The following is a 57671-nucleotide window of genomic DNA, read 5'->3' on the forward strand; positions in this document are numbered from 1 at the left end:
AATGACATGTAGTAATACAGGGCCTGGTGTTTTTTTAGCATATTGAAGATTTTCGAATAAATCATCATAATCATGACCATCTACAGGTCCAAGGTACGTAAATCCTAGTTCCTCAAAAAACACACCTGACACTAATAAATATTTCAAACTATCTTTAACACGCTCAGCGGTTGAAGCAAGCTTTCCACCTACTGCCGGGATACGTTTCAGTAAATATTCAAGCTCATCTTTAACCCAATGATACTTACCTGCTGTGCGTAAGCGCCCAAGAACATTATGAAGCGCCCCAACATTAGGTGCAATTGACATTTCATTGTCATTTAACACAACAATAACATCTTTCTTTTCACTACCAATATGATTAAGCGCCTCAAGTGCCATTCCACCAGTTAAAGCACCATCTCCGATAATTGGTATAACATGCTCCTTTGATTTTTTCAAATCTCTGGCAATAGCCATACCCATAGCAGCAGATAACGAAGTAGAGCTATGACCTGTTTCCCATACATCATGCTCACTTTCACAACGCTTAGGAAAACCACATAAGCCTTGATATTGACGTAATGTATCAAATTGACCCGCACGGCCTGTTAAAATTTTATGAACATATGATTGATGCCCTACATCCCAAAGGAACTTATCTTTTGGACTATCGAATACTTTATGAAGAGCAATAGTTAATTCAACAACACCTAAATTTGGACCAATATGTCCTCCAGTGTCAGCTAGCTTCTCGATTAAAAATTGGCGAATTTCCGCACTTAGCTTTTCTAATTCATGGTTTGATAATTTTTTTAAAAAACTCGGGTCTTTAATGGATAGAAGATCCAAATGGATCACTCACTTTCGATTCAATTTGTTTCTTATAGTCAATTGTTTGTAGGTTATTTATAGGCTCTATAGCCAATTAGCATTATATTTTTGTGTTATCTGTCTATTTTAACGTAAAATCCCATTATTTGAAAACGTTTTAGGGTACTAGCTATATTTTTTGTCAGTTTTGATGTGAAGCACGCTTTTTAAATAAAACATATCTTTACGAAATATAATGTAGTTATCAAATTATTATCTAATTAAAATACCTATTATAAACCGATGATCAAGCAAAGAAAATTTACCATAAAATTGTTCTAATTACAATGTTTTATGTCACTATGAAAATTATAGTGAACAAAATAACTCAATGGAAGTTTCTAGTTTATATTACTTTGAAACAATAGCTTTAAAATCGATGGATTTTAAAGCTATTGTTTTATTTCATAATGCTCTTTGCACACTTTGTTTCTTTTAAATTATTTTTAGGTTGTTAATGAATTTGTTTCATCTGCCTTTACCAAAGTATTCTATGCAAAACGCCACTTCATGAATTTATTTACGAAAAGCACCTGAAAAACAGTAAAAAACCGTTACCTATGGAAACGGTTTACATCATTTCGCAATTTGTTTATTAGTGATCTCTTTTTGCAATTAACTCACAGATTTGAACAAGAATAGATGATTGAACAGATAAATGATCTATCAATTTTTTTGCTTGCGTTATATGCTCATCCAGCTTCGCCTTAGCACCTTGCATCGTTAAAATTTTCGGATACGTTGTTTTTTCATTTAATGTATCAGAGCCAACAGGTTTTCCTATAATTTGTTCGTTTCCTTCGATATCCAATATGTCATCTCGAATTTGAAAGGCAAGTCCAAGATGATACCCAATTTTTCGGAGTTTTTCAATATCATTTTCAGGAGCATCTGCTAAAATAGCACCAGAAATAATGCTGTATTGTAGCAATTTACCCGTTTTATTTTCATGTATTGACTGAAGTTCCTCAAGACTTAAGGCTTTCGCTTCACCTTGCATATCAGCAATTTGCCCTCCAACCATTCCCTGTGCACCTGCTGCATTAACAAGCTCTGAAACAAGTCGAAGTTTATTTTCTTGCGAACAATAGGGATCATTGACTATTAAAGAAAAGCTCTGTGTTAATAATCCATCACCTGCTAGTACGGCAACTGCTTCACCGAAGACTTTATGATTGGTTGGTTTTCCTCTTCTTAAATCATCGTCATCCATACACGGTAAGTCATCATGAATTAGTGAATACGTATGAATCATTTCAATCGCACACGCAGTTGCAATTCCTAACTCCTCACGTTTACCATACGTGTGAAGCAAAGCAAGCACAAGAATTGGTCTTAAACGTTTTCCACCCGCTTTGAGTGAATAAAGCATTGCCTCTTTAATTGTTTCTGGAGCCTCAAGCTCTTTTATATAATCTGGAAGTCGTGTTTCAATGGTTTTTTTTCGAGATTGTAAAAAATCGCTTAATACACTACTCACGATTTTTCTTCCTCCTGTAATTCAAATGGCTTTAATTCACCATCTTCTCGTAAAATAAAATCCATCTGCTTTTCAACATGCTGTAGCTTGTCATGACAAAGCTTTGAGAGGACCATTCCCTTTTGAAAATAATCAATTGCTTTTTCTAAAGGTACGTCTCCTTCCTCAAGCTTCCCAACAATTTCTTCAAGCTGCTGCATAGCATGTTCAAATGAAACTTCTTCTTCTTTTAGTTCCTTATCTTTACTCATTAATTGTACGCTCCTCTATTCCCTTTACTTGACAATCAAGCTGACCGTCTTTAAGCTGCACTTTGAGCATTTGGCCTGATTGTACTTGATTTATACTTTTGATGAGCTGCTTCTCTTGATACACAATACTATATCCTCTATCCATAATTTTCAGTGGACTTAATGCATTAAGTTTATCAATTGTTGCTTTAAATTGCGAGGTTTTATGTGTTAACACAGAAGACATCTCTCGATTCAATTTCTTCAATAAAGACAGATATGCTTCGTTTGCTCTTTTCACTTGATCAGAAGGATGTTCATTTCCAAGTCGGTTCTTTAGAGCTACATAGGAGTCTTTTTTATGAGTAATAGCTCTACGACCTTCTTTTTGCAATCGATCAACAATCGTATCCAATTGTTGCTCTTTTTGTTGATAAAGCTGTTTAGGATATCTAAATGCATAAGAGCCTTGATAATGGGAAAGTTTGTCTCGATTTGAGGTTATCTTTTCCCGAATAGATCTTTTCAATCTGTTTTTACGATCTGAAATCCGGTCTAATAACTCATTAAAATGGGGTACAGCAAGCTCAGCAGCTCCAGTTGGAGTCGGTGCACGTAAATCTGCCACAAAATCTGCGATAGTAAAATCAGTTTCATGTCCAACTGCTGATATAATAGGTACTTGTGAAGCAAAGATTTCTCTAGCAACGATTTCTTCATTAAAAGCCCAAAGCTCTTCAATTGATCCTCCACCACGACCGACAATTAATACATCTAGCGTTTCTAACGCATTTGCTGTTTTAATTGCTTTGGCTACAGATGCTCCGGCTTGAACACCTTGAACTAAAGCAGGAATTAATATCACTTTTGCCATTGGAAATCTTCGATTAATGGTTGTTAAAATGTCGCGAATAGCTGCCCCTGTAGGAGAGGTGATAACACCTATTTGATTCGGGTATTTCGGAATTGGCTTTTTATGAATCGTATCAAATAACCCTTCTTTTTGTAAATTTTTCTTTAATTCTTCATATGCCAAATACAAGCTTCCAATACCATCTGGTTGCATTTCTTTAACATAAACCTGATATCCACCACTTTGTTCATAAACAGATATTTCTCCGCGTAATAAAACCTTCATACCATTCTCTGGCTTAAATTTTAGAGATTTATTTGCACCTGCAAACATAACTCCTTGTATTCGCGCTTTTTCATCTTTAAGTGTAAAGTACATATGCCCACGGCTATGTAAATTAAAATTTGATATTTCTCCTTTTATCCATATGTCCGATAAATGTGGATCAACATCAAATTTTCGCTTTATATATTTTGTTAAGGCTGTAACAGTTACATATTTTATTTCACTCATTTTACAACCTCCTTTTTATTACATGCACAAGCAAAGGGTCAGACCCCAACAGAACGGTATATAGCTTTTAGGGTTACAAAAGCCTATATTTTGTTTTCTGTTTAAAGTCAAACCCTTTGTGTGAAACTCTTTATTTAAGGTATTTTGATTGTTTGTTATTTAATATGTAAAGTAATTATTTGTTTCAGAAACAAAATTCAACCGGGAGGAAATTGAGCCTCCTCAGCCAGGCCTGCAGGGTCTAGACTTATGCCGCAAACCCCGCAGTATCCGCTAAAAAATATTACTTTTTTGTAAGAAATTGTTTTGCAGATTGTACTGTGTTATGAGCTAGCATAGTAATTGTCATTGGACCAACTCCACCTGGAACCGGAGTAAGGTAACTTGCCACTTCCTTAGCTTCTTCAAAAACTACATCTCCACACAGCTTACCTGTATCAAGTCGGTTAACTCCCACGTCTATAACAACAGCTCCAGGTTTAATGTCTTCACCTTTAATAAAATTAGCTCGTCCAACAGCTGCAACTAAAATATCTGCTTCTTTTGTAAAAGAAGATAGATCTTTTGTTTTTGAATGACAATACGTTACAGTCGCATGTTCATTCAGTAGAAGCTGTCCTACAGGTTTACCAACTATATTACTTCTTCCAACAACAACAACATTCTTTCCGGCGATTTCAACACCAACAGATTTGATCATTTCAACGATTCCAGCTGGTGTACAAGGTAAAAACGTTTCTTGGCCAGTCATCATACGTCCAATATTTACCGGATGGAATCCATCAACATCCTTCAGAGGAGAAATTGTCTCCACAACAGCTGTTTCATCGATATGAGCAGGAAGTGGAAGTTGAACTAAAATCCCATGATACTCATCATTGTTGTTGTAATTTTCTATTACATCAAGCAATTCCTTTTCTGTAAATGATTCTGGGTAGTGCTCTAACTGAAATCCTACCCCAATCTCTTCTGCTGCCTTTTGTTTTCCTCTAATATAAGATAGTGATGCAGGATTATCTCCTACTAAAATAACAACAAGCTTCGGAAGTAGACCCTTCTCTTTAATTTGTTCTACCTCTTTTGCTAATTCGTTTCTTTTGGATGTGGATAATTGCTTTCCATCAATTATGATTGCTGCCATTCCTAATTCCTCCTCGATACTAGTGATTAACCCTCTAGGTTTTGTTTAATTTTAGAGAGAACACCGTTGACGAATTTACTAGAATGATCATCCCCGAATGCTTTAGCCAACTCAACCGCTTCATCAATTGTTACATTTTTCGGAATATCTTCTTCGTATTTCAATTCATATGCTGCCATACGTAGAATTGTAATATCAATATTAGCTAACCGATCGATTGTCCAATTTTTTAAATGTGGTGTAATGAGTTCGTCTAATTCTGCTTCATGCTCAATAGAACCAAAAACAAGCTTATTCATAAATTCATCTTGATTTCCTTCTTCTAACGCATGTTCGATTGCTTCGTTCGGATCTGTATCACTTACATTCACTTGAAATAACGCCTGTAGTGCCTTTTCTCTCGCTGTTCTTCGCTTCATTCTTTACTTGCTCCTTTAATGTTTAAAAATGTCGAAAATGTCATAAAGTGATCATACCATATCTGTCTTTTAGATTCATGCCGAAAATGGATTGTTTTAAATAATTCCCATATGAAAAGGCTTTTATTTTCATGCTTTGCTAAACTTAGCTGTTGATTCCAGTTAGAGATTTTTGCTTCCCTAGGGAAAAATAAGTTATTTTACTCGGGAGCCTTCTCTTAAGCTAGGCTCTAGTGATCTCCCATTTCCCTACTAAAACAACTAATCCGTTTCTCCTTTATTCAATAATCTTGGATGTTTAAACATGTTCTATACCTAATACATGGATAAACCCCAAAAAATTTTGAATACATTTATACAAAAGAGCAAATTTAAAACAAATAAAACCAAAGGAGTTTAACCCTCTGGTTTTGTTTTGCTTCTATCTATATTTTAATTAATGTAAAATAACCTTTTACATTTCTTGATCTATTTCAACATCCTGAGTTTTTGTTTCAAATTGGATTCCTACAACATGAATGTTTACTTCGTTTACTTCTAAAGCAGTCATGTTAAGTAATGCTTGACGGATATTGTCTTGAATTTTTTGTGCAACTGTTGGAATTGAAACACCAAATATCATTACACAATAAACTTCAATAATAATTCCCTCTTCTGTAAGATCCACTTTTACACCTTTACCATGGTTTTTCTTACCAAGTCGTTCAACAACACCTGCAGCAAAATTACCGCGCATTGAAGCAACGCCTTCAATTTCAGAAGCTGCGATACCCGCAATTACTTCAATTACCTCTGGAGCAATTTCCACCTTGCCTAAACCATTGTTTTCTTGATTCATTTCTAATACATTATTTGTATCTTTCAAGGTTTTAGCACCTCCATGTGTTTTTTACGATTCCATTACTTTATACAATTCAAGGAATTTTGTATTAAAATCCCCACTTACAAATTTTTCATGCTCTAATAATTTTAAATGGAACGGAATTGTTGTAGAAATACCTTCTATCACGAATTCACTTAGTGCACGCTTCATTCGTGCAATCGCTTCTTCCCTTGTTGCGCCATATGTGATCAATTTTGCGATCATTGAATCATAGTATGGTGGAATTGAATAGCCTGGATAAACTGCTGAGTCTACTCTAACACCTAGACCACCTGGCGGCAAGTACATCGCGATTTTCCCTGGTGAAGGCATGAAATTTTTAGCTGGGTTCTCTGCATTAATACGACACTCAATTGACCATCCGTTAAAGGTAACCTCATCTTGAGTAACAGATAATTTCTCACCAGATGCAACTTTAATTTGTTCCTTAATTAAATCAATTCCTGTCACCATTTCAGTTACGGGGTGTTCTACTTGAATTCGTGTATTCATTTCCATGAAATAAAACTTCTTATTCACATGGTCGAATATAAATTCAACTGTACCCGCACCAGTGTATGCAACTGCTTCAGCAGCCTTTACAGCTGCATCTCCCATCTGTGCACGGATTTCTTGATCAAGTGCTGGAGATGGAGTTTCTTCAATTAATTTTTGTAACCTTCTCTGAATTGAACAATCACGTTCACCTAAATGAATCGTATTACCATGTGTGTCTGCCATTACTTGAATTTCAACATGGCGGAAATCCTCAATATATTTCTCAATATAAACACCAGGATTACCAAAGGCTGTTGCAGCTTCTTGTTGAGTGATTTGAATACCTTTGATTAGTGCTTGCTCATCAGCTGCTACACGGATACCTTTACCACCGCCACCTGCTGTTGCTTTAATTATAACAGGATAGCCCATGTCATTGGCTAATTTTTTTGCGTCTTCTACGTCTTCTATAATTCCTTTTGAACCAGGAACAATTGGAACGCCGGCTTTACGCATTGTTTCCCTTGCCACATCTTTTGTACCCATTTTTGAAATCGCATCTGCACTCGGGCCAACAAAAATGATATTACACTCACTACAAAGCTCTGCAAAATCAGCATTTTCTGCTAAAAATCCATAACCAGGGTGAATCGCATCACTTTCTGTCAATTTTGCAACACTAATAATATTTGTGAAATTTAAATAACTGTCTTTTGATAGCTTTGGTCCTATACAATAAGCTTCATCAGCCAATTGGACATGTAATGCTTCACGATCAGCTTCTGAAAAAACTGCTACAGTTTCTATATCAAGTTCTTTACAAGCTCGAATAATTCGAACTGCAATTTCTCCTCTATTGGCAATAAGTAATTTCTTTATCATTTTATAAGCTCCTTATTCAGGCTTTACAAGGAATAGAGGTTGACCATACTCGACAAGTTGTCCATTTTGTACAAGTATTTCAACAATCTCACCCTTAACTTCAGCTTCAATTTCGTTAAAGAGTTTCATCGCTTCAACTATACAAACGACTGTTTCATTTGTCACCTTTGATCCAACTTCTACATAGTTACCAACATCTGGTGAAGATGCGGCATAAAAAGTTCCTACCATCGGTGAAGTAATTTTATGTAAATTTGATGTATCAGCACTTGCTTCAACTTTTTCCTCTTGCTTTACCGCTTCAACAACAGGTTGAGCAACAGGTGCAGATTGTGTAACTGGCTGTGCCTGAATTGTTTCAACAGCAGGTGCAACTGAGTTACGGACAACTGTTTCTACTTCTTGTAATTGTTTTTTCATTTTAATTTTTGTACCATCTTGATCAAATGAAAATTCGTTAATAGAAGATTGATCGATTAGTTTGATGATCTCTCTTATTTCTTGTATTTTTAGCATGCTTAGGCACCCCTTCAATCATATAATCATGTATTAAAGTCAAAATACACGATCTCTTTAAAAATTATAATCTAGTACTAAAACTAAGTCTTATATTTCTATCTTACGATATAACCCTAAACAAATTCAACAACAATTGTACCTATTTTATATCTAATCTAATTATTAAAGTTTTCTTTGGTGTTGTTTTTATAATAAATCCAGCTATATTTAACGGTAATTTGAATAGAAGTAATATTGTTTTGAAGCAAGTTTTTCTTTTGTATAATGAAATTATTTTTTTATCTTTTGAGATTTCATATACTTGATTGTATGTACTATGGTTGTTCCTGTTTTTCTTTAAAAAGTTAACAATAATTTTTATCGAATAATAATCATGGGTGGCATACATTTTAATCTTATAAAAAGGAACTTCCTTTAGAAAATCCATCATTCTTAAGAGTGAAATATAAATGGTCTTTGTTTTGTAAGTAACTAGGTATGGTAGCAATGGTTAATTGAGCGGAAGGTGCGAGACTCCTGCGGGAGCAGCGGGACAGGTGAGACCCCGCAGAAGCTTTGCTTCGAGGAGGCTCACCGCCCGCCCCGCGGAAAGCGAGCAACCTGGAGCTCAATTAACCATCCCTTGTTAGAACACAACTATATGTACATAAAGTTCTTAAATAAATTTATACATTGTAATTTTCCTTTCAAAGTCAAAGTCAATTTGAAAGTTTTTATCATACAAATGGCCAATCCCAATTATAGGATTGACCATTTGTTATTAATCTATTACTGAGCAGGCTCAAATGTAACAATTACATCTTCCATATTATCCATCTCTTCACTTACAAGCGCCATAATTTTATTAGCAGAAGATTTGTCATGTTCTTTAGCTTTTATAGTAATTTTCACATTATTACCATCTGCTCTTACCAAAGCATCATCATACCCTTTTGATTTAATAAGAGTTTCAATAATGCTCTCTTTTTTAGCTGCATCTGTTAAAGCTTCCATTTCATCGTAAGCATCGTTCTTTTCATTTGGAGAAGCATCATTACTTGCTACAATAGCTTGTAATTGCTCTTTTAACTCATTACGTTGATCATCTAATTGTAAACGAAGCTCTGTAAATAATTCATCACTTGCATTTGTTACACTAGAAATAACTGTTCCATCTTCAAACTCTTCTGTTTGAACTTCACCTTCTACTTCAGCTTCTTCACCATTTTCAGTGCCTTCTTCTGTTCCTTCTTCAGCGCCCTCTTTTGCAGGCTCTTGTTCTGTTGTTTCCTCAGTTGCTGTAGCATCATTAGCCTGTTTCTCACCAGTCATTGCCATATTACCTGCTCCACCTTCTGGACTTGTCACATAATACACAGATAAAACCACCACTAAACTTAGCATTGTTAATAACCAAACTGTTTGTTTTTTCAACATAATCTATTCATCCTCCTTCATTTTTTTCGAGACTACTGCTACTCGGTGACTAGAAACACCTAATACCCGAGTAACTGATTCGATAATTGTTTTTTTTATATGAATGTTGTCAGCTCCAGCAGCAGATATTAGAACTCCACGAATTTCTGGTTTTTTCGTTTGTATAACAAGTGGAGTCTGCTTTTCTCCATCCTGAATAATGACAACTTCTTCATCGATTGATTGATCTTCTACTTCTCTTGTTCCGCCTTCACGGTCGGTTTCTTTCGTTACTTGAGTTTGATTTACCCGGTTTTTTTCGATTATTTTCTGAGCAGTAGCATCAACATTCACCACGACAGAAACATCTCCAACACCAGATATTGTTTCTAATACCTCTTTAAGCTGATTTTCATATTCATCTTCATAATCAGAGATGGAGCCTGAATTACTGCTTTTTTCTTGTTTAAATACTTCAGTGCTTTCTTCTGTTGCACTTGTTGAAGTTGTAGGTAGAGCTTCTTGAGTTTGATTAGTATCACTAGTAAATAGATTACTAACTAACATGAAGGCAATACCTAATATAAAAACAAGAATAAAATAATGATATTTAGATGGTTTTTTAGAATCTGACTGGCCAAGTAAAGATTTAAGCTTTTGCATAAGCGTTTCTTTATTGCTCATCTACTGACTCCTCCCCCCTTTCCACTTGGAGTTTGATGACTTCTACTTCTACTTCCCAAATTTCTGCTAGTGCTGCTGCAATTTTTTCTGCATCCACTTCGTCTCCTGCATCATCCTTTGGTATGATTCTTGATGTATCAATTGAAACCGGCTTAACGGTATCAACATCTCCATTTTCAACTACTTGATCCTGTTGATTCTGTTTTAGAACCACCTGGATCTCTTGCAAATCTTTGTGAGACTGAATGTTTGCGACTTGGTTTGATTCGGAAAGAAGGACCTTATCAATCATGACATCATATTTATCCACCAGCTCCTCGTCTGCCATTGTTTTCATTTGGACAGCCATCTGTTTTAAAATATATGCACGTTGTGAGGCTTGTATTTCTTTTTTTTGAAATTCTATTAAATTTTTTGTGTTTTCGTTTTCAGAGGCTGATGTAATCGTAAATTCTGAGAGTACATCATTCATATCTTTTGAAAATAATTTAAAGATTGGATTAATAATAACGATGATTAATAAGAGACTAATAACCATTTTTGCATACTTTTGCATCGATGAATTAGGTAACAGGAGATCTATCACCACAGCTAGTAAAATAAATACGATAATATTGGTGATCCATTCAGTTAAAAATGACATAGTAGATTCCCCCCTATCGCATCATAATCGTTAAATTACCTGCTGCTATGATGACAGTTAAACTCAAGAAAAACATCAATGAAACAATTGCTAATGCGGCAAAAATATAGATAACGCTTTTACTTATAATGTCCAAACAAGCAATAACTGGTCCACCACCAAGTGGCTGTAAAATGGAAGCAGCAAATTTATAAATGAAAGCTAAAGATAATACCTTTATTGCTGGGAAAGCCGCAATAAATAATAAAACTGCCACTCCTAATACCCCTACTGTATTTTTCAGTAAAACTGAAGCACTTATCACTGTATCAGTAGCATCTGTAAACATCCTTCCTAGCACTGGTACAAAGTTTCCTGTTATAAATTTTGCCGTTCGAATTGTAATGCCATCTGTAATTGCTGCTGACGCTCCTTGCACAGAGATTACACCGAGAAAAATAGTTAAAAATGAAGCCAACAAGCCAATGCTTATGTTTCTAAGTAATCCAGCAAGCTGGGTTACTTTATATTGATCTGTTAATGTACTAACGATATATAATAATGCTGATAAGAACAGCAGAGGTAGTACGATATTTTGGATCAGTAATCCACTTGTATTCATAAGGAAAATAATAACTGGATGGAAAAAAGCTGCAGAAGCAATACCACCTGCCGATGCCATTAATGCTAATAAAAGAGGAATTAAAGCCAAGATGAAGTTTGTCATCGCATGAATTGCATCATTTGTATATTCAATCGCTACATGGAAACTATTTAATGCAATTATTATTAACACCATGTAAACAAGAGCGTATGCTACCTTACTCACTGTGCTTTGATTAAACGCATTTTGTAATAATTGCAAAAGCATACTAAAAATAGTTAAAAGTATTAATGTACCTAATAGCTTTCCATTTGCAATTAATTCATGAAACATAAATTTCAATAATGCTTTCATCCATTCTTGAAAAGATAATTCTTTTTCTCCACTTAAAAACTGAAGTAAGCTTCCTTTTTGACTTTCAGGTAAAAAACCACCATACTCTGTCATAACTTTGTCCCAGTAGGTTTTAATTTCATCAATATCAAGTTGCTCCACTGAATCATTTACAAACGTACTAGGATCAACAGCTTCCGCTTCTTCGGCTTCTGTATTTTCTACTTGCTGAGGTGTTGTTAAAGCTTGTACATCTATTGGGTTGAATAGAAAGATAAAAAGTAAGGTCATTAAAGTAAGCATTTTTTTCAATAAATTACACCTCCAGCTAAACACTTTCTAGTAATCTATCGTTTTATGTTCCTGGTATCATTTCAAGAACTGTTTCGATAATAACCGTTAAAATTGGTATCGCCATTGTAAGAATTAAGATTTTTCCACCTAATTCAATTTTTGAGGCAATGGCACCTTGTCCAGCATCCTTCGTAATCTGGGCACCAAACTCAGCTATGTAGGCAATACCAATAATTTTTAAGATTGTTTCTACATAGATTAAATTCACATTCGCATTTAAGGCAATTCTTTCAACCATACGAATAATTTCATAAACTTGATCTATTAAAAACAAAAAAATAACACATCCAACGAACACAACAAGCATAAAGGCAAAGGTTGGTTTTTGTTCTTTAACGATTAAAGCTAGAAATGTAGCAATTAATCCTAGGCCAACTATTTGGATAATTTCGATTGAGAGCGCCCCCTTTACCCTTGGAAAAGAAAGACAGATTTAATCTTTTTAAATAAATCATCTACAATTGATGCCACCATAAACAAAATATAAATAAAGCCAATAAGAGTTACCCATTGTGCATATTCCTTTTTTCCCATTTGATCTAAAATTGTGTGAAGGAATGCAACGACGATTCCTATCCCGGCAATTTGAAAGATCGTGTTAATATCTACGCCCATTGCTAAGACTCCCTTCGACTACTACATCAATAAAATAACTAACAGTACGCCTGTTAAAACACCTAAACTTCTTACCATTCGCTCATATCTAGTTTGTCGATCGATTGCATCTGCTTCTTCTCGTTCAAGATGTGTTAATGTTAATTTAATATGCTTTTGTTGAGAAATTCGATCATGCTGTCCTAAGGTTTCTCCAAACTGCTTTAAAACCTCGTATTCTCCTTGCTTAAATGCTGTAAACTTCCAGATATCTTGAAGACTCTCTTCCCATGCTACCTTTACACTTGTATGACCTATTAGTAATTTTTCAGCAAATTGTTCAAAAAACCAAGCTAACGGTTTTGGTGTTTGCTTGGAAATATTCTGCGCCGCGACAATTAAAGAAGTATGCCCATACATAATTTCCGCTTCCAGTGATTGAAGAGCAACCTTTAACTGCCTAATCTGACGCGTTCTTTCGCTTAAATGCTTGGCAGCTTCAAACCCGACCCATGTTGTGGCAATGACAATTAAAATCGCACCGACCCACTTAATCATGTTGTCACACTTCTTTCAGTTAATAATTGCTGACCACTTTTATTGAGAATTTGTTGAACAGTACCAGGTCCTTCTTTTCTAGTTAATTCCATATACCGGTCAAATACGTTAGCATCGAATAATGGCTTTAAGCTTGGACGATTTCTTAACTCACTCATTTTATATCCATGTACTGTGACAAATAATTGAACTCCAGCATGAACAGCCTCTAATACTGAATCAGCATCTTCAATTGTCCCTATTTCATCAACAACCAAAACGTCTGGACTCATAGAACGAATCATCATCATCATGCCTTCTGCCTTAGGACAAGCATCAAGTACATCGACTCGTTCGCCAAGCTGATGCTGTGGAACACCCTTTACACAGCCTGCAATTTCAGATCTTTCATCAATAATTCCAACTTTTTTTGAATCAATTTCTTTATAGCCGCTGCTTATTAATCTGGCAAAATCCCTTAGCATTGTCGTTTTCCCAGTTTGTGGAGGACCAATGATTAACGTATTCAACCATCTTTGTTCATAAAGAAAGGGAACATATTTATCTGCGATCCCTATCTTTTGTTTAGCAATTCTTATATTAAAGGACGTCACATCTCGAATTGCTTTAACTCGTCCATTCTCCGTAATGACTCTTCCAGAAAGGCCAACACGATGTCCACCACGAACTGTTATATAGCCCTTTTTCAACTCATCCTCAAGTGTGTAAATTGAATAATGACTTAATTCGTTTAGTAAATTCATTGAATCATCATATGTCACAACATATGAAAGAAATACAGGATTCCCGACAATTGTAACTTCCACCCTTTTCATCACACGAATTCGAATTTCCTCAATACGCTGTAAACTAGCAGGATGTATTTTTTTTATTTCGTTACTAATTGATTCTGGAAGCATTTCAATAATTTCTTTCATAAAGCTCCCCCTATTAATCAATTCGTTACTATCAATGTATGCATGCTTGGCCACATTCATGACTTAAATGTCAGGAAGTTTTTCTTATAACCTACTTATAAATACCAAATAAAATAAAAAACACACCAAGTCCAATAAATAGTAGTTTTGCATATGATAGTTGATCAGCAATATGAAAAATACCAATAGTCATTGTTACGATAAAGATTACCGGTCCAACAATTGCGAGTAAGGAATTAATCGTTACTGCTTTTTTGACATCATTAAAAACAAGCATTAAAATCGCAGCTGTTAATTCGATAGATGCTGATAAAATTCGAAGTCCAGCCATAGTTAAAACAGTAGAATCAAAATGTCCGAAAAAACGTTTCATAGTCTCCTCCTTAGCGATACAGTTTTTACACCATATGCACTTAAAGAGGAATTTAGACAAGTATTTGAAAATGAAAGAGTTGAGGGATGAATAATTTATCTTTTAAAGTAGTGATGTTTCCGAAATGGAAAATAGAAAGTGAGCAAAGAGTTATTAATTGGAGGCTTTTTAAGAGTTAAGGCTGCTTTGATTCAGTGTATATATAATATAGATAGACTTAAAAACTAGTCCGTTTCATTTCGCTGCAGACACTTGCTTTCCGCGGGGAGGAAGTCAAGCCTCCTCGGCTGCGCCTGTGGGGTCTCGACCTTTCCTCTACCTCCCGCTGGAGTCAAGTGTCTTACGCTCCATTCCACTAATTTTTTTGTACCTTAAATTCCTTATAAATAGGTTATTGGGGTATTTCAAATTCAAATCGATAATTGAAAACTTTTAATTATTTTTTTCATATTTAATAGACATAGGACATATGTGCGCACTCAATAATACATATTCATTAATTAACTGGGCATTTCCATTCCTCTTAACAAAATATGATCATCAACTATTGAAAAATTTTCCTAACTTTAGGATGTTTTAATTTAGTATTAATAACTAAATTCAGTTTAAGATTTGTTTTAGCAGATAGTTCAATTTTTTCAACAAGCCCTTCACACTAAGAAACTGTTTATTAATTACAATTAGAAAGTCTTAAAAATTCCCTATTCGTTAAATTCCCAACAAAAAAAAGCGCGAATTCGATTGTGAATTCACGCTTTTTTTGTTAGGATTTACTTTTTTGTACCCCTACTCGGAAACAGTTAAGTACCTTATTATTTAATTACGCACGTGAAACATATGAAGCTTCAGATGTGTTGATAATTAGACGGTCACCTTGGTTGATGAAAAATGGAACTTGAACTGTTAAACCAGTTTCTACTGTAGCTGGTTTTGTACCACCTGAAGCAGTATCACCTTTGATTCCTGGCTCAGTTTCAGTTACTTCTAATTCAACAGTGTTTGGTAATTCTACTCCAAGAGTTTCTGTACCGAACATAGCGATTTGAACTTCCATATTTTCTTTTAAGAATTTTAACTCATGTTCAATTTGTGATGAGTTTAATTCGATTTGATCGTATGTTTCAGTATCCATGAAAGCATGTTGATCACCGTTTGCATATAAATACTGCATTCTACGTGTTTCGATTTGTGCTTTTGCTACTTTTTCACCAGCACGGAATGTTTTTTCTTGAACCGCACCTGTACGTAGGTTACGAAGTTTAGAACGAACAAAAGCTGCCCCTTTACCAGGTTTTACGTGTTGGAAATCCATTACACGCCAAATACCGTTATCTACTTCAATTGTTAAGCCTGTACGAAAATCATTAACTGAAATCATTTAAAAAATCCTCCTAAAAATAGCTGAATAAGGGATTAAGAATTAGTTCTTAATACCTTGATTTATTCTTTATATGCCGGCTCCTGTCTGTTAACCATAGAGCTTAAACATATTCTATATGTAAAGAACATGTCTTCCATATTACAATATAATGAGATCTTTTGGTGAATGTGATAATGACTCATTACCTGTTTCAGTAATGACAGTATCATCTTCAATTCTTACGCCACCAAGTCCTGCTACATATATCCCTGGCTCTACCGTAACAACCATCCCTGTTTCAAGAACAGTGTCAGATTTAAAAGAAAGCGCTGGACCTTCATGTACTTCCATACCTAGTCCATGACCTGTAGAATGACCGAAGTATTCCCCATATCCTTGTTTCTTTATATAATCACGTGTTAATGCATCTGCTTCTTTTCCTGTTATGCCAGGTTTGATCCCATTCATACCTCGTAATTGTGCTTCTAGCACTGTTGCATATATTTTCTTTAGTTCATCAGATGGATCTCCAACAGCAAATGTACGAGTAATATCAGAGCAATAACCTTTATAGTATGCACCAAAATCTAATGTAACAAAATCACCTTTTTCTATTTCCTTGTCACTTGCAACACCATGTGGTAAAGCTGAGCGATAACCTGATGCTACAATAATGTCAAAAGAAGAAGAAACAGCACCATTTTTTCGCATGAAAAATTCAAGCTCATTTGCAACATCGATTTCTCTTATACCTGCTTTAACAAAGGTTAAGATATGTTTAAAAGCAGCATCCGCGATTTCGGTTGCTTCCTTTAATATCTTAATCTCTGCAGGTGACTTAATCAAGCGTAACTTTTCAACAGCTCCTGATACAGGAATAAACTCAAGATTCTTCAATGCATTATGATATAAAGAATATGATTGATATGTAAGGTGATCTTGCTCGAAGCCTAGCTTTTTAATACCCATCTTTTCAACTATTGTAGCAGCTTCATTAATTATTGACCCTTTGTGCTCGACAATTTCAAATCCGTCAATTTCTTTTGAAGCTTGTTCAGTATAGCGAAAATCTGTAATAAATACAGCACGGTCTTCTGATATAACTGCAATTCCAGCAGTTCCTGTAAAACCTGTCATATATCTTCTATTATAATTGCTTGTAATTAATAACCCATCGATCGATAGTTCTTTAAAGCGATTTCGTAGTTTTTCGAGCTTCATCTTATTTTCCTCCTCGTTGTTCTTTTAAAGCTAACATTGCCAGCTCATAGCCCTTAAAGCCTAATCCAACAATTTGGCCCATAGTCACCGGAGCTGTAACTGATGTGTGGCGAAAATCCTCTCTTGCATGAACATTTGATATATGTACTTCTATTGTTGGGATGTTTACACTTGCTATAGCATCACGAATCGCATAACTATAATGTGTAAATGCTCCTGGATTAATGATAATTCCTTCATACTGATCATTAGCTTCGTGAATCGCATCAATCAAGTCTCCTTCATGATTAGACTGAAAACACGAAACATCTATTCCTTCTACATCTCCAAAAACCAGTAACCTCTGTTCTAGATCTGTTAGTGTTTTTGAGCCATACACACCTGGTTCCCTCACACCTAGTCGGTTAAGGTTTGGCCCATTTATTACGATAATTCTCATCAACTTCACACCTCATTTCTAAAACCAATATGTTAATAACCAATTTTGATCAATTTCTATTCCATAAGCTATGTTAAAGCTTAATGTTGATTTTTAACACTTTGTTGATTGGAGTGAAAGGCATGAGACTCCTGCGGGAGAAGCGTGTCAAAGGGAGACCCCACAGGCGCTAGCGCCGAGGAGGCTCCCGGACCGCCCGCGGAAAGCGAATGCCTGTAACGGAAATCAACAACAAAGTTTAACAGAGCCTTTCCATAAAAAATAGAATGTTCATCACATGAACATTCTATCATAACCCGTTACTGTCATACTACGTTTTCCCTTTAGCTTTCAGTACTTGTTTGAAATTCATTATAATCAAAAGAAATGGAATAACCGACGAAAACACCATATAAAATATAGAAACAGACAGTCGTTACAATTGTACCTCGAGGTAATTCATAAACAGTATCTAAATTAGGAAAGATTGGGTTTAATATAAAAAAGACAAGTGCCCATAGAGCTGCTCCAAACGCAATTCCTACCCACATAGATTGAAACCTTTTCAAAATTGCATAATAAACTAAAGCAACTCCAATTGACACAACTCCAATTAAAACAATGCTAATGATGTTTCCTAATGTACCTTCCTTCCAATCTCCCAATGCAAAAGGTTGAAGAATAAGATTTGGACTAACTTCAGTAAAATTCAAAAAATAAGCAAAATATGCTAACGTGCTCCAAAACACGCCTCCGATAAAGCCAATAGAGATGACTTTACCCATAGCTGAGGCGGGCTGCTCCTGTTTGTTTTGTTCAAGTTTAGGGTTATCTTTCGTTTTTGGTTCTTCAGTTAGATCTTTTTTATCCGTCATCTTGTAACACCTCCATTAATTACTATGTCCATTTTTCTAATTGAGCATGTTACGAATGAACTTTTTTATAACATCTAAATTTACATGTCTAGTTATTAAAAGCATGGGTATAATGTAAATAAAGGAATGTTTACCAACCATTAGAAATATCTATATAAGCACCTATTCTTACCTTAAATTAACTTAATATTATCAACTTTAAACATCTCTCTAGAGGTTTCTGTCTAAATTCTGTATTATAGAGATAATGGTTAAAATAAATTTTAGCGTTAGTTAATTAAAATAAGAATTAGAATAGATAGGTAGGTTGGTGTCAGATGTCAAATCAAAATAAGCCCGCATATGGTGGGCAAGCTGTTATTGAAGGAGTTATGTTTGGTGGCAAACATCATTATGTAACAGCCATTCGCAGAAATGATGAATCCATTGATTATTTTCATGTACCTAGAAAAAAGCAAAATGCATTAACAAAACTAAAGAAAATTCCTTTCTTACGTGGAATTGTCGCAATTATTGAAGCTAGTGCTAATGGATCGAAGCATTTGAATTTTTCAACTGAAAGATTTGAAGTTAATCCAGAAGAAGATGAACAAATAATAGAAGAAAAAAAGAAAAATGATTCAAAGCTATCAATGTGGTTAGGCATTGCAGCTGTTGGTGTTCTATCATTTTTCTTTGGTAAAGTCATTTTTACACTACTACCTGTTTTCCTAGCAGAATTTTTACGACCTCTAGTACCGTCAGATTTTGGGCAAATCGCAGTCGAAGGCGCTTTCAAACTATTATTATTACTAGCATATATATATGCTATCTCCTTTACACCATTAATTAGACGTGTTTTTCAATATCATGGTGCAGAACATAAAGTAATAAATGCTTATGAAAGTAACTTATCTCTAACTGTCGAAAACGTACAGAACAGTTCTCGTTTACATTACAGATGTGGCAGTAGCTTTATCTTATTTACTGTTATTGTTGGTGTATTTGTTTATACACTAGTCCCTACTGAACCATTATGGTCAAGGGTTGTTAATCGTTTAGCATTAATCCCTGTAGTACTTGGAATTTCCTTTGAAGTTTTACAGCTTACGAACAAAGTTCGTGATCTTCCTGTATTAAGATATTTAGGCTATCCTGGATTATGGTTACAATTATTAACAACAAAAGAACCTACAAATGACCAAGTTGAGGTAGCAATTGCTAGCTTCAATGAACTTTTACGTATGGAAAAAGAGACAGAAACAGCATCTTCTGAACAAATTGTTTAACTTCAACATTTGTTGACTGGTATCCTTATTGGAGGTGGTTTTATGAATCGACGCATGAACGGTGTTGTCTTGGTTATCATTTCATTAGGTATAATAGGTGTAATTACAACATTAGTATCAGATCCATTATGGCTATTGAAACAAATTGCTATTTATACAGTTTTAGCTGGCGCTATTTATCTAATTTATCGCCTTTTTATGAAAAAGCGAATGGGAAAAGAAAATACTTCCTATGCGAAAGCAGTTAAACAATCAAAAAAACGCTATGATGACCGCAATACCCGTGCTTCAAATGTTAAAAATATTTCACAAGTAAAAAGATCATCAAAAACCTCTGCAGTTAAGAAGAAAAAACAGCCATCCCATTTAACCGTTATTGAAGGAAAAAAAGGCAAAAAGAAAAATCGAGCATTTTTCTAATACGTCCACGTATTTAGAAATTTGTTTGTTCGACTCCTACCTAGCTCAATTAGAGCTAGTTTTTTTTGTTCGTTCAATTCAAATTCAGTGGTTACAATGTCATCAACAGGAATAAATACAATATCCTTTTCATGACGACTAGATATATGTCTTCCATCATGAGCTTCTTTCATCGTTTCAAATAACGCTCCATACATATCAATCGCATTTGTTATTTTCTTTTTCATTCGATCTTTTTCACTTGAGCTAAGCTTAATACCAAGTACAGGTCGTGTTATTTTATAAGGCTTTTCAGATTGGTAAAATAGCCAAATAGGAAAATTACTAAGCACACCACCGTCACAAACTATATTAACACCAGATGAAGTAGTCAGCTTTACCGGCTCAAAAAAATAAGGTAAACTGCAGCTCATTCTAATTGCTCTAGCGACCGAAAACGAATCTGGATTGATGCCATATTCAACAAGATCATCTGGTAAGACTATTAACCGTCCATTGGTCAAATCTGAAGCAACAACTCTTAAACTTCCCGGTGGAATATCTGCAAAAGTAGAAATCCCTTTTGCCTTAAGCTTTGATATAAGCCACTCCTCAAGTTTAACGCCTCGATATAAACCTAAGTTCCAATAAAGAGAAATCCATTCTGTAAAAGGGAGTGATAACAAGGATTTACGCTTATCTAAAAATGTTTTCAAATCAATTTCATCCATTAACTCGAGTATTTCATCACTTGTATATCCTGCAATAATAAACGAGGCGATGATTGAGCCAGCACTTGTTCCAGCAAGACGTTTAAATGTAAAGCCGCGTTTTTCTATTTCCTTATAAGCACCAATAAGCGCAAAGCCTTTAATTCCACCGCCTGAGAAAACACCATCAATATACATCATCTCTCCCCCCTCATATATAGTGTAAGTACTCTAGTTAGAAAATAGACCATTAAGGAGCTATTATAAGATGTTAAAAGCTATTCCAGACAGCACACAATGTAAATGTCAATGCTGGATTGAAACCAAATGCGAATTAAAAAACGAGGATGGGACATAAGTATTTACCCCAATGAAAAACCCGAATTATTAGGTGATATGTCAATTAAACATTCGCCTAACAGTTCGGGTTTTTATTTGGAGTCTTCAATGTTTTTTGATTTTGCATACTATTTTTAAGAACTAGTGTAATGGAGCGGAAGACATTTGACTCCTGCGGGTGCAGAGGAAAGGCTCTAGACCCCACAGGTGCGCAGCTTACGAGGAGGCTTAGCTTCCTCCCCGGCGAATCTTATGTCTGCAGCGCAATGGAACGAACTTGTTTCTTTCAACTTAACTGAATTTAGGTTTATTCGTCTTTTTGAATGATTTCTTTAATTATGTCCCAGCCTCGCTCATGATTTTTATCGCATTCAATATTACTGCTTCATTTTAGGATCTAAAACATCTCTTAGACCATCTCCCATTAAATTAAATCCTAGCACAGTTAACATGATCGCAAGTCCAGGAAAGAAAAGGGTCCATGGAGCTTGTACGAGATATTGTTTTGAATCTGATAGCATTTTTCCCCATTCTGGTGTTGGCGCTTGTGCCCCTAAACCTAAAAACCCAAGTGCTGCCGCTTCAATAATGGCAGTAGCAATCGCTAAGGTTGCTTGAACAATAATCGGTGTCATACTGTTAGGTAGAATATGGCTAAATAATATTCTAGCATCTCTCATCCCTACAGCTCTGGCAGACAATATATATTCCTCCTGCTTGACACTCAACACCTTCGATCGGACAAGACGACCAAAATTCGGAATATTAATAATAGCAATCGCTATCAATGCATTTTGCAAGGATGGACCAAGTATAGCTACAACTGCTATTGCAAGCAAAATACTAGGAAACGCTAACATTATATCAAATATTCGAGAAATAATCGCATCCACCCATTTGCCATAATACCCTGCGATGATGCCAAGTATTGTACCAAAAATAGCAGAGCCTAACACAGAGAAAAATCCGACCCATAAAGATATCCTTGCACCATATAAAATTCTTGACAAGATATCTCGTCCAAAATCATCTGTTCCTAGCCAATGCTCACTTGATGGAGCTAATAAACGTTTGGATAACTCTTGGTCTTTAAAACCATATGGAGCAATTAAAGGTGCAATAATGGCAAGGATGATAAAAAATATAACAATTCCTAAACCAACAACAGCTAATTTATTTTTACAAAACGCCTGCCAAGCCTCTTTCCATGGTGGTGTAACACTTTCCTCTATTTGTGGAGGCACACTTTGGGTGTTTTTTGCTAACTCAGCCATTTCAATCCCCCCTTATCTACGTCTACGTTATTGGTGATATTTGATTCTTGGATCTACAACAGCATACAAAAGGTCGACAATTAAATTGATCATGACAAATATTGCTGCAATAAATAAAATACCTGATTGAATAACAGGATAATCACGATATCCAATAGCATCATATAAATATCTTCCAACACCAGGCCAGCCAAAGATTGTTTCTGTCAAAATCGCTCCACCTAATAAAAGTCCTGTTTGTAAGCCAATTACTGTTAATACAGGTATAATGGCATTTTTTAAAGAATGCTTGTATACAACCCAAAACATTTTAAGACCTTTAGCTCTAGCCGTACGAATATAATCAGACTTCATCACTTCTAGCATTGTTGATCGAGTCATTCTGGCTATAATAGCCATTGGAATTGTCGCTAATGCTACACTTGGTAAAATGATATGTTTTATGACAACCCATAACTGATCAAATCTACCTTGAATTAGCGTATCAATAATATATATATTTGTAATGGCTGATACTGGATCTCGTACATCCTCTCTACCTGTTGAAGGTAACCAACCTAATTCTATCGAAAACGCCCATTGCTCCATTAATCCTAACCAAAAAATTGGCATCGATACTCCAACTAATGCAAGAATCATTGCAAGATAATCAAACCACGAATTTGAAAACCACGCACTTATAATTCCAGCATTCACACCAATAAAAACAGCGATAATCATGGCTACAACGGTTAATTCAATGGTTGCTGCTAGATAGGGCCATATTTCCTCATTAATCGGGCCTCTAGTTCTTAATGAAGTTCCTAGATCTCCTGCAAATAACGCTTTAATATAATCCCCGTATTGGATATACCAAGGTTTATCTAAACCTAATTCCCTTGTTAATGTAGCAATGGCCTCTTTCGTAGCCTTTTGTCCAAGAATAACCTGTGCTGGATCTCCTGGAATCGCACGTATAATAGCAAAAACAACTAAAGTCATGCCAAACAGAACAGGTATAAGTGAAAAAACACGACGGATTGTATATGAAAACATATTGCTCACCTCTTTTTTAGGCACTGTTAATTTATTATTGATCTTTAAACGGGAAACTTGGAACTAACATCACAATCACTTATAACTAGTAATAAAAAGATTAATTAGCACCTGCAAGAGAGACTTCTCTCCTCACCCACTATGATCATCAATAAAAATCAACAGAGATTTTTATAAAATCTTTCCCACTAAATTTCTCCTTAATAAAAGGGGAGTCAAAACTCCCCCCTCTTCAAGATTATTTGAATTCAACATTTGTTAAAGCTTCAGAGCCAGTTGGATGTGGTAAATAGTTGATAAGATCACTTGCTCCTGCTAATAACGGTGTTGAGTGAACCAATGGTACCCATGGTGCATCATCATGAATAATCTCTTGAGCTTGCTTGTATAATTCATTACGTTTAGCTTGATCCGTTTCTGTTTGAGCTTGAATTAAAACATCATGTAATTCGTCATTACTATAGTAAGAATAGTTGTTACTTCCAATACTATCTTTATCTAATAAAGTATATAAGAAGTTATCTGGGTCACCATTGTCACCAGTCCAACCTAACATGTATGCATCAAACTCACCTTTAGATGCTTTATCTAAATAAGTAGCCCAATCAACTGATTGGATTTCTGCTTTAACGCCAATTTCACTAAATGATGCCTGAATAACTTCGGCTACTTTCATACCTTCTGGCATATACGGTCGTGCTACTGGCATTGCCCATAAATCCATTTCAAATCCATCTTCATATCCTGCTTCTGCAAGTAATTCTTTAGCTTTCTCTAAATCATATGGATAATCTTCAATATCATCGTTATAGCCTTCAACAGATGGCGGCATTGCATTTTTAGCTGCTTCTGCTTTACCACCATAGAAAGCATCAATGATTGCTTTTTTATCCACGGCATGGTTCAGAGCTTGTCGAACAAGCTTATTGTCAAATGGTGGACGATTAGTTGTAAAACCTAAGTACCCAACATTCATCGATGGACGCTCAATTAATTGAAGCTGATCATTACCTGTAACAGTTGCTTCATCAGAGTTATTTACACCATCCATCAAATCAATTTCTCCATTTGTCAACGCATTTAATCGAGCAGAATTTTCAGGTATAACACGGAATATAACTTGACTTAATTTCGGTAATCCTTCTTGCCAATAATCTCCGTTCTTTTCAAGAACAATGCGATCATTTTGCTTCCATTCTACAAATTTAAATGGACCTGTACCGACTGGAGTTTCCCTGAACTTATCTCCATGCTCTTCAACAGCTGCTGGACTAGCCATTCCAAATGGTGACATAGCTAAATTCTTTAAAAATGGAGCTTGTGGTCTATTAAGGACAAATTTAACTGTGAACTCATCTTCAGCTGTAATTGACTCAATTACATGCCCTTCTTCACCTTTAAAGCCACCAAACATCGTATAATAAGGGAAATCATCTGCATTTCCATTCATCCAACGTTCAAAGTTAAAAACAACTGCTTCAGCATTAAAGTCTGTTCCATCATGGAATTTAACTCCTTGACGCAGCTTTAAAGTGTAAGTTAGCGCATCGTCTGATACTTCCCATGTTTCAGCAAGTCCAGGATGTAAAGTTGTATCTTGTTCACCATACTCTACAAGTGTTTCAAAAATATTTTCAGTTACCTTGAAGGTTTCACCTTCAGTTGTTGTGATCGGATCTAATGATGTTGAATCTCCACCACGCCCAAATACAAGTGTATCTTTTTTAGCTTCTTCTTTAGCTGGTTGTTTCTCCCCTTCAGCTTCATTGTTTGTGTTACTACTACAGCCCACTAATAGCATACTTAATGCTAAAAAAGAAACTAGTAATAACCTGAATGATTTCTTTGTCATCTGTAATTACCCCCAATATTTTATTTAATTTATCATAATTGCACCATATCAATTTTTGTAAAGATGACATGCTACATAATGACCATCAATGCTTCGATATTCTGGTCGAGTTGTTTTACACATATCCATACATTCAGGGCACCTTGTATGAAAAGCACATCCAGAAGGTGGATTTGATGGACTCGGTATTTCCCCAGAAATAGTTATTCTTTCTCGTTTAATCTCAGGATCAGCTATTGGCACTGCAGAAAGCAACGCCTTCGTATAAGGATGAAGTGGGTTATTATAAAGCTCCTCACTATCAGATAATTCTATTAATCTACCTAAATACATAACACCCACACGATCACTTATATGGCGAACAACACCAAGATCATGTGCTATAAATAGATAAGTTAGTTGAAATTCATTTTGGATATCCTTCATTAAATTTAAAACCTGAGCTTGAATTGAAACATCCAAAGCAGATACAGGCTCATCAGCAATAATTAACTTAGGCTTCGTCATCAATGCCTTTGCTATCCCAATTCGTTGACGCTGACCACCACTAAATTGATGAGGATATCGTCTTGCATGGTAACTACTTAGTCCTACAATATCGAGCATTTCTTGAACCCTTTTCTTTCGCTCCTCTTTAGTCCCAATTCCATGGACAATAAGAGGCTCCTCAAGAATTTTGCCGATCGAATGTCGTGGATTTAATGACGCATAAGGATCTTGAAAAACCATTTGTATATCTCTACGAGTTTTTCTTAATTCAGATTTTGTCATACTCGTAATCTCTTTATCTTCAAACAAGATCCTTCCATCACTTGCTTCAATTAATCGCATGAGAAGTCGACCAGTTGTTGATTTCCCACAACCACTTTCACCAACAATTCCAAGAGTCTCTCCTTTTTTTACAAAAAAAGAAATATCATCTACAGCCTTTACTTCCCCCGTCTTTTTACCAAAAATACCACCTGTTATTGGGAAATATTTTTTCAACCCATTAACTTCAAGAAGTAACTCCGACATTTTCATCAGCCCCCTCTTTCACTTGATGAAGGAAGCATCTTACATGGTGACCCTGTTTTTCCATGTTATATAAATCAGGTGTGCTTTCATAACATGGACCGAAAACTTCCTCACATCTTGCTGCAAATCGGCAGCCTTGTTCAATACTTCCTGGTCTAGGAACATTTCCAGGGATACTATATAGTCTTTCTTTCTTACCTCTAATATCAGGAACTGATTTAAGCAAACCTTTTGTATACGGATGCTTTGGATCTTTTAAAATGGTATGTACATCACCTTGTTCAACAATCTGCCCTGAATACATAACAAGGACTCTATCACAGATCTCAGCAACAACTCCTAGATCATGTGTTATAAAGATAATTGATGTATTCATCTTTTCATTTAAATCCTTCATAAGTGTTAAAATTTGTGCTTGAATTGTTACATCTAATGCGGTTGTAGGCTCGTCTGCTATTAAAACTTGTGGATCACAAGCCATAGCCATAGCAATCATTACTCTTTGTCTCATACCACCAGATAGCTGATGAGGATATTCATTAATAATTTCTTCTGCCCGCGGTATTCCGACTAATTTAAGTAATGTAACCGTTCGATCTTTAGATTCTTTTTTTGATAGTTTCGTATGTAGCTTTAACGCTTCAATTAATTGATTACCAATCGTAAACAAGGGATTCAGCGATGTCATTGGTTCTTGAAAAATCATAGAAATTTGATTTCCTCTAATTTTCCTCATTTCTTTCTCGTTAAGCTTTGTTAAATCTTTTCCATCAAATAAGATCTCTCCTCGTTCCATTTTTCCAGGTGGACTTGGAATTAATCCCATTGTTGAAAGAGAAGTAACACTTTTACCACTACCTGATTCGCCAACAATGCCTAATATCTCTCCCTCTCTTAGATCAAAACTAACTCCATCTACTGCAGGGACTAACTTTTTTTCAGATTGAAATGATACCTTCAAGTCTTTTATTTGAAGCATTTGTTTATTCTTCACTAAATCACCTACCAATTATCGTATAAAAACTTAAAGTTATTAAAATATAATGATTATTATTCCATATATAGGTTAACTGTATTGCTATAAATTGTCGAAATAATCTAATAATATTTCGACATAAAAACCAAACTCTTTTTTACCACGTTAAAGCACAACTACTTCAACGCGTTTGCTTATTTTAGTTTCCAACCAGTCTAGAAAGATATATATAATTTTGGATATGATAGATCTAAACACCACTTTATTGAAATAATAATCTGAATAATATTATTATGTCCTCTTCTTATTTTAATGCCTCTAAAAATTCAAACAACACGTTCGTTACATTTTATTCCATATTATATTTTTCAAAATAAGTTCAGAAAATAAAAAAGAGCAACAAGTAGTTAAAATTGAACTACTTGTTGCTCTTTTTATTGTTCTTCATTATTTTTTTGAATAGTACGTAATGCATCAACCCTTTGTTGATCTTCTTCGAAAAATTGAACAAGATCACCAATTCGATCAATGGCATTCCAGCTTAAATGATGTTCAATACCTTCTACATCATCATAGATTTTATCCTCATCAACGCCTATTATTTTCAAAAATTGCTCTAGAAGCTCATGACGATATACGAGACGTTTTCCCGTTTTCTTCCCTTTGCTTGTTAAAACAAGTCCACGGTATTTTTCATAAATTAAATATTCGTCTTTATCTAATTTTTGAACCATTTTTGTGACTGAGGAGGGATGCACAGTTAATGCTTCTGCTATATCTGAAACACGAGCATATCCTTTTTCTTCTATTAGTAAATATATTTGTTCAATGTAATCTTCCATACTTGGTGTTGGCATGTGGTCCCCTCCAGAATTGCCGATCTGATTAAACGAAATCATATCAATTTTACATGAGTTTGTATGGCTTTACAAGGGGAATACGGTGGGTGGTGTTTGTCTTATTTCAACATTTAGTAGGCATGAAGAAAGTTAGGTACACTTTGGAGCACCAACTTTGACTTTTTTTGGAAAAAGCAGAAAAAGATCTGACATTTTGCTTAGAGCGTTCATATAAGGTTAATACTCTATAAATTAAGGATTTGTCTCTTTGAAAACCAAAAGAAGATTATTGTAATAAATAGTTCGTTCCATTGCGCTCCAGACACTCGCTTTCCGCGGGGAGGAAGCTAAGTCTCCTCGGCTTCGCCTGCGGGGTCTCAGCCTTTCCTCTACACCCGCAGGAGTCGAGTGTCTTGCGCTCCATTTCACTAAGTTGATTTTAAATAATGTAGTAATGTTATTGATGTAGTTCAAGTTCAAATTGGCACGATGAAAATATTTATAAGTTTATTAGTGGATGTATGCTGGTACCATAACACTCTTAACAGTGTAAACATTTTTCACTAAATCATCTCCAATATATCAATAGCCTACTGTTTACTTCAACACTATAACCTTCTTATTGTTTCACTACTATTTTCATAGGTTCGTTTTGTTCAATTATACATCTTTCTCTATGGAACAGTTTGTATTTTAGTATTAGAAAAAAATTTAGAAATCCACCTAAAAGTTGATTAAAAAGACAAGATTAAAAGCGTGAATTCATATGTGAATTCACGCTTTTAATCTTGTCTTTTACGTTAGATGTTGCTTTGAAATAAAGTTTAATCACAAACATCTTATAATCCCGTATCTTACGGTAAATAGTAAGAATCCTTTTTTTAAAAAAATTGATCAAAATGGATTCATATCTAGTAGATTTAAGTTTCAGTTTTATAAAAAAGTTTGGTCATCTTCTACGTGTGTTGCTCCGCAATAGCGCTTTGTTTGTTGAAGTTTGTTATAAAGATTACTAGAAATAAAGTGGGATATTTACAATCTGTTAGAGATAGAAAAATCATACCCTCTTTTTTATTGAACTAAAAGTTTACATATTCGCGCTTCTATTGTTGAAGAATATAAGTAAAACTACTCTTTTTTTATCATTATATCAATATGATTATCTAAATATTTTCATTTTTTATTATTTCATAAAATGAAGTTCTAATTTTACCTTTAATATTTCTTAAGTTATTCTCTGAAGCAAGATTGACATTTTCCATAATACTACTTTTATCTTTGGAATTTAATGAGACTTTGCTCTTTTTTAGATATTCATCAATTATTTTCTCTGCAAATTTTTCTTTTTCTTCTAAAGTAAGTGGATCAAAATAGGTAACTAAATCAAATCTTGATCTTAATTCTGTTGGAATCATTTTTGAGTATTTAGAAGTGTCTAAATTGGATGTGAAAATAATAATATATCCATTTAAGTTGTGTACCTCCCCCATAGCATCATCGAATTTTCCCTCTTCTAAAAGTTGCAGGAAGAAGTTATGGACAGCAATATTGGCCTTTTCAAATTCATCAATTAAAAGTATACCTGCATTACTTTTTTTGAGTTTTTTTACTAAATCACTTTCCGTTCCGCTATTAATGTAGCCTGGAGGACTTCCAATTAGACTCGCCAAGGAACTTTCACTTTTATAATTAGCAAAATTCACTTTTGCTAATGGAGTCTTACTGTCAAGAAAATTATGTAAAAGCCTCGCTACCTCTGTTTTCCCTACCCCGGAGTCCCCTAGTAAAAACACGGACATTATAGGATGATCCTTTATTTTCTTATTGAAAAATCTGAAAGAGTCAATCTCTCTAAAAAGATTGTTTTTAAATTTCATATGACCAATAAGTCTATCGTCCAGTTGTTTATAAAAATTATTGAAGTGATTTTTATTTAAATTTACAAATGTCTTTAATGTTGATGCTTTCTTATCCTTTGATATTTGCTTAGGTTTTACCTTAGATTCCTCAATGGTTACTGAAACAAGGGAGTTAAAAAATATTCCTAGAGTTTCTAAAGCCTCATTTGCATATTCTTCTTCCACTAAATAATTTATATTTTCATATTCATCTATTAGATAAAAAAGTTTCTCCACAAAGTACAAATTCCCTTTGGGTATCATTTGAACGATACCCGTGATATCCACATCAACCTCCCCATTATCTATAACATTACTTAGATCGTTTTGCTCCAGTTCAATTAGGGCAAAGGAGATAATTTTCACGCCCTGCTCTTCCCTCTCATGCCGATACTTTTGAAATTGACTCTTTCGGTATACTAATAAGGTGTCATTTTTCATTAGCTGTCACCTAACCTTATTTTCTGAACAATAGCCAAAGTATCAATATAGCGATACTTTGTTTCTAACGACTCTTCTACCTCCCCATTTTCAGTTGAATGCTGCACTTCACTAGGGCCTGTGTTCTGTTCATTTTCTATCATATATTTAAAAGTACTTTTTAGATCACTCATTTTCTTTACACCCTTGTATATTCCAATTAGCGTAACCTTACCCATTAGTAAATCATCTATTGTATAGTTATTTTCAAATTCATTCTGCACTTCAGACGGTATTTTTAATAGATAGTTCTCTTCATCTTTTCTTGCTGTTAAAATATACGAATAGTCTGTTACAAATGATTTTATAACCTCTCCGATTGATATTTCTTCATGGGTAAATCTGTCTAGCGCTCCCTCCTTTATGAGTTTCATTTGTCTCATTTCCTCTTCATTTACTATTGTTAGATTTAAATCGTGAATAATTATCAATTGATCTTCAATCGCCACTTTGATCTGTTCATCTGTAGTTTTTATCTCGTCTACTACATCCCTCAGAATCACCGCATTTGTGGATTTTATTTCTACAGTTTTTTTAAGACCAGAGGATTTGGTATATTCATATGACCCTTCACCTCTGGCGGTAAAAATTGCAGTTAACATCGCTTGTACTCTTGCAGTTAGTTTTGAAGTATGCTTGCTATCATCAGTTTCTTCTTGTGAAACTGACACCTTATTATCTAGTAACATTGCTATTTCAAATACTTTTTCAAAGTTTAAATAAAATATACTGAAATGTTGAAGATTTTTTGTCATTTATTAGCCGCCTTTTAGTTATTAGAATGGTTCCATTAATACCAATTATTTTAAAAAACTAGATTATATACAATCCTTTATTCCATTAAATTACCTTTTAACGGAACAACATATTGTCACTCAACAGTTCCTTAACCGATATTTCAATTCAGATGTTCTTTTCCTTTTACTATAAAAACACCCCTTTAGATAACCATATCCAAAGGGGTGTAACGGTACGACTTTGTTTCAAATCCACATTAGATCTTTTTAATCGATCTTAAAGCCCACATTTCAACTGAGCACCACAGCTTGTACATGTGTTACAGCCACCTAAATCTTCTACTGTGCCTTCACGACAAACTGGACATTTGTTTCCTACTTCATTTCCGATCGTTACGTCTGTAGAACGAAGGGCATTGATTGTATCAACTAGGACAACTTTTCCTTTTTCCTTTGTTTCTACATTTTCACTTTCACTTTCATCAAACGTGTTTTCTTCTGCTTTTAACGTTAGTACTTGTGTGTCACGGCTTCCATCAACATAAACTGTACCACCTTTTGCGCCACCTTTGTATAAACGCTCGTACACTTTCTCAACTTGTTCAACTGTATACCCTTTTGGTGCATTAACTGTTTTACTAATTGAACTGTCAATCCAGCGTTGAATAACACATTGAACATCAGCATGTGCTGATGGAGCTAGCTCCATTGCAGAAACAAACCAAGCTGGCAGGTTATTTGCATCAGCTTCAGGATGCTGATCTAAATATTCTTGAACAATATCTGCTTTCACTTCGATAAATTTCCCTAAACGTCCACTACGGAAGTAAGAGAATGAGAAGTATGGCTCAAGACCTGTTGATACGCCTACCATTGTACCTGTAGATCCTGTTGGGGCAACAGTTAACAAATGTGAATTACGAATACCAAACTTCTTAACACCTTCTAAAATATCAGCAGGCATTTTACTCATAAAGCCTGTTTGTGTAAATGCTTCACGAAGACGATTTGTTTCAGCCTCTTGTTCTCCAACTAAGAATGGGAAGCTACCCTTTTCTTGCGCTAGATCAATTGAAGCACGATAAGCAGCTGTTGCTATTGTTTCGAATACTTTATCAACTAAATCATTACCTTCTTCTGAACCGTATTCTGTTTCACAGTATATTAAAAGATCATGTAAACCCATTACTCCAAGACCTACACGGCGTTCGCCTAATGCTTGATGCTTGTTTTCCGCTAAGAAGTATGGTGTTGCATCAATAACATTGTCTTGCATTCTCACACCTATTTCAACAGTTCTTCTAAGCTTATCAAAATCTACTGTTTTTGTTTCTTTGTTTGCCATTTCTGCTAAATTTACCGCTGCAAGATTACAAACAGAATATGGAGCAAGAGGTTGTTCACCACAAGGATTTGTCGCAACTACCTGTTGACCATATGCTTTTGCATTTGTCATGTCATTTGCATTATCAATAAAGAAAATCCCAGGCTCAGCAGAGTAAGTTGCACAAATATTAATCAAGTTCCAAAGCTCTTTAGCTTTAATTGTACGATACGTACGAACTTTATACCCCTGCTTTTCCCACTCACGCACATCTCCAACTTTATGCCAATTTTCATTGTATGATTTCATGCTCTGTTCATCATAGCTTTCCACATCTGGGAATCGTAAATCATAGTCAGCATCTTGCTCAACTGCATCCATAAAGTCTTTTGTTAATGTGACAGAAATATTAGCCCCTGTTAAAAACTCTGAATTGTGAACACTGTATGTTCCACCTGTTCGAAGTTTTAACTCCGCATCTCTAATAATTTTCTCACTGAAGCCACCTGTTCCTGCAATTTGTTTGTAATTGACAATCCCTTGATACATATCAACTTCCTGCTGTGTTAATGGCGTGAATTTTAATTTATCTTGTGCATATTTTTTAATACCTTCATCATTTGTATTCTCAATAAGATATCGTAAAATTCTTGGGTTTTGCATTTTTGAAATGATAAATTCAATAATGTCAGGGTGCCAATCTGATAGCATAATCATTTGGGCTCCTCTACGACTTCCACCTTGCTCAACAAGATGTGTTAACTTCGCTATATCATCTAACCAAGAAACAGATCCAGATGATTTACCATTAACACCTTTAGCTAGTGTATTACGCGGGCGTAGAGTTGAACCGTTTGTCCCAACACCACCACCACGGCTCATAATCTCCATAACTTGCTTTCTGTGCTCTGAAATACCTTCACGAGAATCTTGTACAAATGGCATAACATAGCAGTTAAAATAAGTTACTTCTGTTCCTGCTCCAGCACCATACAACACACGTCCGGCAGGTATAAAGTTCAAATTTACTAGCTCTTGATAAAATTTCTCGAACCACTCTGTACGTTTTTCTTCTGTTGTTTCAACCGATGCTAATCCCGTTGCATTTCGTTTTGCAATTTGTTCGTAAAAGATTTCAAGTGGTTTTTCAATGACGTCTAACGAGCGTTTTACAATCCCTGTTTCAACTTCCTCAGGTTTGTCCAAGGAATGACGATATTCCTCATCAATTAATACACTTGCCGTTTTTGCTTGCCAGTCAATTTCTTTAATAAATCCAAGACCACGTGCAGGGAACTTCGGGTCCTCTTTAATCGTCAGAACAACAAAATCGCCCTCAGATAAGGTAATTTTTTCTGTATCTTTAAACGTATAGCGATCAAGCATAACAAGTCTTGATACACCTTTATGTGTTAATTTCATATCTTTTGTAATTGGATGAACCTGTGGAAATACAGTGATATCTTTATTTAGCTTCTCAACATCCACACTCATCTTTTGCTCAATTCCAACTGTCATTGTAACAACTCCTAATCAATCTCTCTATTAAATGTCCTGATTAAATTTATCATATCCTACCCCACAATTCAACATATAGTATTAGATTTTTTAAACATAACACTATATATAGTTTTATGGTCAATTCATTTTAGTTTTGTCAAATTGATAACTCATTAAAATAGTGAGAATAAATAAGAGAAAATGAGATTTCGAAGACTAAACTGCAGTTTTTGAAGGATTTTGTCACTTGCATATAGTTTTATGTCATAAAACACTGTGAATTCAGCATTCCTTATCATTTTCAGATAAAAAATTAGTTTTCGTCAAAATTCTACAAGTCTGACATCATTATTATTCTAACATCTCAAATTTGAATTCAAACTTTATTAAGAGCAAAGTTCATCTATAGCTTCTTAGCGTATAGATAACTTTCAATGGCAGGAATTAATATAATGCATGGAAAAAAGGTAAGTAAAATCAACAATATTTCATTTAATGGTGGCAAAAAAATGATAGTAATGCCTATGACAAACAATGGAATTGACCAAAGCATCATCCTTTTTGCGCCGTATTTATTAATTTTGTACCAATTTTCATCAGATACAAATGAGTTGCTAAATCTTACACCATATAAATGGTTCATCATTATTCTCTCTTTATATAATGGAATGCTTAAACCTACAAATAATAAACCGCAAAATATATTTAAAATACCAACAATAATGTTATCCATTTTAATCTACCTCCGAATTGAACCTGAAATAAAGAATTCTTTTACTTTCTTATAAATACTTACGATTTAATATGGGATTAGTTTCACTTTTAAACCAAATACAAATAAGAATTCCAATAAAAAAAGTAGTTCAATTTTATATCTCAAATTGAACTACTTTTTTACTCATAACTGATGTACCAAGGAGATAAATAGAGTTTGAACTAAGTAAAATCCTTTTACCTTTTAAAATTCCATTCGTCACTTTCATATTTCTTCTTTGCAATGTTATTTACATACGCTATTTCATCGCTTGTTAACACATAAGGCTCTAAATCTATATGTAGTCCTTTTTCAAAGCCTTCTTTAAAAGCTTTTTTTGCTTCTTCAATCGTTACCGGTTTTTCACGAAGTGTATTTGTTGCAACTGCCTTACTTTTGAATGCACGTTGCATTCTTTCTTTTACCCGATCATTAGGGTACTTAAATAAGTCAAATAGCATATCTTCATCAAGATCTAGTAGAATTGAGCCATGTTGTAGGATCACGCCCTTCTGACGTGTTTGTGCACTTCCTGCTACCTTACGTCCTTCGACAACAAGCTCGTACCATGATGGAGCATCAAAGCAAACAGCTGAACGTGGTGACTTCAGTCCTTGCTTTTCCTCATCTGTCCTAGGAATGGCAAAATATGCATCAAGTCCTAGGTTTTTAAATCCCTCTAAAATCCCTTCTGAAATAACCCGATAAGCTTCTGTAACTGTTTTTGGCATTTCAGGGTGCTCTTCAGAAACAATAACACTATAAGTAAGCTCTTGATCATGTAATACACCACGACCACCAGTTGGTCTTCTCACAAAACCAAGACCATATTTTTGAACAGCATCTAAATCGATTTCCTTTTCAACCTTTTGAAAATATCCAATTGAAAGTGTCGCTGGATTCCAGCCATAAAAACGGATTGTTGGAGGTATTTTCCCTTCACTATGCCACTCTAATAACGCCTCATCTAACGCCATATTAAAGGCCGGAGAACATTTTCCAGAATCTATATATCGCCATACTTCTTTTGTCATGCTGCAAACCCTCTTTATTGATAATTTTATTCATTAAGTCTAGCAGAAGTTTCTATAGAAGAAAATAATAATGATCTTACCTAATGACAATTAAGACAAGCTCTTATATAATGATATAAGTCGATATGAGTTCTTTTGAGCTTACCAATAAGAAACAAAACATAAAAGGGGTCGAGCAAATTGACAACAACATGGTTATTAATCATTTTAACAACAGCTATTATCGCATACTCTGCATTCAGCTTCTTTTATCAACGCAAAATTATGAAGCATTTAACTGAAGAAGAGTTTCGTGCGGGCTATCGTAAAGCACAATTAATTGATGTACGTGAACCAAAAGAATATGAAGGCGGTCATATTTTAGGAGCAAGAAATATCCCACTATCTCAATTACGTCAGCGTCATAAAGAAATTCGTCAAGATCAACCAATTTACTTTTATTGCCAAAACACTGTTCGTAGCGGTCGTGCAGCTCAGATGTTAAAGCGTAAAGGCTATAATGACATTAACTGTCTCAAAGGCGGCTTTAAAGGCTGGACAGGTAAAGTCAAGAAAAAATAACAGCATACACATATACAAGAAGCGGCTTTTACCATACTTTTATATGGTCATAAAGCTGCTTCTTTTTTACATAATTTATATAGTTTACAACCAAGCACGTTTTTCACTCACGACTAGTACATCCTAATCCCAGTTTTAAGTTCTATTTAAGTTGTGTAAAAATATGAAGTATGGGAAATTTAAATAGTAATATCTCCTTTTTATTTATTAGTAGGATCTTTAATGATATTATGAAGGGTGAAACAAATAACATTCACTAAGATTTTGGAGGAATATTTAACTTGATAGTCGCCATACTGTTTTTTCTATTTATGTCTTTTTTCTTATCAGGAAGTGAAACAGCTCTAACTGCAGTAAATAAAATGAAGTTAAAAACAAAAGCTGAAAATAATGATAAAAAATCTCAAAAATTGCTTGAATTCGTCTCAAAACCTGATGAATTAATTACAGGCATATTAATCGGAAATAATATTGCTAATATTATGCTTCCAACACTTGTTACGATCCTCGCACTTGAGTATGGAATAAACGTAGGGATTGCTACTGGAGTTCTAACAATTGTATTAATCATTTTTGCAGAAGTGCTACCAAAATCAATTGCTGCAACTTTTGCCGATAAAATAGCTTTGATCGTTTTCCCAGTTATCAGAGTCTTATTGTTTGTATTTAAGCCTTTAATTTTCCTTTTATCTAGATTCACAAGACTCGTGATAAGGTTTTTATCAAAAAATCAAACTAATACCGCTTCTGTATCAAGAGAAGAAATCATTACAATGATCAACATCGCAACTTCTGAGGGGACTCTTCAAAATGAAGAAAACCAGAGGATCAAAGGTGCGATTGACTTCTATGATCTTGATGTTCGAGATGCTTTAAAAACTCCTAGAACTGAAATACAAGGAATACCTTGTGAATCATCTTTCGAAGAAACTCGTGAGTATGTATTAGATGGTAGTCATACAAGATATCCTGTTTTTAAGGAAAATATGGACCATATTGTTGGTGTTCTACACTCTAAATCTTTGCTTTCTTGGTCGCTAGAACCGCATAAGAATCTTGAGGATTTCATTGATAATGAACCATTGTTTGTCTTTGAGTTTCATTCCATTGAAAAAGTATTCAAATTGATGTTAAAAAAGCGAAGACATTTAGCAATAGTTTTAGATGAATATGGTGGTACAAAAGGGATCATTAGTCATGAGGATATTATCGAGGCTATGATCGGTCAAGATATAAAAGATGAAACTGACGATAATGAAGAGATATTGATTGACGAATTAACAGATTCACATATTATTTGTAATGGTAAATTAGCTTTAAGACGCTTAAATGAAGTCTTTAAAACAAAAATTCCAGAGCAGGAAGATATCTTAACAGGCTTTCTATTAAAAGAAATGGGACGCTTCCCTCTTGAAGGCGAAACATATGAGTACCATCATTTGCATTTTGATATTCAATCTGTTGAAGAAAACAAGTTAAAGAAGATCATGATTACAAAGAAAACTCCTCCTGGAGAATGACCAAAAAGCTAGGCGATTATAAGAATCGCTTAGCTTTTTTTGATATCATTTATTTCTATCTCAAGCTCATTTAGCAAAGCCCATTATTTGTTTAATAAAGCCCAATCCGAATCTTTGTTCATGCTTAATTCTTTCTTGACGAACTTGATGCTCTTTTACAAAAGCTAAGAACCGCTCTTCACGTGCATCTGTATGTTTTTGCGCAAGATCTCGCTCAGTTTGAATTTCTTCTTTATATAACTCTCGTTCAAGATGTGATGTTTCTTCTAAGCTTGAAATCATATCTTGTACATCAGAAAATTCAAATCTTGCCACTTCTGTTTGTAGCTTTGCTGTTTCTGAAATCTTTTGGTTAACTGAATGTACAACATTATTTTCTAACTGATTTAATTTTTCATTAAGCTGTAAAATTTCTTGAACTTCCTTTGAATCGATAAAATTTGTAATCTTCGTTAATGATTCTTTCATTTCCTCCACAACATCACTACTAACAGATGAATTTATCTCATCTGCTGCTGAATGCTGATTTGAAAGTAACTGCTTAATTGTTTGTGTATCCATATTACTATCTTTAAAGGATTTAATTTTTCGAAGCATTTCGATATTTTCTGGCGTTAATAGTCTTGCATTTTTATCGTCTCTTTTAATATCAATGAACTCAGAAAATTCCTCTTCCCAATTTTTCAAGATGAATACCTTTTCCCCTACAAGAGATGCTGCTTTTGAAATTGTTACATGTTTTGCTGCCAATCTACTCCACCAACCTTTGTCTATTTTTTCTTATGTTACTAGTTCTATATTCTCTCTACCAATTTCCTCCCTATCGACAAAGGTTCTAAAAACTAGTCATAATGTTAGTGGTTTTGCAGATTTACTACATTTACGAACAAAAAACTGACTTACTATACAGCAAGTCAGTTTTTTCAACAATTTATCTTTGATATTTTAAAATTGGTTTTCTAGCAGCTGTTGTTTCATCAAGACGTTTAATGACTGTAGTATGTGGAGCTTCTTGAACAATCTCAGGATTTTCTTCGGCTTCTTTTGCAATTTGAATCATCGCATCAATAAAGGAATCAAGTGTTTCCTTTGATTCTGTTTCTGTTGGCTCAATCATAATACACTCTTCAACATTTAACGGAAAATAGATTGTTGGTGGATGATAACCAAAATCTAATAATCGTTTTGCAATATCAAGTGTACGCACACCCAGCTTCTTTTGTCGCTTCCCAGAAAGTACAAATTCATGCTTACAATGCTGATCATATGGAAGATCAAAGTATGGAGCAAGTCGACGCATCATATAGTTTGCATTTAATACAGCATATTCTGTTACAGCCTTTAATCCATCAGGTCCCATTGAGCGGATATATGTGTAGGCACGAACATTAATCCCAAAGTTACCATAGAACGGCTTTACACGTCCGATTGATTCAGGACGATTGTAATCAAAATGATAGCCTTCATCCGTTTTTACAAGCACTGGCTTTGGTAGATAAGCTATAAGATCCTCTTTCACACCAACTGGACCAGATCCAGGACCACCACCACCATGAGGACCTGTGAAAGTCTTATGCAGGTTAAGGTGAACAACATCAAAGCCCATGTCTCCAGGACGTGCTTGACTTAGTACTGCATTTAAATTAGCACCGTCATAATATAGCTTTCCACCAGCATCATGAACAATTTGTGCCATTTCTAAGATATGTGCTTCAAACAATCCTAGTGTATTAGGATTTGTAAGCATTAGTGCTGCCGTTTCTTCATTAACAACTCGCTTTAAATCCTCTAAATCTACTAAGCCATTTTCATCAGATTTAACTGTTATTGTTTCAAAACCAGCTACTGTTGCTGACGCTGGATTTGTACCGTGTGCAGAGTCAGGAACGATAACCTTTGTTCTTTTTGTATCATTATTAGCTTCATGATACGCACGAATCATCATCAATCCAGTCCATTCACCATGAGCACCTGCTGCTGGCTGAAGAGTTACTTCATCCATACCTGTAATTTCTTTTAAATGCTCTTGAAGATCAAATAATAATTCCATTGCACCTTGAACAGTTTCTTCTTCTTGTAAAGGATGGATATGTGCAAGCCCTCCAATACGCGCAACATTTTCATTTATTTTCGGATTATATTTCATTGTACAAGAACCTAATGGATAGAACCCAGAGTCAACACCATGATTACGTCTAGATAAAGCCGTATAATGTCTCATTATATCTAGTTCTGAAACCTCTGGAAGCTCTGCTTGCTCACTACGAATATATGCTGAAGGAATGAGCTCATCCAATGACAATTCTTCAATTTCAAGCTTTGGTAAACTATATCCTACGCGACCTTCTTTGCTAACCTCAAAAATTAACGTTTGATCTTGATTACTCATTGCCATCCCCCAATTCCTTAACAAGTGTGTCAATTTCTTCTTTTGTACGAAGCTCTGTTACAGCCACTAACATATGGTTTTCAAGCTCAGGATACACTTTACCTAAATCATAACCACCAATAATTCCTTTTTCTAAAAGCTTTTTGTTCACTTCATATATTGGTTTTTCTAGCTTTACAACAAATTCATTAAATATCGGTTGATCAAAAGGAACTTCTAATCCAGCATTTCTACATGCTTTTTTCGCATAATTTGCTTTTTGGATATTTTGAATCGCCATTTCCTTCACACCCTGCTTACCTAGAGCTGTCATAGCCACAGATGCAGCAAGTGCATTCAACGCTTGATTTGAACAAATATTAGAAGTCGCTTTATCACGACGAATATGCTGCTCACGTGCTTGAAGTGTTAACACAAAACCACGTTTTCCATTTTCATCTGTTGTTTGACCAACAAGACGTCCTGGTACTTTTCGTAATAATTTATTTGTAACAGCAAAATATCCACAATGTGGTCCACCAAAAGCAGTAGGAATACCAAATGGCTGAGCATCACCAGCTACAATATCTGCACCAAATGCTCCAGGAGGTGTTAAAGCTCCTAAAGCTAAAGGGTTAGAAGAAACAACAAACATACTTTTCCCAGTATGAGCGATTGGTTCAATATCTTGTAAAGGCTCAATGTTTCCAAAGAAGTTAGGATATTGCACAAGAACAGCTGCTACATCTTCAGTCATTTCTTGTTGTAATGCCACAAGATCTGTAACACCATTCTTAACAGGCACTTCGACGACTTCAATATACTGACCTTTTGCATAAGTTCTAACAACATCACGAGTTTCCGGGTTTACTGCTTTTGAAATAAGAATTTTCTTCTTTTTCGTTTGTCCAGCCGCCAACATCGCCGCTTCAGCTAGAGCTGTTCCACCATCATACATTGATGAATTCGCAACATCCATTCCAGTTAACTCACAAATCATCGTCTGAAATTCAAAAATCGCTTGAAGCTCACCTTGAGAAATTTCAGGTTGATAAGGTGTGTACGCTGTATAAAACTCAGATCGAGAAATAACATGATCAACAATAATAGGCATGTAATGATCATAAACACCAGCACCTAAAAAAGAAGCATGACTACGTAGGTCTTTATTCTTCGCCGCTAATTGTGTTAGCTCTTTTAATAGCTCCGTTTCTGATTTCGCTTTCTTGATGTTGTATTCTCTCTGAAAACGAACACTTTCTGGAATATCCTGAAACAACTCATTAACAGATTCTACGCCAATTGCTTGAAGCATTTCCTGTTTATCTTGTTCCGTCATTGGTAAATAACGATGTTTCATTGATGGTGAGCCCCTCTCTATTGTAAAAAGTATTGTTGATTACTTGTTGAAATTTGTCGTTTTTCTAATATATTGTAAGAATTAGCAAATAAGTTGAGTAAACTAGCAAATATAATTCAGATTTCCGCAAATATATTTTGTATAACAGCAAATAAATGCTCGAAATCAACCAATATCCTAACTAAACTAGTTTAATAGCTGACAAAAATGACTTACTTCTTCGGTCGTTTGTAAAAAGGTGTAGCCACAACAACTGCTTTTAGGCGTTTTTTACGAATTTGGACTTCTATTTCTGTTCCAAGCTCAGCAAATTCTGTCTTTAATAAAGCTAATCCGATATTTTTCTTTAGTGTTGGTGATTGTGTACCAGTTGTTACAACACCAATTTCCTCACCACCAGCAAATACTTCATATCCATGTCGAGGAATTCCTTTATCAATCAATTCGATTCCAACTAATTTTCGATCTGTACCGTTCTCTTTTTGTTCTTTTAAAATTGCTTTTCCATTGAAGTCAGCTTCTTTGTTTGGTTTGACCGCAAATCCGATTCCTGCTTCAATTGGAGTAATATCTTTTGTAAGCTCTTGACCATACAATGGAAGAGTCGCTTCAAAACGCAATGTATCGCGTGCTCCTAAACCACATGGTACAACTCCATCTTCCTTGCCTGTTTCTAATATTTTCTCCCAAAGACTAGCAGCATCTTCTGCAGCACAATATAGCTCAAAACCATCTTCACCTGTGTAACCAGTTCTTGATACTAAAACTTTGGCACCTGCAACATTTACAGGATTGATAAATTTGAAAAATTTGATTGTCGTCAAATCTGTATCTGTTAGTTTTTGAAGTGTTTTTTCAGCTAATGGACCTTGGAGAGCAAGTAATGCTGTTTCATCTGAGATATTAGTTAACGTTACATCACCAGATAAATTAGAAGTTAACCAGTCTATATCTTTTTCAATGTTAGATGCATTAATCACTAATAAAAAGTCATTTTCAGCTTTTTTATAAATAAGAAGGTCATCCACTGTGCCACCATCTTCATAGCACATTGCCGTGTATTGAGCTCCCCCAACCTTTAATAAAGAAACATCATTTGTCACAACACGTTGTAAAAAGTTCAGACTATCTGATCCTTTCACTTCTACTTCACCCATATGGGAAACATCAAATAAACCTGCTTTTGTACGAACAGCTTCATGCTCTTCTTTAATAGAAGAAAATTGAACTGGTAAATCCCATCCACCAAAATCAATTGTTTTTGCACCGTAGGTTTTATACACATCATATAATGGTGTTCGGTTTAACTGTGTCATATTGATGACTCCCCTCTATTTTGAGTAAACAATTCTCAGGATTTCTAGCATGCTTTTCATAAAAAAATGCATACAAAAAAGGACATAGAACTCCCACATATTTAAATGGAAGTCCCTGTCCTTTTCACCTGAAAGTTTACCCTATGTAGAAATATTTCTGCCGCATCTAAAAGAATTCAAATTCAGCTAAAATCCATAAGGCTTTCCCCTTTGGTAGTTTGCAGTAATCACAAACACTCTCCAGAGCCGCGTCAAATAAGAGTCTTTTTGCCTGAGAGATTCACAGCTGCTTGCTCCTTCGGCGCTATATAAAATACCTATAGTCTCTCCCCTTATTCTCACCCGCACATATTTAGTTACAAAGTTGGTTATACTACTAAAACTAATTATTACGACATTTTGACATTTTTAACATTTTAGAATACAAGAAGATTGAAAGCGCAAAGCTTACAGAATGATAAGCAAATTAAGAACTTTCTTACTTTCAATATTACCATGATCGCAATTTTGCGGCAATAATATTTTTCCTTATAATAAAATTTTTTTATCGAATAATGTTCGTGTTTTATAATGAATACCTATTATATAGCTTATTTTATTCAATTTATTTCTTAAATAGTGAACATTACTAAATTGCAGTGAAAATGAAAGGACTGTCTTTCTATGAATATCAAAACAAATTTCGATTCTTCCTGGCAAGAAGGCTTTTTCGAAAAATTAGAAAATGATGGACCATGGGCAAACTGGGAATTATATAAGCTTGCTTATGAGGTACAACAACACACGGCTATATCTAGCTTTGAAGGGTTACAGGCCCCTAATCATTTACCACATTTCACTCCACTGCCACATCAATTGGAAGTGGCACAGCGTGTTGTTGAAAAAATGAATGGAAAAGCAATTTTAGCTGATGAAGTTGGACTTGGAAAGACAATAGAAGCCGGATTAATTTTAAAAGAATATATGATACGTGGTCTTGTGAAAAAAATCCTCATTTTAGTTCCAGCATCTCTTGTGTCACAATGGGCTCGTGAATTGAATGAAAAGTTCTTTATCCCAGCAGTAGAACAAAAGAAAAGCTATGTATGGGAAGCATGTGATGTTGTTGTTTCTTCTATTGATACAGCAAAACGAAATCCACATCGTGATATCGTTTATAACCAATCATATGACTTAGTGATTATTGATGAAGCACATAAGCTTAAAAATAATAAAACCAAAAACTATGAATTTGTACAAAATTTAAAAAAGAAATATTGTTTACTATTAACAGCAACACCTGTACAAAACAGGGTTGAAGAAATATTTAATCTTGTTTCATTACTAAAGCCAGGTCATCTTGGAAATGAATCTTATTTTACTGAAGCATTTTCTGCTAAAGAACGCTCATTAGACGATCATGAGCACTTAAAAGAATTAGTGAACAAAGTGATGATTCGTAATCGTCGAGGAGATACTGGCATTGATTGGCCAAAACGTCATGTTGAAACAGTTGCCATTGATTTTTCAGAAACCGAACAACATTTATATAATACGATAACACAGCTAAAATCTCTTTCTGATTATGCAGCAAATACGTTTTCAATCATGACCCTACAAAGAGAAGCATGCAGTAGTCGAGAAGCTGTTTATATGACCTTAAAGAAAATGCTCGACAAGCCTGAAGAAGAAGAAAGAGTGCTACCTAACAACGTGATAAAAGACATTATGATGGCGATTGACGGTGTTACTCAAAACTCAAAAGCTCTTAAAGTAGTCGATTTAATCAAAGAAATAGATGATAAAGTGATTATTTTCACAGAATATCGCGCAACTCAATTTTACTTACAATGGTTTCTTCAGCAAAACGGGATCACTTCTGTTCCTTTTAGAGGTGGCTTTAAACGTGGTAAAAAGGATTGGATGAAGGAGCTATTTAAAAATCGTGTCCAAGTGCTAATCGCAACTGAAGCAGGTGGTGAAGGGATTAACCTGCAATTTTGCCATAATATTATTAATTATGATTTACCATGGAATCCAATGAGACTTGAGCAACGCATCGGCCGTATCCATCGACTTGGTCAAGAACACGACGTTCATATATACAATATGGCAACAAGAAACACCGTTGAAGAGCATATTTTAAAACTACTTTATGAAAAAATTAATTTATTTGAAAAAGTTATAGGTAATCTTGATGAAATTTTGACAAAGCTCGAAATCAAAAATTTCGACGATACGATTCAGGACATAATGTACAACTCCAAAAGTGATGGTGAAATGAAAATCAAAATGGACAATTTAACATCCATTTTAGATTATGCTCAGCATTCACAAGAACAAAGAAAAGCAGCTAGTGGAGATAAGTAAGTTTTCTATGCTTCACCCGTTGGACAGATTATATAGAAGAAAGAAGATTTAATGTGAAAGGTGGCAAACTATGCAACAGGAAAAAATACACCATTATTTAGAAAGCTTTTTCACAGCAAATTCATGTGAAATTGTTGACAATGAGCCGGGATACCTTACAGTTCAATTAACAATAGATATGGATAAAGAATTGATGAACCGCCCTTTTTACTGGCACTACCTCGAAAAAACAAATGGTGTACCTAACCCTATGAAATTAACATTAATAACAGACCAACATTCTGCACCTAAAGACTTAAAAGGTGAGATCATGCACTTTGGTGCACCTCGCCTCCACCAAATATTCCGCTCAACTACAGGTCTAGGAAGCTACATAAGATTATTCGAACAAGCAACAACTTCTGGTGGAAATGTACCACTTCACCCATGGCTTGGTGTGAATATTATGGTTTCCTACCAATGCGATATGAAAAAAGATCAACTTTATTCTATCGGCTTGCATCTAGTAAGTGGAACACTAGTAGAAAACTTTCAAGAAAAACTGGAAAACCTAGAACTCACACCAAAAATACCAGATCTTTGCTTTACGATGACTCCATTAATCAAACCGCAAAGTGGTATAAAACGAATTGAGCAATTTATCATGCAGGAAATCAATCAGCAAGATACCTCATGGGCAGATTCCGCTAGAGAAAGATGGAGTGCAGATGAAAAGCTGTTAGATCATTTTTATGAAGAGCTTGAAGAAAAACCTGACTGCTATCATTTAGAAAAAGAAGCACTAAAGGAACTTTATGAACCACAGATTAATGTATCGATTCAAAATGGCGGGATTTTTTATTTGACTCCTCAGGGTATTTTTAAATAAGACTTTTTTGGAGAATTAATCACGTAGTTAACATCACAATCGTATCAAATATAATGACATTTGTAATTCAAAATAACTATGAGCAAAGTACATGTAAAATTTAATGATCTATAGGGGATCATTTCCCCTATCTTTTGATTTAATCAATTAATTTCTTCGAATAAATCTCCAGCTATTCTACTTGAGTTTCAAATCACATCACCTTTCCATCTACAAATTATGCAAAATTTAAAAATCATTCGACAAAATTAATTTTTCGTAGTTAAAGCTTTCTTAAAATTTAGTTAAAGAAAATGCATACAAATGTAAACTTTAGACCTTTTAAAACATACTTTAGACCTAATTAATGTTACAAACATGTAAAAATTTACAATTTTTATTAAATTTTTTTCCTGTCGACATAAAACACCACACTTACTAAAAATTCCTTTTTATAATAAGATTAGTGATATAGATATACATAAAATAGTAGACTAAGGTAACAGACCAGATTTCAAGTTCAGGACAATTTAATCAGTTCAAGGGCAAACCTATTGAAAAATAGGGACGCAAAGTCACAGGTCTTCCGTTCAAATAAAGAAAAATGAATTATGATGGCTGGGCTGCCTGAAATACAGGCGAAGTATTTTAGGAGGGTAAAAAGTTGAATAGTAAAATTGTAGATAAGATAATGTATGATGGTGAATTGGATCAAGAATGGGTAGAATTAATATTAGAAGCTCTTGAGGTTGGGATTAGTGTAGATGAAATAAAAGATTTCTTCGAGAGTAAAAATCGAAATATTCAATTAACTTAAACCCTTATTTTGGTAGTTTATTAAGTATGTAAATTTTTTTTGAAAGTTGTTCTTCATATAAAACAAAACCTTCTTTATATGTTATAATGTGGCTATTAAGGAAGGTGACTTGACGTGATTGGTCCACGAATTAAAAAATACAGAACTCAAAAAAATCTATCCCTATCCGAACTAGCAGAACGAGCAGGAGTTGCAAAATCATACTTAAGTTCGATTGAACGCAATCTCCAGTCAAATCCTTCTGTACAATTTTTAGAAAAAGTTTCATCCGTACTAGGTGTATCTGTTAACACCCTTCTAAACGAACAAAATGAATTAGATCCTAAAGAGCTTGACTACGAATGGACAAAGCTCGTGCAGGATGCCATGAAATCTGGTGTCTCCAAAGAGCAGTTCAAAGAATTTTTAGAGTTTAACAAATGGCGACTTCAGAACGATAGTGATAAATGAGAGCATGGTTGGCGGCTGTTGGTTGCCTAGTGCTCTTTTTTGATTCGATCACGTTCGTTTTATTGAAATAACATCATGTACCACCTCGTTCGTTTTAACGATATCCTATTGTCGATATCCATATAAAAATGTCGAAAAATTACTGTTTATATTATTTTTTTTACCTTATATAATGTTATTGAGAACAACGCAGTGCAATAGCACTAATTCAGATACATTTTTTTCTATTATTGTTCTTTATATAGAATTAATGGAAGGTGGTGATAAAAAAATGACTATTAAAAATTCAGAAGAAACTAAATACAAACCTTTAGTATTATCGCACCAGCCTATTCAGTTTGAAACTTCTCCAAGCTATTGCAACAATGGAAACAAAACTGATAAAAATCCAAATAGTAATGGTTGTGGTTGGGGTCCACCTAATACAAGAGGATAAAATGGCTAAGTCAATGGATCTCTTCCATTGACTTTATTACAAAAATTAGGGAGTAAAATATGACATCTACATTAATTAAGATCGGTGAACATACTTTTAACGTAAAAACTCAAAGTACAAATGTATTTAGTTATATAAATAAACATTTTAGAACTATGGCAATGGCAAAAAATAATATGGATAACTCTCCTACTATTGAAATTGATTTCAATTACGGGAAATCATTTGTGAATTTTGATGTAATTATAACAAATCACAGAGATAAAATTTGTTATGAGAGAAAAGACTACCTTCTTGAAATCAATTCTGATTACAAATTTGCAAAGCTATTTGTTTATAACGAATTTGCATTAAAACATGCTTTATTAAATTTATACAGTTCCTTCATTGTTCATCATAATTGGGGTATTCTTCTCCACTCATCATGTGTTATTAACAATCATGGAGCTTGTGTTTTTTCAGGCCAATCAGGTGCAGGTAAATCAACAGCTGCCCGTTTATCACAACCACGAGAGCTTTTGTCCGATGAGGCAACATTAATTAAAATTACAGAAAATGAAGTCATTGTTTTTGATTCTCCTTTTCGTAGTGAACTAGAAAGTACTCATATTCAAAGTACCTATCCATTAGCAAGCATTAATTTTCTTAACCAATCATTAGTAAATAAGAGATACAAATTATCTAAATCTGAGGGTTTTTCACTTTTAATAGATAAGGTTTTCTTTTGGACTTCAAGTAAAGAAGAAATGCGTAAGATTTTTAATTTGTTAAAATTACTAGCGCAACAAGTACCAATGCATAATCTGTATTTTCAAAAAAACAACACCTTTTGGGAGATGATTTCGTAGTGAATCAATATGTGAAAGAAAGTGAATATGAAACTATTCAACTCGAAGAAGAATGGATTGTGATGAATACAGATAACTTCACTGTTACTAAGCTAAATGGTATCGGCGGCTATTGTTGGTCATTACTTGAAAACCCGCAATCCATTCAAACACTTACTCAATCAGTACAACGTCACTATCAATTAAACACTGATGCTCTTGCTAAAGATATTGAAGAATTTATCGTTGAATTAATAAATTATGGATTGGTTCGTCATGCAGTTTGATAAAGATACTGTCGACTTATTATTATCTACTATAAGAAAATATGGATGGATGGATCTCCCTTCACATGGAACCAGCATGTATCCTTTTATTAAAAAAGGTAACATATGCCGCTTTACTCAATTTAATGAAGATACAGTTAGAAAGGGTGATGTTCTTCTTTATTATTCAACAACTGGACAATTAATTGCTCACCGTTTTATAGTAGTCAAAAAAAATAATAAGGAAAATAAAACATACATATTAAAGGGAGATACAAATATTTGCAGTGATGAACCCATAAATAAGGATCAAATTATTGGTACTTTAGTAAGTATTTCAAATTCTAGAAAAAAAGTGTACACAAATAAGTCTGCTTCCATTATTTGGGGGTTCATTATTAGAACTTTTCCTTTTATCTCTAAGCTACTTAGATATTATTTGTCCTTCAAATTCTCTACCAAGTCAGGTGTATCTGCATGATACAAAGTAAAATGACATCCATCTTAAACGAGTTTAATTTTACTGGAATACGAAACACGTTTAAATTAGTTAGCCCCTATATCTTTAAAAATGTGAAGTTTTATGTACTTCTCATCATTTTATTATTTGTTGATATATTGCTAACCATTGGTTTTGCTTGGTTTTTTGGAGCCATAACAGATGCAGCTGTTCAAGGTCAATTTGAAAAACTAAAATCATTAATTCCGATCATACTAACATTAATAGTCATTAGTTTATTTTCCACCTTTTTCAAAACATTTTTAGAATCTTATATTACCAGCAATATTAGACGAAAATTAAAAGATCATGTCTTAAAACAAATTCTACTGATATCACCCGAGAAAATATCAAAGCAACGTTCAGGAGATTTACTAACTCATTTTACGAATGATATTAGTAGTATAGATGGTGTTATCGGGAGTAACCTCATTTACCTTATTCAACTTCCTTTGGTCTCAATTGCTGTCTTTATCTATATGTTACAAATAAACTGGCAATTATCCGTTATTAGCTTATTCATCATTCCCTTTGCCATTATCATTGGGGGTATTTTCGGTATTCTTATTCGAAATAACAGTAGGAACATCTACAATAAAATCGGTGATATAAACAGTAACCTTACTGAAACGTTCCAGGGACTTTCCGTAATAAGGTCTTTTACCCTTGAAAATTTTTCCATTAAAAAAATATCCAATTTAAATAATCAGTTATTTAAATTAGAGGTGAAAAACGCTAAACTCAGAGGAAACTTTTATGTTATTGGCGAAGCTATTTCTTCTATTACTTACATTGCTAGTCTTTGTTTAGGAGCCTTTTTTGTATCCAAAGGACAAATTAGCGTTGGATCACTACTTACTTTTGTTACTCTTATGCAGCATCTAATAAACCCTTTAACAGGACTTGCTGGAATCTGGGGGAGTTTTCAAACCTCAGCCTCAGCAGTAGAAAGACTTTCAAATGTGTTAGAAGTTAAAACCGAAAATTCAGAGTTACCAATATATAAAAACAAAGGGAGATTTCCTGAAAAGATAAAATTTAGAAATGTAACTTTTTCTTACAAACCGCAAACAACGATTATTAAAAATTTAAATTTGGAAATTCCTACGGGTAAAGTTGTTGCGATTGTAGGTCCAAGCGGTGCCGGTAAAACAACTTTATTCCAACTAATTCAAGGATATTACAAGCCGCAGCTTGGACAGATTTTAATGGATGATGTGCCGATCAACAATCTCTCCCCTTCTGAATTAAGAAGTACTTATGCTTTAGTAGCTCAAGAAACATTTTTATTTAGTGGCTCAATAAAAGATAATCTTTTATTAGCCCGCCCAAATATAACCCAAAATGAAATGATTAATGCTACCATGCATGCTAACATTCATGAATTCATTATGACTCTTCCAGAACAATACGAAACAGAAATTGGAGAGCGTGGTGTTCGATTATCTGTTGGACAAAAGCAGAGAATAGCTATTGCCAGGGCAATATTAAAAGATGCCCCTATTCTTTTACTAGACGAAGCCACATCTGCATTAGACAGTGAATCGGAATTCCATGTAAAACTAGCACTAGATCATCTAATGAAAAATCTAACAACACTAGTCATAGCACACAGACTTTCTACGATTCAACATGCTGATTTAATTGTTGTGATGGATAATGGAGAAATCGTTCAGACTGGGACTCATGAAAAACTTATCAAAGAAGAAGGAATGTACAAAAGATTAACTCAAATACAAAATATGGTAAAGAATTCAGAATTAGATTCTTTAGCCTTATAAGAAGTTGGTGTTAAAATGATCAGGGAATTTATTAATAACATCTATAGTACATCAAGTAATCTCAGTAAAATTAATGAAGAACAATATAAGTTAATAGAAGAAGATATATCTTTCTTTAATATCGAACCCCAAATTTATAGAAAAGTAATAGATGAAGAAAAACTGGAAGTAATTCCTGATTTTTTCAGAACATCCCTTAAAAAAATATATCAAAAACAATTTATAAACAATATGTTCATTAAGAATCAAACTGATGCGATTTTATCAGTCTTAGAAGACAATAAACTATCAGTTATCGTTCTAAAAGGTCCTCTATACGCAGAAAAGTATTTTGGAGACTTTTCAGCCCGTCCATCTTCTGATATTGATTTATTAATTAAAATCGATGAAGTAGATGAAGTTCTTACATGCATTAAAAAGTTGGGATATATAAATGAAGAAAAAAACGATGAAGATCATTTCCATAGAACTTTCAGTAAACCTATTCCAGGTTCACCAGTCCCTCTGCTTGTAGAAATACATTGGAATCTCGTAAGAGAAAATACAAGTAAATTGCCAATAAATCAGATTTGGGAAGAAACAGTTCTCATTAGTGGTTACGATTATGTAAAGCAACTCTCGAGTTTTCATACTTTCTACTTCATCATATTACATGCATGGAGACATAATTTAGATTCTATGAAACATTTTATAGATATCATACAAATGATTCATATGCTGCGTAATGAAATCAACTATGAGTTACTTTTTAAAGTTGCTAGAAAACATAAAACATTTAAGCGTATTAAACGTACTTTGTCCATCGTTTATCAGCAGTTTCCTCATTTAAATCAAGTTTTAGAACTGCCGTTTAAAAAGAAGAAGTATGGATCTTTTTGGCAATATGAAGCCTTTAGAGGGAATAAAGCTGATAAAGGCAAACTTTATTTAGATTTCATTGATTATCAGTTTGGTAGTTATGATACATTTTTCCACCAAATGATTTCACTGTATGAATGGCTCTTCCCTTCCAAGTTTGGATTGGAAGTTGAACTAAAGCATAATCGTTTAAGTTACCTTCAGTTATTTAAACAAAGAGGAAAAGGATTATATTCTTCTTTATTAATAAAGAGGAAATAAAAAAGGAAAGGTTTTAACTTGTAAACCTTTCTTTTTTATATTTTTAAGAGACCAACCTTATGAAGAAAATAAAATTTTAATAGACCAATTATAATCCCCTCAATTTCTTCAATTTTATCACTTCATTATATTTAATTAACTCTTCATAGATAACTACTTCTATTACAATTGGTTCAGATATGTATCGGGCTTGGATCATTAGTTTATACCTATAACTTGTAAAACCATTAGCTCATTTTATATTTTGTAAGAAACCGTAAATATAGGGCGATTGAGGTATTCATCATTTTGTTGATATATTTTATAAAGATCTGATATCACGGTTCGATTACTAGCAACTATCGCTTTCATATTAGTTAAATCATAACTGCAGGTTGGACATATCCATTGCCCTACATGACAACTACTAAAAGAAGAATGATAACAGCGAGTACAATGCTTTTTGTACATAGAAACTTCCCCCATCCTTTTATTCAGCACAATTAATTCTTAATAAAGAACAAAAAGCTATACGATATCACAAAATTTCGTTAAATTTATTATTTGCATCTATTTAATATATAAAATCAATTACCCAATAGAAATGAATGAACATTACGACGGTATATAGAAAAGCTCCTACAAATGAAATCATTTTTATTCCTTTATGATTAGGTACTTTTTGATAGTAGGAAAGTGTGAACAACAAAATTGATAAAAAGAACTTTAACAATAGAAAATAAATGGGATCTGCCTCATAAACCATTTTCATCACTATGTTGACTTCTGAAATAAGATTTAGTTTGAGGCCAATGAACGTGAGTAGACCATCAATAAAATTGAGTAATGCCAAATAGTAGCAAATCTGTCTCACCTTGTACCTCCTTTTATCCTCTTTTAGCTTAAATTCTTATTGACCGTTAACTGAAAAAAATCTTCAGTTCATTTCCGTCTTAATGTTAAGACGGCTATTTCAGGTGTATTCAAAAATCGAAAGTTTAAAAGTGGAATCGCATTACTACTTCCTAAACCGGCACTCACAAATTGTTTTGTTCCCTTGTATTGCCATAACCCCTTTACTCGATCCTGTGGAGGAAATAAACCACTCCTGTCATACCAAGCTTCAGGAACAAATAAGGCTCCAACAAATGGGAGTCTTATTTGACCACCATGATAATGACCTGCCGTGATAAGATCATACTTTCGTAAGATAAGGTTTGGATTTTCCATTATTTGATCAATTCTAGCATCTACTACAGGATAGTGAGTTAAAGCAATTAATACGGCTGATTTATTTCCATCATCTAGAGGAGGCATTTCTAATAATAAACTTTTCGTATGTTGAGCACCTACAGCTGTCTTTCTATCATTAGATACAGCTAACTGTGATTTAGGGTCTATAATCGATAACTCAAAATGGACAAATTGGACATTAGCCCCCTTTTGGTTAATCGTGTACACAGACTCCAATAGTTTTACTCCTCTTTCTTCTAGCCCTAAGAGAAAAGAATTTTTTGAAACAGTACCATTTTTTATGAAATATGGATCTGGATCTGTGTTTCCCGGAACGTATAAGACATGATTTTTATTTTGAATACTATCCAAAAGCTCATATGTGGGTGAGTAGTTCAAACTCTCCGGACTCTTAAGAAAATCACCTGTTAATGCCAGAACATAATATTCAATGGAGTTAATCTTATCAATTAACTTATGTTGATTGTAACCAAATTCTTTTTCGTGTAAATCGGTAACCTGTAGAATTTTAAATCCCTCAAGCTCGATTGGTAAATCTTCAACTAGAATATCTTCCTCTACAATTGTTACTCTATTGTTGTCCCATATTGTATAAGTGATTATGACGATAAAAACTATGAGTAGAACCACTAGTATTTTATTTTTAAACCGATACATCTTTATCTCTCCAACTTTGGTTCAATGGGTATTTAAATATAGAAACACGCACGAATGTTATTGGGAACGTTATTATAAAATTTCTTTATAAAGAACATTATGGATTACAACTTAATTATTAACCCAAACTGCTATTTCCGAGATAAATCTAGATACTATCCCATCACTTCTAATTGTTTTCCTAACAGCTTTCCAAAAACATTTTTCTTATCCATTGCAAGTTCATTAAAATTACCCTGTTGAACAATTCTACCTTCTTCCAAAACTATTACTTGTTCTGCGTTTCGGATTGTTGATAATCGATGTGCAATAACTATAATGGTCATTTTCCCCTTAAGCTGTTCTAGGGCTTGTTGAACTTTGGCTTCATTTTCGGTATCCAAGGAGCTTGTCGCTTCGTCTAATACGAGAACAGCTGGGTTACGTAAAATTGCACGTGCCAACACAATTCTTTGACGTTCTCCTCCGGAAAGCCTTATACCCCTATCTCCTATCTTCGTATCAAGACCTTTTGGTAGATTTTTCACAAAATCTGCTGCAGCGAATTCAAGAGATTCCCACATCTGTGCTTCGGTAGCTTGTGGATTTACAATCATCATGTTCTCTCTAATTGAGGTATTAAATAAAAAAGGATCTTGTGGTACATAGCTGATTGATTTTCTCAAAGATAATAAGTTATCTTTCAATAACGGATTTCCATCTATAAGTACTTGACCTTCTTCAGGTATATTTAGACCCATTATCATATCAATTAATGTACTTTTTCCCGCTCCAGATGGACCAACGATAGCTGTCATACAATTTGTTGGCACGTATAAGTTAATCTTTTTAAGTGCGTAGTTACTCTGAGTCTGATATTTAAATGAGACATGCTTACACTCAATGCCTCTTAAAATACTAATTGGCTCAATCTTTTTATAATTTTCTTCTTCTAACTCTTTTGCTATTTGACATTCAGCTTGTAGGTCTTGAAATGATTTAAAGGAAGGAAGAACGGAACTTAGTTGCTCTAAATTAGACTGTATCCCAGCTAACCTTGGCCATAGTCTTGAGAAAATGACAATAATAAGCATTAATTGCGCAGGTTGAGTTTTAAGAACTTTTATAGCAACAAACACAAATGTAACAATTAATAATGCAGATACAATTTTATAAACAAACTGAGACAGTGTTTTTAGCCTAACAATGTTCAAAATATTTTTTTCAATTTCCCCACTAATATTATGAAACCAATTTATATGGTTTTCTTCTAAAGAATTACTTTTTATTTCCTTAATTCCATTAAAATGGTCAGTTACTCCTCCTATAAACTCTTTTGACAAAAGCATAGTATCTTCTCCAAACTCTTTCGACTTTTTAACAAATGTTTTTGAGAAAATGAGTAATAGTGAGCCTAGAATAATAAGGGAAATCGTCATTGATGCTGATAACCAGAAAGCTAAGCAGAGCTGAATAAATGTAAAAATAAGGGACGATATAAACTGTAAAAACAATGTTGTTCCTCCAGCTACCCTGTTTAATTCAAGTGACATTAAATTTAATAGATCTGTTTTTTTCTTTTTAAGAAAGAAACCCCAGTTTGCTTTTAAGATTGAATTATAAGTTTCTTCTCGTAAGTGTCGGATAAAATTTTGTTGAATCTTCGCATTCAATATAGACTGGTTACGTTGAAAGTAACTTTGTGCAATAATTAAAAAGGCGTATGCTCCTAAAACTATTATTAGTCCAAGAGTTTGGGGCATTTCTTTAAAATTACTATATAACCAAAAAATAGAGGAATAATCATAACCTACATCTACTATTCCTGTTAGTCCAATCAATGGAATAAGTAGAAATATACCCACTCCCTCGAAAATCCCGATTAACACCATTCCTACAATATTTAAATAAAGTATTTTTCCTGATAGGATATATAATCTTTTTAAAAAATAAAATAGTTCGTTCATTATATACCCTCCTAGTTTGAAATTGCTTGTTTCCTTAATCCCTTAATTCTTCTCCACCCCCATAAAAACGGACGTAAAGGGAAATATAAGAAGTGTAGTTTCTTTGGTAATGGTAAAACATCTACATCCTCCGGGTATGGATACAAAAAACTTAAAACAAATAGTATTTTTTGTCGCAATGTCAGTAAATGAAACATATGTTTTTTATGAAAGTTTGATACTTCTGCTGGAAGAGGCTCAGAATGTAAATTAATCATTCTTTCCAAATAAAAAACAGCCTCATTTGCAAGTTTTTTTGAACGATCGCAAAAAGTTTCCTTTATAATATACTCATCGACTGAAGTATCTAATAACTGATTCGCAAGAAAAATTGACTGCCCTCCAATTTTCATAAAATCATATTTTTTAAGTTTTTTTATAAGAGATATCCAATCCACGTCTTTATTCATTAATTTATGTATATCAACTAACCAACGTAATCTTGACCATCCATGTCTTGCCCCATGGGTAACAAGAAACAAAAATAAATCTTCCTTCCCCAATAAATAAATCTTATGACCTGAAAAACTAACTTTTTCTCTCCTTTCCCATAGTTCCTTAAAGGAAGGTTCCTCACTTGGACCTGGATTGAGTCGCCAGTGGACTTCTAATTTTATTTGTTTTTCCGGATGGAGGTACGTTAAATGGTGATGCCTCCATTTCCAGTCATCTAAAGTTGTGGAAAAATATTCATCCTTATTATAACCTGCTTTGCACAATAGATCGTTAACTATTTCTAGGTGATCAATCGAAACAAGAATATCTAAATCACCTGATGTTCTTAAAGAAATCTCACCATAGAGTTCAAGTGCAAGAGCTGGTCCTTTTAAGAAAATAGTTTTAATTTTATTCTCATTAAATAAACCATCTAATTCTGTCATTTCTCCTGATAACTTTAGCATTTCAATTGTATTTAACCGATATTTGTATGATATTAATTGAAGAATGTGAGAGGGGAAAAAGTTTTTATCATATTCATTTAATTTAGGATAAATTAAGGGATATAATCGATGGTGGATTAACAACTGAATGAATAGTTTCCAATCGGTATCTTTTAACCAGTCTTTTTCAATTTTTTCATCTTTAATGATACTTAATATAATGACTAACTCTTTAGGTATTTTTTCAGTATTTAGTGTAAAAGTGCCCATTTTGAAGTTACTCCTTTTCCCCATCAGTTCCCCTTAAATTTTTTGCAAATTGACTTACTACAGTAAATTTTTCTTTTTCTTCATACCCAGTTAGATAATAGGGACCACTTCGTAACCAAGCATGAGCAATCATACT

At 34.2% G+C, this 57671-nt stretch carries 57 protein-coding genes and 2 riboswitches (1 of these 59 running past the window's edge); of the genes, 14 read left to right on the forward strand and 43 right to left on the reverse strand.

The annotated features are described in order from the left end of the window. The 22 genes from FS935_RS04410 to FS935_RS04515 all read right to left on the reverse strand — a co-directional run. On the reverse strand, nt 1-831 hold an 831-nt coding region (locus tag FS935_RS04410; RefSeq protein ID WP_240050813.1), incomplete at its 3' end, for a 1-deoxy-D-xylulose-5-phosphate synthase N-terminal domain-containing protein. Between the two features lie 616 nt (nt 832-1447). Further along, on the reverse strand, nt 1448-2332 hold the full coding sequence (locus FS935_RS04415; protein ID WP_146946347.1) for a polyprenyl synthetase family protein: 885 nt from the start codon (nt 2330-2332) through the stop codon (nt 1448-1450). Continuing rightward, nucleotides 2329-2583 (reverse strand): exodeoxyribonuclease VII small subunit, encoded by a 255-nt coding sequence (locus tag FS935_RS04420; RefSeq protein ID WP_146946348.1) that lies wholly within the window; start codon nt 2581-2583, stop codon nt 2329-2331. The genes FS935_RS04415 and FS935_RS04420 overlap by 4 nt, the downstream gene beginning before the upstream one ends. Next, nucleotides 2576-3928, reverse strand: coding sequence for an exodeoxyribonuclease VII large subunit (gene xseA / locus FS935_RS04425; protein WP_146946349.1), 1353 nt, complete (start codon nt 3926-3928; stop codon nt 2576-2578). The genes FS935_RS04420 and xseA overlap by 8 nt, the downstream gene beginning before the upstream one ends. Nucleotides 3929-4211: 283 nt before the next feature. Further along, the gene (folD, locus tag FS935_RS04430; protein ID WP_146946350.1) at nt 4212-5069 is read right to left on the reverse strand and encodes a bifunctional methylenetetrahydrofolate dehydrogenase/methenyltetrahydrofolate cyclohydrolase FolD; all 858 of its coding nucleotides are present in this window, start codon (nt 5067-5069) and stop codon (nt 4212-4214) included. A gap of 26 nt (nt 5070-5095) precedes the next feature. Then, complete coding sequence (gene nusB / locus FS935_RS04435) at nt 5096-5488, reverse strand: transcription antitermination factor NusB (protein ID WP_146946351.1); 393 nt, start codon at nt 5486-5488, stop codon at nt 5096-5098. Nucleotides 5489-5942: 454 nt separating this feature from the next. Beyond that, the gene (locus FS935_RS04440) at nt 5943-6353 is read right to left on the reverse strand and encodes an Asp23/Gls24 family envelope stress response protein (RefSeq protein WP_158638531.1); all 411 of its coding nucleotides are present in this window, start codon (nt 6351-6353) and stop codon (nt 5943-5945) included. Nucleotides 6354-6377: 24 nt separating this feature from the next. Continuing rightward, nucleotides 6378-7730 carry an acetyl-CoA carboxylase biotin carboxylase subunit gene (gene accC / locus FS935_RS04445; RefSeq protein WP_146946352.1) on the reverse strand — a complete coding sequence of 451 codons (1353 nt, stop codon included), beginning with the start codon at nt 7728-7730 and terminating at the stop codon, nt 6378-6380. 12 nt (nt 7731-7742) lie between these two features. Next, the gene (gene accB / locus FS935_RS04450; protein ID WP_146946353.1) at nt 7743-8246 is read right to left on the reverse strand and encodes an acetyl-CoA carboxylase biotin carboxyl carrier protein; all 504 of its coding nucleotides are present in this window, start codon (nt 8244-8246) and stop codon (nt 7743-7745) included. A gap of 771 nt (nt 8247-9017) precedes the next feature. Next, nucleotides 9018-9665 (reverse strand): SpoIIIAH-like family protein, encoded by a 648-nt coding sequence (locus FS935_RS04455; RefSeq protein ID WP_146946354.1) that lies wholly within the window; start codon nt 9663-9665, stop codon nt 9018-9020. Nucleotides 9666-9668: 3 nt separating this feature from the next. Beyond that, nucleotides 9669-10328 carry a stage III sporulation protein AG gene (gene spoIIIAG / locus FS935_RS04460; RefSeq protein WP_146946355.1) on the reverse strand — a complete coding sequence of 220 codons (660 nt, stop codon included), beginning with the start codon at nt 10326-10328 and terminating at the stop codon, nt 9669-9671. Further along, on the reverse strand, nt 10318-10971 hold the full coding sequence (gene spoIIIAF, locus FS935_RS04465; protein ID WP_146946356.1) for a stage III sporulation protein AF: 654 nt from the start codon (nt 10969-10971) through the stop codon (nt 10318-10320). Before spoIIIAF ends, spoIIIAG begins: the two co-directional genes overlap by 11 nt. A gap of 13 nt (nt 10972-10984) precedes the next feature. Continuing rightward, on the reverse strand, nt 10985-12190 hold the full coding sequence (gene spoIIIAE / locus FS935_RS04470) for a stage III sporulation protein AE (RefSeq protein WP_146946463.1): 1206 nt from the start codon (nt 12188-12190) through the stop codon (nt 10985-10987). 52 nt (nt 12191-12242) lie between these two features. Beyond that, nucleotides 12243-12674: a stage III sporulation protein AD gene (gene spoIIIAD, locus FS935_RS04475; RefSeq protein WP_193559348.1), complete on the reverse strand. Its 432-nt coding sequence runs from the start codon at nt 12672-12674 to the stop codon at nt 12243-12245. Continuing rightward, nucleotides 12650-12856: a stage III sporulation protein AC gene (spoIIIAC, locus tag FS935_RS04480; RefSeq protein ID WP_026558844.1), complete on the reverse strand. Its 207-nt coding sequence runs from the start codon at nt 12854-12856 to the stop codon at nt 12650-12652. The genes spoIIIAD and spoIIIAC overlap by 25 nt, the downstream gene beginning before the upstream one ends. 21 nt (nt 12857-12877) lie before the next feature. After that, nucleotides 12878-13393 carry a stage III sporulation protein SpoIIIAB gene (gene spoIIIAB / locus FS935_RS04485; protein WP_146946358.1) on the reverse strand — a complete coding sequence of 172 codons (516 nt, stop codon included), beginning with the start codon at nt 13391-13393 and terminating at the stop codon, nt 12878-12880. Then, complete coding sequence (gene spoIIIAA / locus FS935_RS04490) at nt 13390-14310, reverse strand: stage III sporulation protein AA (protein ID WP_146946359.1); 921 nt, start codon at nt 14308-14310, stop codon at nt 13390-13392. The genes spoIIIAB and spoIIIAA overlap by 4 nt, the downstream gene beginning before the upstream one ends. A 91-nt stretch (nt 14311-14401) precedes the next feature. Then, a complete protein-coding gene (locus FS935_RS04495; RefSeq protein WP_146946360.1) occupies nt 14402-14683 on the reverse strand; it encodes a YqhV family protein in 282 nt (93 codons plus the stop codon). An 820-nt stretch (nt 14684-15503) separates the two neighbouring features. Beyond that, nucleotides 15504-16061, reverse strand: a complete 558-nt coding sequence (gene efp / locus FS935_RS04500) for an elongation factor P (RefSeq protein WP_146946361.1) — start codon at nt 16059-16061, stop codon at nt 15504-15506. A 141-nt stretch (nt 16062-16202) separates the two neighbouring features. Beyond that, on the reverse strand, nt 16203-17264 hold the full coding sequence (locus FS935_RS04505) for a M24 family metallopeptidase (RefSeq protein ID WP_146946362.1): 1062 nt from the start codon (nt 17262-17264) through the stop codon (nt 16203-16205). 1 nt (nt 17265) lies between these two features. Continuing rightward, complete coding sequence (aroQ, locus tag FS935_RS04510) at nt 17266-17706, reverse strand: type II 3-dehydroquinate dehydratase (protein WP_146946363.1); 441 nt, start codon at nt 17704-17706, stop codon at nt 17266-17268. Nucleotides 17707-18026: 320 nt separating this feature from the next. After that, the gene (locus FS935_RS04515; RefSeq protein ID WP_146946364.1) at nt 18027-18557 is read right to left on the reverse strand and encodes a YqhR family membrane protein; all 531 of its coding nucleotides are present in this window, start codon (nt 18555-18557) and stop codon (nt 18027-18029) included. Nucleotides 18558-18874: 317 nt separating this feature from the next. On the opposite strand from FS935_RS04515, the gene FS935_RS04520 reads away from it, so the two are divergent. Together FS935_RS04520 and FS935_RS04525 are read left to right on the forward strand one after the other, a co-directional pair. After that, on the forward strand, nt 18875-19825 hold the full coding sequence (locus tag FS935_RS04520; protein ID WP_146946365.1) for a DUF1385 domain-containing protein: 951 nt from the start codon (nt 18875-18877) through the stop codon (nt 19823-19825). Between the two features lie 42 nt (nt 19826-19867). Next, nucleotides 19868-20245: an SA1362 family protein gene (locus FS935_RS04525; RefSeq protein WP_146946366.1), complete on the forward strand. Its 378-nt coding sequence runs from the start codon at nt 19868-19870 to the stop codon at nt 20243-20245. On the opposite strand, the gene FS935_RS04530 is transcribed toward FS935_RS04525, so the two are convergent. The 12 genes from FS935_RS04530 to FS935_RS04585 all read right to left on the reverse strand — a co-directional run bounded on the left by FS935_RS04530 (nt 20242) and on the right by FS935_RS04585 (nt 35993). Next, nucleotides 20242-21132: a patatin-like phospholipase family protein gene (locus tag FS935_RS04530; RefSeq protein ID WP_146946367.1), complete on the reverse strand. Its 891-nt coding sequence runs from the start codon at nt 21130-21132 to the stop codon at nt 20242-20244. The two genes, FS935_RS04525 and FS935_RS04530, sit on opposite strands and share 4 nt — an antisense overlap. A 518-nt stretch (nt 21133-21650) precedes the next feature. Beyond that, complete coding sequence (gene nikC / locus FS935_RS04535; RefSeq protein ID WP_146946368.1) at nt 21651-22547, reverse strand: nickel transporter permease; 897 nt, start codon at nt 22545-22547, stop codon at nt 21651-21653. Nucleotides 22548-22574: 27 nt separating this feature from the next. Beyond that, complete coding sequence (locus FS935_RS04540; RefSeq protein WP_146946369.1) at nt 22575-23582, reverse strand: ABC transporter permease; 1008 nt, start codon at nt 23580-23582, stop codon at nt 22575-22577. Between the two features lie 238 nt (nt 23583-23820). Further along, nucleotides 23821-25434 carry an ABC transporter substrate-binding protein gene (locus tag FS935_RS04545; protein WP_146946370.1) on the reverse strand — a complete coding sequence of 538 codons (1614 nt, stop codon included), beginning with the start codon at nt 25432-25434 and terminating at the stop codon, nt 23821-23823. A gap of 48 nt (nt 25435-25482) precedes the next feature. Further along, nucleotides 25483-26451 (reverse strand): ABC transporter ATP-binding protein, encoded by a 969-nt coding sequence (locus FS935_RS04550; protein WP_146946371.1) that lies wholly within the window; start codon nt 26449-26451, stop codon nt 25483-25485. Next, the gene (locus tag FS935_RS04555) at nt 26432-27430 is read right to left on the reverse strand and encodes an ABC transporter ATP-binding protein (RefSeq protein ID WP_146946464.1); all 999 of its coding nucleotides are present in this window, start codon (nt 27428-27430) and stop codon (nt 26432-26434) included. The genes FS935_RS04550 and FS935_RS04555 overlap by 20 nt, the downstream gene beginning before the upstream one ends. Before the next feature lie 431 nt (nt 27431-27861). Continuing rightward, nucleotides 27862-28284: a transcriptional regulator MntR gene (gene mntR, locus FS935_RS04560; RefSeq protein WP_146946372.1), complete on the reverse strand. Its 423-nt coding sequence runs from the start codon at nt 28282-28284 to the stop codon at nt 27862-27864. A 1145-nt stretch (nt 28285-29429) separates the two neighbouring features. Continuing rightward, nucleotides 29430-30605, reverse strand: coding sequence for an AAA family ATPase (locus tag FS935_RS04565; RefSeq protein WP_146946373.1), 1176 nt, complete (start codon nt 30603-30605; stop codon nt 29430-29432). Further along, entirely contained in the window at nt 30605-31399 is a 795-nt protein-coding gene (locus FS935_RS04570; protein ID WP_146946374.1) for a hypothetical protein, read from the reverse strand. The genes FS935_RS04565 and FS935_RS04570 overlap by 1 nt, the downstream gene beginning before the upstream one ends. A gap of 259 nt (nt 31400-31658) precedes the next feature. Further along, nucleotides 31659-34223, reverse strand: a complete 2565-nt coding sequence (locus tag FS935_RS04575) for a vitamin B12-dependent ribonucleotide reductase (protein WP_146946375.1) — start codon at nt 34221-34223, stop codon at nt 31659-31661. Between the two features lie 385 nt (nt 34224-34608). Beyond that, nucleotides 34609-34938: an SdpI family protein gene (locus FS935_RS04580; RefSeq protein WP_146946376.1), complete on the reverse strand. Its 330-nt coding sequence runs from the start codon at nt 34936-34938 to the stop codon at nt 34609-34611. A gap of 218 nt (nt 34939-35156) precedes the next feature. After that, nucleotides 35157-35993, reverse strand: a complete 837-nt coding sequence (locus FS935_RS04585) for a lipoate--protein ligase family protein (RefSeq protein ID WP_146946377.1) — start codon at nt 35991-35993, stop codon at nt 35157-35159. A 180-nt stretch (nt 35994-36173) separates the two neighbouring features. On the opposite strand from FS935_RS04585, the gene FS935_RS04590 reads away from it, so the two are divergent. After that, the gene (locus FS935_RS04590; protein WP_240050814.1) at nt 36174-36554 is read left to right on the forward strand and encodes a rhodanese-like domain-containing protein; all 381 of its coding nucleotides are present in this window, start codon (nt 36174-36176) and stop codon (nt 36552-36554) included. 281 nt (nt 36555-36835) lie between these two features. After that, nucleotides 36836-38074: a hemolysin family protein gene (locus FS935_RS04595; protein ID WP_146946378.1), complete on the forward strand. Its 1239-nt coding sequence runs from the start codon at nt 36836-36838 to the stop codon at nt 38072-38074. 66 nt (nt 38075-38140) lie between these two features. Here the strand turns inward: FS935_RS04595 and FS935_RS04600 are convergent, their stop codons facing one another. The 4 genes from FS935_RS04600 to gcvT all read right to left on the reverse strand — a co-directional run bounded on the left by FS935_RS04600 (nt 38141) and on the right by gcvT (nt 43118). Beyond that, on the reverse strand, nt 38141-38824 hold the full coding sequence (locus FS935_RS04600) for a helix-turn-helix domain-containing protein (protein ID WP_158638532.1): 684 nt from the start codon (nt 38822-38824) through the stop codon (nt 38141-38143). A 181-nt stretch (nt 38825-39005) separates the two neighbouring features. Beyond that, on the reverse strand, nt 39006-40463 hold the full coding sequence (gene gcvPB, locus FS935_RS04605) for an aminomethyl-transferring glycine dehydrogenase subunit GcvPB (RefSeq protein ID WP_146946380.1): 1458 nt from the start codon (nt 40461-40463) through the stop codon (nt 39006-39008). Beyond that, the gene (gcvPA, locus tag FS935_RS04610) at nt 40456-41802 is read right to left on the reverse strand and encodes an aminomethyl-transferring glycine dehydrogenase subunit GcvPA (protein ID WP_146946381.1); all 1347 of its coding nucleotides are present in this window, start codon (nt 41800-41802) and stop codon (nt 40456-40458) included. The genes gcvPB and gcvPA overlap by 8 nt, the downstream gene beginning before the upstream one ends. Before the next feature lie 212 nt (nt 41803-42014). Next, a complete protein-coding gene (gcvT, locus tag FS935_RS04615; RefSeq protein WP_146946382.1) occupies nt 42015-43118 on the reverse strand; it encodes a glycine cleavage system aminomethyltransferase GcvT in 1104 nt (367 codons plus the stop codon). A gap of 249 nt (nt 43119-43367) precedes the next feature. After that, nucleotides 43368-43460, reverse strand: a riboswitch (glycine riboswitch). A gap of 321 nt (nt 43461-43781) precedes the next feature. Between gcvT and FS935_RS04620 the strand changes: the two genes are divergently transcribed. The 10 genes from FS935_RS04620 to FS935_RS04660 all read left to right on the forward strand — a co-directional run bounded on the left by FS935_RS04620 (nt 43782) and on the right by FS935_RS04660 (nt 52509). Next, entirely contained in the window at nt 43782-45467 is a 1686-nt protein-coding gene (locus FS935_RS04620) for a DEAD/DEAH box helicase (protein WP_146946383.1), read from the forward strand. A gap of 70 nt (nt 45468-45537) precedes the next feature. After that, the gene (locus FS935_RS04625) at nt 45538-46335 is read left to right on the forward strand and encodes a YqhG family protein (protein WP_146946384.1); all 798 of its coding nucleotides are present in this window, start codon (nt 45538-45540) and stop codon (nt 46333-46335) included. A gap of 513 nt (nt 46336-46848) precedes the next feature. Beyond that, nucleotides 46849-46945, forward strand: a riboswitch (cyclic di-GMP riboswitch). A 60-nt stretch (nt 46946-47005) separates the two neighbouring features. After that, nucleotides 47006-47131 (forward strand): anti-repressor SinI family protein, encoded by a 126-nt coding sequence (locus tag FS935_RS04630; RefSeq protein ID WP_146946466.1) that lies wholly within the window; start codon nt 47006-47008, stop codon nt 47129-47131. A 114-nt stretch (nt 47132-47245) separates the two neighbouring features. Beyond that, the gene (locus tag FS935_RS04635) at nt 47246-47581 is read left to right on the forward strand and encodes a helix-turn-helix domain-containing protein (RefSeq protein WP_146946385.1); all 336 of its coding nucleotides are present in this window, start codon (nt 47246-47248) and stop codon (nt 47579-47581) included. A gap of 271 nt (nt 47582-47852) precedes the next feature. Continuing rightward, complete coding sequence (locus tag FS935_RS23355; protein WP_158638533.1) at nt 47853-48017, forward strand: hypothetical protein; 165 nt, start codon at nt 47853-47855, stop codon at nt 48015-48017. A 59-nt stretch (nt 48018-48076) separates the two neighbouring features. Then, nucleotides 48077-48865, forward strand: a complete 789-nt coding sequence (locus tag FS935_RS04640; protein WP_146946386.1) for a hypothetical protein — start codon at nt 48077-48079, stop codon at nt 48863-48865. Then, a complete protein-coding gene (locus FS935_RS04645) occupies nt 48865-49131 on the forward strand; it encodes a PqqD family protein (RefSeq protein ID WP_146946387.1) in 267 nt (88 codons plus the stop codon). Before FS935_RS04640 ends, FS935_RS04645 begins: the two co-directional genes overlap by 1 nt. Continuing rightward, complete coding sequence (locus FS935_RS04650) at nt 49121-49591, forward strand: signal peptidase I (protein ID WP_158638534.1); 471 nt, start codon at nt 49121-49123, stop codon at nt 49589-49591. The genes FS935_RS04645 and FS935_RS04650 overlap by 11 nt, the downstream gene beginning before the upstream one ends. After that, the gene (locus FS935_RS04655) at nt 49588-51390 is read left to right on the forward strand and encodes an ABC transporter ATP-binding protein (protein ID WP_240050816.1); all 1803 of its coding nucleotides are present in this window, start codon (nt 49588-49590) and stop codon (nt 51388-51390) included. Before FS935_RS04650 ends, FS935_RS04655 begins: the two co-directional genes overlap by 4 nt. A gap of 15 nt (nt 51391-51405) precedes the next feature. Then, nucleotides 51406-52509: a nucleotidyltransferase family protein gene (locus tag FS935_RS04660; protein WP_146946389.1), complete on the forward strand. Its 1104-nt coding sequence runs from the start codon at nt 51406-51408 to the stop codon at nt 52507-52509. A 553-nt stretch (nt 52510-53062) separates the two neighbouring features. Here FS935_RS04660 and FS935_RS04665 read toward each other — a convergent pair. The 5 genes from FS935_RS04665 to FS935_RS04685 form a co-directional block, all read right to left on the reverse strand. Beyond that, on the reverse strand, nt 53063-53362 hold the full coding sequence (locus tag FS935_RS04665; RefSeq protein WP_146946390.1) for a DUF5658 family protein: 300 nt from the start codon (nt 53360-53362) through the stop codon (nt 53063-53065). Nucleotides 53363-53430: 68 nt separating this feature from the next. Beyond that, nucleotides 53431-54399 carry a metallophosphoesterase gene (locus tag FS935_RS04670; RefSeq protein WP_146946391.1) on the reverse strand — a complete coding sequence of 323 codons (969 nt, stop codon included), beginning with the start codon at nt 54397-54399 and terminating at the stop codon, nt 53431-53433. A 155-nt stretch (nt 54400-54554) separates the two neighbouring features. Next, a complete protein-coding gene (locus FS935_RS04675) occupies nt 54555-56345 on the reverse strand; it encodes an ABC transporter ATP-binding protein (protein ID WP_146946392.1) in 1791 nt (596 codons plus the stop codon). Between the two features lie 11 nt (nt 56346-56356). Then, nucleotides 56357-57535: a nucleotidyltransferase domain-containing protein gene (locus FS935_RS04680; RefSeq protein WP_146946393.1), complete on the reverse strand. Its 1179-nt coding sequence runs from the start codon at nt 57533-57535 to the stop codon at nt 56357-56359. Between the two features lie 7 nt (nt 57536-57542). Further along, nucleotides 57543-57671 carry the 3' portion of a lasso peptide biosynthesis B2 protein gene (locus FS935_RS04685; RefSeq protein ID WP_146946394.1) on the reverse strand. Its footprint extends 348 nt past the window's final position, so the window shows 129 of its 477 coding nt (coding positions 349-477); the start codon falls outside the window, past its right edge — the gene reads right to left on this strand; its stop codon occupies nt 57543-57545.

Origin of the sequence: Metabacillus litoralis (genome assembly GCF_007994985.1) — a bacterium.
In the GTDB taxonomy this organism is placed as follows: domain Bacteria; phylum Bacillota; class Bacilli; order Bacillales; family Bacillaceae; genus Metabacillus; species Metabacillus litoralis.

Bases quoted from the DNA above. Each gene is read 5' to 3' on its own strand.
- FS935_RS04670 (WP_146946391.1), bottom strand. From the start codon at position 54,399: ATGTATCGGTTTAAAAATAAAATACTAGTGGTTCTACTCATAGTTTTT.
- mntR (WP_146946372.1), bottom strand. From the start codon at position 28,284: ATGCCAACACCAAGTATGGAAGATTACATTGAACAAATATATTTACTA.
- gcvPB (WP_146946380.1), bottom strand. From the start codon at position 40,463: ATGAGTAATCAAGATCAAACGTTAATTTTTGAGGTTAGCAAAGAAGGT.
- spoIIIAB (WP_146946358.1), bottom strand. From the start codon at position 13,393: ATGATTAAGTGGGTCGGTGCGATTTTAATTGTCATTGCCACAACATGG.
- FS935_RS04545 (WP_146946370.1), bottom strand. From the start codon at position 25,434: ATGACAAAGAAATCATTCAGGTTATTACTAGTTTCTTTTTTAGCATTA.
- FS935_RS04655 (WP_240050816.1), top strand. From the start codon at position 49,588: ATGATACAAAGTAAAATGACATCCATCTTAAACGAGTTTAATTTTACT.
- FS935_RS04630 (WP_146946466.1), top strand. From the start codon at position 47,006: ATGTATGATGGTGAATTGGATCAAGAATGGGTAGAATTAATATTAGAA.
- spoIIIAC (WP_026558844.1), bottom strand. From the start codon at position 12,856: ATGGGCGTAGATATTAACACGATCTTTCAAATTGCCGGGATAGGAATC.
- FS935_RS04555 (WP_146946464.1), bottom strand. From the start codon at position 27,430: ATGCTTCAAATAAAAGACTTGAAGGTATCATTTCAATCTGAAAAAAAG.
- spoIIIAF (WP_146946356.1), bottom strand. From the start codon at position 10,971: ATGTCATTTTTAACTGAATGGATCACCAATATTATCGTATTTATTTTA.
- FS935_RS04505 (WP_146946362.1), bottom strand. From the start codon at position 17,264: ATGAAGCTCGAAAAACTACGAAATCGCTTTAAAGAACTATCGATCGAT.
- accB (WP_146946353.1), bottom strand. From the start codon at position 8,246: ATGCTAAAAATACAAGAAATAAGAGAGATCATCAAACTAATCGATCAA.
- FS935_RS04680 (WP_146946393.1), bottom strand. From the start codon at position 57,535: ATGGGCACTTTTACACTAAATACTGAAAAAATACCTAAAGAGTTAGTC.
- FS935_RS04455 (WP_146946354.1), bottom strand. From the start codon at position 9,665: ATGTTGAAAAAACAAACAGTTTGGTTATTAACAATGCTAAGTTTAGTG.
- FS935_RS04650 (WP_158638534.1), top strand. From the start codon at position 49,121: ATGCAGTTTGATAAAGATACTGTCGACTTATTATTATCTACTATAAGA.
- FS935_RS04420 (WP_146946348.1), bottom strand. From the start codon at position 2,583: ATGAGTAAAGATAAGGAACTAAAAGAAGAAGAAGTTTCATTTGAACAT.
- FS935_RS04570 (WP_146946374.1), bottom strand. From the start codon at position 31,399: ATGACAAAAAATCTTCAACATTTCAGTATATTTTATTTAAACTTTGAA.
- FS935_RS04525 (WP_146946366.1), top strand. From the start codon at position 19,868: ATGAATCGACGCATGAACGGTGTTGTCTTGGTTATCATTTCATTAGGT.
- FS935_RS04580 (WP_146946376.1), bottom strand. From the start codon at position 34,938: ATGGATAACATTATTGTTGGTATTTTAAATATATTTTGCGGTTTATTA.
- FS935_RS23355 (WP_158638533.1), top strand. From the start codon at position 47,853: ATGACTATTAAAAATTCAGAAGAAACTAAATACAAACCTTTAGTATTA.
- FS935_RS04675 (WP_146946392.1), bottom strand. From the start codon at position 56,345: ATGAACGAACTATTTTATTTTTTAAAAAGATTATATATCCTATCAGGA.
- FS935_RS04575 (WP_146946375.1), bottom strand. From the start codon at position 34,223: ATGACAGTTGGAATTGAGCAAAAGATGAGTGTGGATGTTGAGAAGCTA.
- FS935_RS04565 (WP_146946373.1), bottom strand. From the start codon at position 30,605: ATGAAAAATGACACCTTATTAGTATACCGAAAGAGTCAATTTCAAAAG.
- efp (WP_146946361.1), bottom strand. From the start codon at position 16,061: ATGATTTCAGTTAATGATTTTCGTACAGGCTTAACAATTGAAGTAGAT.
- FS935_RS04660 (WP_146946389.1), top strand. From the start codon at position 51,406: ATGATCAGGGAATTTATTAATAACATCTATAGTACATCAAGTAATCTC.
- FS935_RS04640 (WP_146946386.1), top strand. From the start codon at position 48,077: ATGACATCTACATTAATTAAGATCGGTGAACATACTTTTAACGTAAAA.
- FS935_RS04585 (WP_146946377.1), bottom strand. From the start codon at position 35,993: ATGACAAAAGAAGTATGGCGATATATAGATTCTGGAAAATGTTCTCCG.
- spoIIIAE (WP_146946463.1), bottom strand. From the start codon at position 12,190: ATGCTTACTTTAATGACCTTACTTTTTATCTTTCTATTCAACCCAATA.
- spoIIIAA (WP_146946359.1), bottom strand. From the start codon at position 14,310: ATGAAAGAAATTATTGAAATGCTTCCAGAATCAATTAGTAACGAAATA.
- nikC (WP_146946368.1), bottom strand. From the start codon at position 22,547: ATGGCTGAGTTAGCAAAAAACACCCAAAGTGTGCCTCCACAAATAGAG.
- gcvPA (WP_146946381.1), bottom strand. From the start codon at position 41,802: ATGAAACATCGTTATTTACCAATGACGGAACAAGATAAACAGGAAATG.
- xseA (WP_146946349.1), bottom strand. From the start codon at position 3,928: ATGAGTGAAATAAAATATGTAACTGTTACAGCCTTAACAAAATATATA.
- FS935_RS04620 (WP_146946383.1), top strand. From the start codon at position 43,782: ATGAATATCAAAACAAATTTCGATTCTTCCTGGCAAGAAGGCTTTTTC.
- spoIIIAG (WP_146946355.1), bottom strand. From the start codon at position 10,328: ATGAGCAATAAAGAAACGCTTATGCAAAAGCTTAAATCTTTACTTGGC.
- FS935_RS04520 (WP_146946365.1), top strand. From the start codon at position 18,875: ATGTCAAATCAAAATAAGCCCGCATATGGTGGGCAAGCTGTTATTGAA.
- nusB (WP_146946351.1), bottom strand. From the start codon at position 5,488: ATGAAGCGAAGAACAGCGAGAGAAAAGGCACTACAGGCGTTATTTCAA.
- FS935_RS04530 (WP_146946367.1), bottom strand. From the start codon at position 21,132: ATGTATATTGATGGTGTTTTCTCAGGCGGTGGAATTAAAGGCTTTGCG.
- gcvT (WP_146946382.1), bottom strand. From the start codon at position 43,118: ATGACACAGTTAAACCGAACACCATTATATGATGTGTATAAAACCTAC.
- FS935_RS04515 (WP_146946364.1), bottom strand. From the start codon at position 18,557: ATGACGGATAAAAAAGATCTAACTGAAGAACCAAAAACGAAAGATAAC.
- FS935_RS04550 (WP_146946371.1), bottom strand. From the start codon at position 26,451: ATGTCGGAGTTACTTCTTGAAGTTAATGGGTTGAAAAAATATTTCCCA.
- folD (WP_146946350.1), bottom strand. From the start codon at position 5,069: ATGGCAGCAATCATAATTGATGGAAAGCAATTATCCACATCCAAAAGA.
- FS935_RS04540 (WP_146946369.1), bottom strand. From the start codon at position 23,582: ATGTTTTCATATACAATCCGTCGTGTTTTTTCACTTATACCTGTTCTG.
- FS935_RS04495 (WP_146946360.1), bottom strand. From the start codon at position 14,683: ATGAAACGTTTTTTCGGACATTTTGATTCTACTGTTTTAACTATGGCT.
- FS935_RS04625 (WP_146946384.1), top strand. From the start codon at position 45,538: ATGCAACAGGAAAAAATACACCATTATTTAGAAAGCTTTTTCACAGCA.
- accC (WP_146946352.1), bottom strand. From the start codon at position 7,730: ATGATAAAGAAATTACTTATTGCCAATAGAGGAGAAATTGCAGTTCGA.